This window comes from Saccharicrinis sp. GN24d3, from assembly GCF_052400645.1.
Lineage (GTDB): Bacteria > Bacteroidota > Bacteroidia > Bacteroidales > Marinilabiliaceae > Saccharicrinis.
This window is the reverse complement of record NZ_JBQTGI010000010.1, coordinates 173,015-230,685: the sequence shown is the minus strand read 5'-3', so window position 1 is coordinate 230,685 and position 57,671 is coordinate 173,015. Positions and strand designations below refer to the sequence as shown.

The following is a 57,671-nucleotide window of genomic DNA, read 5'->3' as shown; positions in this document are numbered from 1 at the left end:
ATGGAGGTAAATACATTTGGAGTTGTTTTGCCCATATGGTTTTCAGGTAAATAATGCTCAAACACATCATATTTTGCATCTTGCCTATATATACCATACTGACTAATTATCCATATTTTTTCGTTTTCATCGATCAGGATGTCATTAACTTCAACCTCATCTGGTAATCCAGCGTATTTTTTAAAGGTATTTTTTAAAGGATCAAATAGTTTTAATCCTTCTCCTCTGGTTCCAACAAGAATATTTCCATCAACAGACTCTTCCAATACATATATGGGAGAATTGTTTGCAGAATGTCGATAGGCGCTAAATGATTGATTATGACCATCCATCCTAATCAACATTCCATTATATGTACCAGCCCAAACGTTATTTTTGGAATCAACCAGTAAAGCATATAATTTCTCTCCATACTTTGCAAACTGATTATTTGCCGGAAAGTACCTGTTAGACTTTTCATTTTTAAAAATGATGCCATGAGATAGTGTCATGATTAGCACACCATCTTTATAAGGATAAAAATCAGTAGCCGTTTGTTCCTGAAGGTCATTAATCACGTCTCCTCCAATGTACTGAAACTGATTTTGATATGGATCATAGTTGTTCAATCCATTTTCCGTTCCAATCCAAACACTTCCGGAGTTATCCTGGAATATATCCATGATTTGATTATTGGAAATAGAATGCGCGTACTTGCTATCGTGATAAACCAGCTCCACATCTTCAGTCTTCAAATCCAAAAAATTATCACAAATGACGATACCTCCCCAGGTACCTACCCAAATTTTTTCATTCTTATCTTTGTAAATGGATCTGATGTAGTTTGTCATTCTACCTTGCGAGAGTTTTTTGGAGACATGATACTGACATACTTTTTTTTCATCAGGATCTATTACATTCAAACCGTTACGAGTTCCTGCAACAATGTTTCCATTAGCATCTTCAAAAAGACAATAAACATGGTTATGCGATAAACGTTTGGATGGATCCTCCGATCGATAGTTTGTAACAGACTTTATTTCTGTATTAGACACAGATAAACAGTATACCCCATTTTGCCACGTACCAAGCCATATTGATCCGTTTTTAGCCAACAAAATGCATTTAATATACTCTGCATAGCCTTCACCATTTCCAATTTTAAACGATTTAAAAGAATCATTTTCCGGAGTATATAAATTTAATCCGCCTTCTCTGGTTCCAATCCATATTTGCCCATTTGAATCAACTGTGATGCATCTTATTTTTTGATCAGAAATTGAACGCGGATTCTTCTTGTCATGACTATAACTAACTATCTTTTCGGTTTGAGGATCATACTTCGCCAACCCATTATTCGTACCTATCCAAATAAATCCATTCTTATCCTGCGCTATGGCCGTAACATCATTGTCAATCTCACTATTTTTATTAAAGTGGACAGTATTATCGGAGCCATTATAAACGTACACCCCACTAAAAGTGGCCAACCACAATAAGCCTTGCCTATCCTGCATAATCTGGCGAACACTTAAATTAGTTTCTCCTTCTTGTGTGACAATCTTATTAAAAGAATGGCAATAGGCCAAACCAACATAAAAACAAAATATGATAACAAAAATAGATTTCAAGTAATAACTTTTCATAACATTTGTTCAATTTTCATCCATATCCCCTACATCAGTTTGTCCATAAAGTACCAATACTTCCTTAACATGAATTGTATGTTATTGCAAAATAGTTATAATTCTCTATTTTAATTAATGATTGTTTATATAATTTTCGTCTAAAACTTTTATTTTTATTTTGTTTTAATGGTACATTTTGAACTTGTTAACCAAGGCGAGCTAAACGTGACTTCCACATCCCCTTGCTCACCGGTAGCCTGAATATAGGCTATCATTTTTCCATTGTGAACACGTTGCTTGTTGTCGCGATAATCTCCCATATCACGATCGTTGCCGGCTTCTAAACCGAGCAATTTAGCCGGCCCATTAACCCTACAGGTTATTTCGTTGTCGGCCAGTACTACAGGAATACCATCTTCATCAACGATGCCGATTTCTATCTGGGCCACCCCCATTTCTCTTGAAATTTCCTTTTTGTCCCAATGGATTTGAATGGCATGGGGCTGCTTAGATGTTTGAATAACAGAACGACTTTCCTCTTGCCCGGATTCATTTACAGCTATCACTTCCAATTGACCCGGTTCAAAGGGAATTTCCCAGAAAAATACCCCGGTTTCATCATCATATTCTTTCACATCACCCACCTGGTGCCCGTTTAGCATCAATTTGGCCTTGCCGGAATTTGTAAAAGCCAGCACTTTGACCATCTCCCCCTTTTGGTAGTTCCACGCGGGCCAGGCACGACGGGTTAAATTTTTAACATTCGAATTGGAAGTAGTTGTTCCCAGGTATGCCACAGGCTTTTCACTCCACAAAGCACGGCGGAACTCCCCGCGAGGCTTCACAAATCCGGCATAGTTTAAAAGACCTCCATTTCCTCCACGCGCAGGCCAGGCACCGGATTCACCCAAATAATCTATGCCTGTCCATAAAAACTGTGCCGCAATAAAATCATTGTTTTTCACCGCATTCCAGGCGGCCATTGAATGTCCGTTTTCACTGCCATATATCACGCGCTCAGGATATTCTTCATGGTCAAGCGCATAACGTCCCTCGGTATAATTGTATCCGCAAACATCCAGGCTACCCGGGTACTCCGTATGGTTTGACATGATTACACCGGCCAAAGCGGCTGTAACCGGACGAGAACCGTCGTGCCTGCGCACCTCCGCCGAAAGCCTTTTGGCGATATCGCCCAAGCGCACTGCCTGAGGGGCATCGGGCAAATAACCCCCGTATACCTTTTGTTTTATTCTTCCGTGATCCAGAACCGGGTGCGAATAAGGGTCGTTCGGATAATCCACCTCATTGCCTATACTCCACATAATGATGGATGGGTGATTGCGGTCGCGCCTGACCATATCGGCCACATCTCGGCTGCTCCACTCTTCAAAGAAGTCATAGGAACCTTCATATCCCGGTTTGCCTTTATTCCAGCCAACCAGCCATTTACGTTTGGGATATTCCCATTCATCAAAAGCCTCATCCTTAACCAATAAGCCCAACTCATCACACAAATCATACACCGCAGGAGCCTGGGGGTTATGGCTCATTCGTATTGCATTGCAGCCCAAATCTTTCAAGTTCTGTAATCTTCGTTTCCAAACTTCTTTTGGCACGGCACTTCCCAGGCACCCTGCATCGTGGTGGATACAGACCCCCTTGATCTTCATTCCTTTTCCGTTCAGGTAAAACCCGGTATTGGCATCAAAATGAATACTTCGGATACCAACTTTAGTTTCGGTTTTATCAATAATCTTGCCCCCCTCTTGCAGCCTGGTTTGCAATGTATAGAGGTAAGGGTTATCCACCCCCCAAAGCTTTGGGTTATTGACTTTCAATTCGGCGTCCGCAAGCTTATCGGATTCCGGGGCCATTTCAAGATTCCTACTTGAAGTAGCCACCACATTTCCTTCCGAATCAATCAACTCGTTAACTAATTTCAAAAGTTTCGTCTCAGCGGATTCGTTTTTTACTTCCATTTTTACGGAAACCTTGGCCTTTCTTGCAGAAACTTCAGGCGTCGTGTAGCGTATCCCCCATTGTGCAAAATGAACTTTCCCCGAGGTTATCAAATATACATCGCGATAGATACCGGAACCTGTATACCAACGCGAATCAGCTTCCCGGCTATGATCAACCTTTACGGCTATTACGTTGTGTTTTGTACGGGTAACAAAAGGTGTAATATCGTAACAGAACGAGATATAACCGTTGGGACGCTTGCCCACCAGTTGTCCGTTTACATATACTTCGGTTCGGTTGTAAACGCCTTCAAAGTACAACCAGGCTTTTTGGTCTAAGGTGAGCCCTGACAAATCAAGCGATTTACGGTACCAACCAATTCCCCCGGGCAAATAGCCGGTACAACTCGATAAGGAAGGGCTGAGTGGTGCTTCAATACTCCAGTCGTGCGGCACATTGAGCAAACGCCACTTCTCATGGTTAAAACCGGGGTCCTGCGCATTCTCCGGATTGTCCAAAGTAAAATACCATCCGTCATGCAACAAAAGGCTTTCACCAAACGAGACTTGAGCATAACTATTCGTGTTAACAACAATAAACAGGATAAATCCCAAAAAGCTGTTGATTTTATAACTTTTCAAATTTAAATTAATTGTTTGATGTGTCATTTGAGTTTTATTTTCTACGGGTTAATTCCTTTTTTTTCTCCGGTAACTTTTCCCAATCCCTTGGGTGACTGATAACCGGTACGTCCGGAAATAAAGTCCCAGTTATACGCTGTCCGCTCCCTCTTTGATTGTACTCGCCTAATTCTTCACGCGCTTTTTTTGCTATTTTCAATAATTTCTCCACTATTTCGGGGTGTTCCCTTGATACATCCCTAGTCTCGTGAATATCATTCAAAAGGTCGTACAAAACCGGTTTCTCGATGTCAATAAACTCGGTTTTACTTTTATCCCAAAAAGGAATCTGCTCAATGGAACGGGGCAAGTGTAACTTCCAATGCTTATAGGATACGGCCTGCAAATTTTCACAGTTGTAGTAATAATAAGGCTTTTCCGGATCTATAACCGAGCTGTCCCCTTTGAAAATCGGCAAAATGCTTTTCCCGTCATACGTTCTGTCTTTGGGAATTTCTGCTCCAATTATCTCTGAAAGTGTAGGAAAGACATCGAAAGAAAATACCGGAACATTCAGCATAGCACCTTTATCAATACCTTCCGGCCACGAAATAATAAAGGGTACCCTGTGACCTCCTTCGAGAGAAACATATTTGGTTCCGCGATATGGAACAGCGTACTTGTTTTTGGTAGGTCCATTGTCGGAAGTAAAAATGATGATAGTATTGGATAATTTACCGGTCTTTTCCAGTGAATTTATCATTTCACCAATACTCCAGTCGAACTCCTGAATAACATCGCCTCTAACGCCATCGCCAGAAGAACCTACGAAATTTTTGCCCGCCTTATATGGCGTATGCGGGTAATTATGCGAATAGAATAAAAAAAAGGGCTTATCGGCTTCCTCTTCAATAAACGTGCATATTCGTTCGGTATATAAGCTGGTCAGTTTTTCGAGGGGAGTCACTTCATATACCAATTCCTTCCCGTCATAGAACTCTTTACTGTGGCCAAAATTACATGGCATTCCATAATATTCGTCGAAGCCTTGGTTTAAGCATGAAAATTTTTCTTCGGTACCCAGATGCCATTTACCCACCATAAACGTGGTATAATCCTGCTTTTTAAATTGTTCGGCAATGGTAATCTCGTCGGGATTCAACCCCAAAAACCAGTGTGCATCGCGCCTGGGATTTATGCCCATGTATAAACCTGTTCTCTGGGGATATGCACCAATTAATAAAGCGGCTCTTGAAGGAGAACATATAGAAGCTGCGGTATGATAATTCGTAAAGCGGAGCCCTTGATCTGCAAGCCCATCAAGATTTGGTGTTTTTACGTGCTTTGCACCATAACAGCCTATATCGCTGTAACCTAGATCGTCGGCAAGGATTAAGATTACATTAGGTTTATCTTGAGCTTTCGATGTTATGATATTACAGCCACCAAACAGCAGGACAATTACACTTAATTTTCTTAGCAAAACAGTGGTATATTTCAATATTTTACTCATCATCATATTTTATCATCTAAAGGTTGATTCACTTTATCCCATCATAGATCAGTTATCCCAGTTATCTGTTCTAAATGGATAAGCCGGTAATTCACTTTTGTTCACCAAATTAACAGTAGGTTTTCCAGCAAAAGCATACCGAATATATTTAGGCTCTTTAATTTTTGGAGAACTTAAGGTTACCGTTTCACCTACAATTTCAGCATTTGCCTTCACCCACTCCCCGCTTTCATCTGCAATCCAAAAGCCGGATGGGGCTTTGCTGTTTGTGGTTTTTAGCCCGGAGGCATTGTTAAAATGAACGATTATTTTTTCGCCTTGTAAGTCCACGCTCTTAAACGTAGGCCCCATGGCCGAAACTTCTTGATGGAGTGTATTTTTTGTGGCTAACAGGGCAGCTCTTTGTCCGATCGGCAGCTTATCCTGTGGGTGGATATTTTTCAGATCTCCCAAATCGATGGTGTTTACTACTGAAGTGTTCGGCAAATCCAGTGATGCCAATTGGGATTCGCGCATCCAGGCCCAGGAAGGTTCGGTGGGGCTTTCAGGATCTATGGCTTGCTTGGTCTGCGGTCCCTTACCATAACCCGGTAGCATAATTACCATAAAATGCATCTTGTCGTCCTGCCATTGCCTGCGGTAATTCAGTATCCATTTTTTGAGCACTTCGTCATAATCCTTCATCCCGCATACCCGGTGAAACCAATCTTTTTCACTAACCTCCGGCAGGCCCGACAGATAACGCGTGTTACGTTCGCCCTGATACCAAACCAGTCCCCTGCATGCAAAAGGGATAAGCGGGTGCATCATGGCATTGTAAATAATATTGGAATGACGTCTTAGAAAGATATTCTCTTGATTTGTCCAGGCATCTGACCGACGCACCAATTCATTGATTTTAGCCACGCGCAAGGTATCAGCATCAAACTCCTTCATTATGGTATCAAAATGCGGTAGTTCCCTGGTCATACTTCTAGGCATCCAGGCCTCTATTGAAGAGCTACCCCAGGCAGTTTGGATGATCCCTACAGGCACATTGGCCAGGTTATTGAGAAAATAAGCAAATGAAAAGGCTACCGCACTTTGGGGGTGAGTTACTTTCCATTGTCCCTGCACTTCATCCTGTTCCTCTAAGGCTACCAGGTTTTGCACGTTAAAACTTCTAATATTTTTTACCAGTGGGACCAAGCCCCTTATTTCGGGTATCGACGAAGCGGACATAAACATATTAGATTGGCCGGAACAGATCCAGACTTCCCCCACTAAAATATCTTTAATAACCACCTTACTTTCACCTGATACGATCATATCTTGCCCCTTGGCGGAACCCTTTAAAGGATCTAGCTTAACCATCCACTTTCCATCGGCTGTGGCTCTCGTCGTTTTTTTCTGCCCGGCAAATGTTACCGTGATCTTGTCTTTAGGTGCGCTATGCCCCCAAACAGGAACTTCTTTTTCTCTTTGCAAAATCATATGGTCGCCAAATATATTGGCTAGTTTTAGATTTTGTCCAAAGGCCATTGAACTGCCTATAATAAGCAGTGAAATGACCAGCTGAATTTTAATTGGAGATTTAAACATGTTCGATTCGTTTAATAACTGTTATCCATTTTACTTTACCTGTATCAGTTCATTGGGCGTAAGATATGGCTCATCACCAAGTAGCCGCGCATTTTCGCCTCGTTTTTCAACATCTCCTATATCCTTTTTTGCCCAGTCCAGAAGCTTACTTAATTCTGCAACTACTTCGGGATGTTCATTGGCCACATTAGTCGTTTCTGCTATATCAATATCCAAATCATACAATACATAGTCATCAAACATTATCCTGTCTTCAGGTGCTATATGGATTGGCCACTTTCTGTAAACTATGGATTTGGAATCGGGATTATGAGGTAGATGCAATTTCCATTTTCCCATTCGCACCGCACGTAATTCCTGATGCTGGTAATAGAAATAAGGACGTTCCAGGGAACTTGATTTCCCATATAAAATGGCTGAAATATCCAGACCGTCAATGACTCTATCCGTAGGGATTTCCGCTCCCGCAATTTGGGCAATGGTAGGCAATAAGTCAATGGTGGCAGTGAGCTGGTCCGATGTGGTTTGGGCAGGCACTTTTCCTGGTGCACGGATAATGAACGGAACACGCAAGCCTCCTTCCCAAGCCGAGGTTTTTGCGCCTCGCAAGGGCTCGGCGTGCCCACCGTGCTCTTTTTTAATCCACCAGGGGCCATTATCACTGGTATAAATCACATAGGTATCTTCATCTAATCCGCTTTCTTTCAGCTTGGACAATATGCGCCCTACGTTAAAATCTATTTCTTCAATCACATCGCCATAGAGCCCCCCTTCCGATTTACCCTTAAAATCGTCGGAAACCGCCAATTTGGTATGCGGCATGGTATGCGCCAGATAAAGGAAGAAAGGACGGTCCTTTTGCTTTTCTATAAAAGCCATTGCTTCGTCGGTATATCGTCGTGTAAGCGTGGACATATCTGCATTTAACTCAACAACTTCTTTATTTCGTAGCAGGTGCACTCGCTGATCATTACTGCCCGGTGTAAAAAAAGAATAATCAAAACCTTGATGAACAGGTAAAAGGTCGGGATTAAATTTTTCGGGGTTATGCCCTGCCAAATCCCATTTACCAATCATACAAGTAGCATATCCTGCAGGTTTCAAAACCTCAGCAATGGTTACCTCGCTCAATGACAATTTTGGATGGGGCGCAACACCATTATCGTTACGCGCATTCCGCATAGGATAGCAGCCGGTCATCAAGGCAGCCCGTGATGGGCCACATACCGTTTGGGCATAAAAATTGGTCAACTTCATTCCCTCAGCTGCCATTTTATCCACGTTTGGGGTTTTTATGTTTGGCGAACCAAAACAGCCCAAATCCTGATAACCCTGGTCATCGGTGAAGATGATAATGAAGTTTGGTTTTTTATCTTTTCCCTGTTTTTGGAGATTACATGACATTACTAAGAATGACAATAGAACAAATAATAAGTGTTTAATACTTGGCACCATGGTTATTTTTTTATGTTTGATTTTATTCTTTCTAACTCTTTATGAATAGTATCCAGTTCTTGTTTTTGAAAAACAGAGAAATCATAAGATTCAACCCGTTGGTCATGTTGAACAAATTCAACCTTTGCTGTTTCAATTCTTAAATCCAGCAAGTCTTCAATTTTTATCTTATGGGGCTTCTTAAATGAATTTTTGTATTCAATTTCTTCTTTTCTAAGAGAAATGAAATTCTTTTCCTTGATTAATTCTTTTCCAAATTTGCTTTGAATAATATTTAATATTCCACCAAGAGTAAGAATACTCCAGAATGAGAATAATTCAAAATCCGATTTATACACCCCATACATACCTATTAGAGATAAAATGATCCCACCTATGTACATTGCTTTTTTTCTAGCAGCATTTAATTCCCTTCTGCCGTAAAATTTTTGATTGAGTGTTTTCATTCGTCTTAATGTTTATTTGTAATGGGCACTCCGCCTGCCTGTTCTATAACCGGGTAATTCACCCATCCCCTGTATCCAAATTTTAAAATGCTTGTTTCAATTATTTAATTCAATCCCAAAAGTCAATTTTACCGTCTCATATCCTTTGAATATTATTTCCTTTTTCATGTATTTCAATTCGTTAATAAACTTGGAATATTCGCATCGGACTTATTTTTATAATACTCTTCTTCCAGGATATGCTTTGCCCTTTGTGCATTTATTCGTTCTGCAAAGAAAAGAATAACCAAATCATATCGATCTATTAATTCCTCATTCGATTTTCCAGCCGGGCAGTTTAACCAACCTTTTGATTCTTTTTCTTTTTCACTATTTTTGTAATTAGCGTAATAATACATTATTTCTCTTTTATGAGGTAAATTTTTTAAAATATCGACGCGTGCTGAAAAACTTGATTGGCCAATCCTTGCTATATCCACCTTCCCGGTAATTGAAATTCCAGGCACGACAAATTGCATTAAAAGAGAGTCTCCTTTGTTATAAAAATAGAGTCTATGATATACGGTTGTATCTTTTGGAGAATGGTGATGATTAAATTTAAGCCCATTTTCAACTTGTATATCTTCAACAATATTTCTTTGTTTTATGCGTTTTCCATTTTCATACATTTCATAACTCACGGAAATATATTCTCCTTTTTTAAGTTCAAAGGGAAATTTAAATACATTTATTCCCATCTCATCGAAAATGTTACTTAAATCCTCAGTGTCAAACTCATAGTCATTGTTTGTTCCCTGACTAAAAGTTAAACCTGCTGTTAACAAACTCAAACCAAATATTAGAACTAAATTCTTCATTATATCATAGGGGTATATAAATATTACTCGTTCCTATTTTTCCACAACTACCTCTCGCGTGTTTAAATTTCCGGGGTAAGTTGACTTTGGACGGTTCGTTCCGTTCCTGTTCCAGTCTCCCAATTCCTCCCGGTATATTTCTGCCATCGCTTCTAACTCATTGATCTTTTTTTGGTCATCCAGTGCTATTTTTTCTGCTTTATCGCTTTGAAGGTTATTAAGCATTGGAGCGGCTAATTTCTTATTTCGTCTTTTTGCCCAATACACGCAACTTGCAGTCAAATCAGGATCACGGGGCAGGTGAAGTTTCCAGTCCACCTGCCTGATCGCTTCCAATGTCAGGCCATTGTAATAAGCAAATTCTTTTCTGGGGCTTAGTTTTTCCTTACCACTCATCATTGGCAACAGGTTGTAGCCATCGTATTTCCGATCGGTCGGTAGCAAGGTTCTTGTTGCAGCAGCAATAGTAGGTAAAATATCCAGTGCACTGACCAGTTGGTCCGACACCTGTTCTGCAGGAATTCCCGCCGGCCAACGAATAATTGCAGGTACACGATGGCCTCCTTCCTGGGTTTGGTATTTACCGCCGGAAAATGGGAATGCCGAACCAGCCGGTAACCAGGGACCGTTATCTGAAGCCAAAATCACCATGGTTTCTTTCCCGATGTTCAACTCTTCCAGCTTTTGGAGTACAAGGCCAACATGATAATCCAGTTCTCTTACCATGGCCGGAAAGATCTTTGGATTCATTTTCCCTTTTTTCTCCTGGTAGGAGGCCCACTCGTCTGGCGTACAAAATTCCTTGTTGGGCGACCAGGGACCATGTACCAGGTAATGTGCCAGATAGATAAAAAATGGTTTATCGTTTTGTTGTTGCCTTTCCATAAAATCAATCGTCGCATCGGTTAATTTTTGATGCGCCTGACTAAACTTTATTTCATCCACTGGATCTTCATTATGGTACCAGGTTCCCGCTCTGCCAATATGAAAATTGTGAAGCCTTCCGATGTATTCATCGAATCCTTGCTGGCGGGGTCCAAAGCCATCCATTTTTCCTAAATGCCATTTTCCAAAAGCCGCGGTGGCATATCCCTGCGATTTCAGCAATTCTACAACGGTAATTTCGCTCAATGGAAGTCCTACATGTTCATTCCACAAGTCAAAGCCGGGTCTGTCATTGGGGCCCGGCGTTACGGGCAAGCCATTCCGTTGCGGATATCGGCCTGTCAGTACAGCCCCTCTGCTGGGTGAACAAACATTGCTCGCAGAAAGGTAATTTGTAAACCGTATCCCCTTTGCTGCCAGCAGATCGATATTTGGGGTCTTTATCCCGGGATCTATAGCACCGTAACAACCAAGGTCGTTGTAGCCCATGTCATCCACATAAATGAGAATAATATTTGGTTTTTCGTTTTCACTCTGGGCGAATGCGGTTACTATTGTGAAAAACAATAATCCGAACAGGCACAAATAAATTGGTGTTACATTTTGCATATGAATGCTTTTGTCAATTTTCTAAAACCATTAACGCTGTAGTTTCTCCTTCTTGAAAGGTTTTTCCCTTTTTAATCTTCACTTTACCAAATCCTTTCAGGCTCAATGATTGTAAAGAAAGTTCTCCATTCAGAACCGTAAGCATCACTGATTTTTCGTCTCCCTTATCTTTTATTTCAATGGTTCCGTATTGATAGCCGTTAGACCAGAAGTATTTCCCTTCCAGGTTATTAAATTTCATCGTTCCGTTTACAGCACTATACTCAAAACCAGTATACGCCAATAAACCGCTATATGATGCCATGGCCCTTGCATAACGGTGACCAAATTCACCCTCGTTAAACGGGTTTCTTTTTTTACCATCGTAACGGTCTCTAATCGCAGTAAAAACGGCTAATCCTTCATCTTCCAACCCTTCGTATAACATGTGGGCACCTGTGCTATATTCAAAGCCGGTCATTACTTCGCTATAATAAGGAAATGGACGTGCTTCCCTCTTATTTTCAGGATAATGGGCCATAACCAGTCCTTTTTCATCATTAACGGCATAGCTCCTGAACGTACTCAAATGGTTATTGAAATTTTCCTTCCAATTGTACTTTTTAATGGTTTTTAAGGTCGTCGTCATTTTGTCTTTATCCAAAAGGTAACCCAATCCACATGTATGAGCGAGGTATTGCCCCACCAGCTGATCCACAAGGATTCCTTCACCAACCTGAAAGTCGGTAGGTTCAGGTACTTTCTGAATATAATACGCACCATTAAACAGGTTCTCATCCACCCATTGGCTACCGTTTTCAAACATAGCCCTGCATTTTTTTGCAAAAGCCTTGTCTTTCATATGAAGCGCCATTTCTTCGCTTGCCCTTAATGCTCCCAGATACCAGGTAGCCATTTGAGGGTTTGGGCCAATGTAGTTCACATCCATGGTATTGTGGTGTTTCCCTTCCAATACGCCATTGGCATCCTTGTCCCAACCACTGCTTTTCCAGGCAAACTCCATAGCTGCTTTTATGTATGGATAAAGTTCTGCCAGTTTCGCATTGTCGCCGGACAGCTGCCATTCCCGATACATTTTTATCAAGCATCCGAGCTGGCCATCAGCCGCTGTTTTCATTCTCTGTTCAGCTGTTTTTAACGGAACCCGAACACGGTGGGCCATGGCGCCGGTTTCCAAATTGGTAGCATATTTAAACTCAACCTCACGCATACCCATGGCGACGTCACCAAACAAAAACGGCGTGGTTACCTCATAATTCCACACATGGGTACAACTGCCAAACCCCCACCCGGCTTTTGCTCCTTTAGGGTTGATGGCTGTTCCTTCTATACTGCCAGTCCCTTCCCAACCCAAGGCATAGCCATCTTCATCACAAAAAACAGTTTGACTGCGCAAATTGGCCATATTAAATAAGGCAGCTTCTTTCAGTACTTCCGGAACATCCGAATTTATAAAAGCATCAACAAATTCCACTGTTCTTTTTTCTAAGGTTTTAAGGTTGGGTGTAATATCTTTAGCCACATCCCAGGCATCGGCGTAAACCGTGGCATAATGATTTCTTATCGGCGTATGTTCACCATAATTAGGTTGTGCTTCCCAGGCCAATCTTACTGGAAAGTTCCATGTTAAAACAAACACAAACTCTTTGGTTCCATTTGGGGGAACGGAAGCTTTGACCGCTAGAGTTGCAGGCTTATTTCCCTGATACTTTCCTTTCTGTTCTTCCAGCATGCCATCATCATTAAAATCGTCCCAAAAATTAATCAAAGAACCATTCCATCTAAAATCAGAGTGCCATTGCGTGCGATAACTAATCCCTTCAGTTTCCGGAGTTACCAATGCCATGGTTCCCCATTTTCCATTGAGGGTATCTTTATTTTCATTTTCCATAAAAATACCGGTGAAGGTGCTCTCTTTGCGGAACGTATTTTTATTACCTTCTGCGCTACCTCCCCAACCATCGGTACCAATAAAGTTTGGAATAGCGCCACACACGGTTGTCTCTAGAGCTTGATCCGTTTTGTTGTGTACCACATATTTAAGAATAGCCCCTGGAATGCTGCTGACTTTTGTATCGCCAGGAACCATTGGGTTAAAAGCTTTTATGCTAACGTCAACCGGACTGTTCTCATCGCTTAAATTAATTTGGGCCAACGGGTATGCCGCATTAAATTCACAAGACATAAAGCGGGGAAAACCACTGTTGAGTTCATTGCTGCCCCAATCACCGTCCAGATTGTCCGAAGAAAGCGGGCCTTCCAAAAGCCTGGTTTGATTATTACCATCACGAGTAATGGTTCGTATGGCAAAAAACGGGGCAACCCAAATAGACCCTTTGCCCGAGTTGAATACAGGTTTCCAACCCAGGGCACCCTGGTTGACAATCTCCCAATCGCGCAAGTCGCCTCTACCTCCAATGGATACTGTACCGGTACCTATACCTCCTAAGGGCATGGCCACTTTCGTGGCGTAATCACCTGAATACGTTTTTAGTGCCGGCCAACCCAAGTCAGCATCCTGAGCCTTGGAAATGCTAACAAACAGTATGGTAAATACTACTACTATTGCGAATTTCATATTTATAATTTATTAGTTTTAAGATTTAGCTATCAAACATTTTCAAAAAGTATCCTCGTTCTTATTGTTTTACAAGTTTAATTGTCGTGTTCACGGATGGAAAGTCAAGGTGCATAATATAAATGCCAGAATTAAGATTTTGGGTAGAAATAGTGGTATTACCCTTAACTTTTTCTTTGATCATTAAGACACCAAGTTGGTTATAGATATATATATTACCAGGTTTCTTCACCTCAACAATAAGATGATCCTTAAATAAAGTGGGGTATACACTAACATCATCCGTTTTAGGGTAGGGTGTTATTTGAGAGGAATCGCCTGGTTTTCCTTCCGGGAAATAAATATTTATAATATGATCAATCTCTTTAATGGCTGCATTGGCCTCCACTTCATCGTAAAGATCCCACCAGTATTTATAGAAACCTTCTTGATAAGACCAGATGTTGGATCCTGAATAGTTGTTGATTTTAGATTCAGAAAAATGTTTTAACCCGAAGTTTTGAAAATCCGTATTGGTCTTGGGAATAATAGTTTTATAATATTGCAACTGATCGAATATTTTTGATGATTTATGTATGGAGGTGTCTGCATTAATTGATGTTTCGAGCCCATTAAAGCTGAGGGGATGTACCCCCCAAAAGTGTATCAATGGTCTTAGATCTGCACCGGCTGCTTTTGACATCCTTAATATTCTGCTATCTGTAGGGTCAAAATTGATGGAATAGGTGATCCCATTTTCAGCATCCTGACTTACGGAAGAATAAAAATCTTCCAGGGCTTCCCAACCAAAAAGTCGTACAATTTCAGCGTACTTACCATAGCCTCTATGTTGATACGCGCCTTCTTTTCCACCGCTTATATCCCTCATGGGATTATCGCTTCTAAAGTTTTCTGTAATCATCCAACTTATGGCTGCCTGGTCGATAGTCATCTTGAAATTCGGTGCAAAAGACTCCTGGAAAGCCTGATCCAGACTCACATCAAATTTGTTATTCTGAACTGCGACCCATAAGAAGTTAATGTAGGACTCTAACTCACCGGAAAACTTAGGGATCTTCTCGGCATGCCCCAATTCGTGAAAAACAACGTATAAATTACTTTTATTATAACGTGGGCCCTGGATTAAAGGATGGCCTGAATAATATCCTGCCGTATGGGTATTGTAAGGGTTATAGGCATGGTTAGACTGAGGGTAGCCGGGGTAGTTTGCACTACCACGCAGAATAACATCAACCTGCACGTACAACCCTGTTTTGGCTCTGATGAAGGGGCGACCATGCAGTTTAGAAACCGCATCCATTGATTGGTCCCATTCGTTCATTAATGTTACCGGATCGTCCATATTATAGATCCATGCGGTGGGAACCTGCATCATAAATTTTTCGGTTTCAAAGTCGGCCCAGGGTGCCGGATGGTAACGTTCCGTGTTTAGCCAATCTGAAAGCGAAGTCTGGTTAGCTGCTGTACGTGAATAAAAAGGTGATCTAACAACGTTCTCCAATGTGATTTCCAGGAGGCCGAGATCTTTTTCATAAGGAATGTTGATATAAATTCCACCTCCAAGCGGATTGGCAATGGTGATAGTGGTAGAATGGATCTCATATCGCTTTGAGATACGATTCATTCGTTTAATCTGTGATTTTTTACTTAAATCCCAGCTATGTGCCCCTACAATTAGGCTAGCCCCTGTTCCAAGCAATGATGATGGAACGGTAACTGTGGCGATACTACCAGGTGCCAGATAGCATCCGGTAGGTCTCCGGGCATCTTCGGTCACATAATTGGGTTGGGAACCCCAAACGGGCATGTGGGTACCATTAACCTGTACCGTATAGCTGATATTCGGATTAGAAGGAGCGTCAACCGACCCCGGGAAGAATGAAGATGTTTCAAACTTCACATTTTCAAAAAGCGAAGTGTTATTGACTAAATTATCCTCCGTATAGGCGTAATCTATAAGCCCTTGTTGAAGGTCCAGCATCACATTCTCCAGTTCAAATCCACTTGCCGACCTTAAAAAACCACCTTCCGTAGTTGTTCCTTTTGTAAATAATCCACCATATTTGGCTTCAAAAGCCGCAACAAGTTCAAAAGCTGCTTTAATAGAATACACATCATTTTCCAATACCTCCATATACTGTTCCAACGTCAGTTTCTCAATGTTTAATTCATTTGCGGTTAAGGTTGCGGTGCCGGCTACATGATCTTTCAAACTATTTATTGAGGCGATAAATTCAGAGGATCCGGTTTTAAGCGAATGAGTCTTGGTATCGGTCAGGAGGACATTCGCATTGTTATGAACTAAAAGGCTTTTGTTCGTTGCATTATTGGCGCTGAACAATTGATTTTGACCAATAGTGTTCAAACTTAGTATTAGACCCAGAATAAAAATTAGTCTCATAACTTAATATTTATTTTTTCTGTTGAATGTATCGTTTTACTTTTAATTTTCTTTGTACCTCGCCCCTCTAACGAAAAACTATCTAATTCCAATTGGCCATATAGTACTTTTAAAATGGCTTCTCCATCTTTTACCTCACAGGTGCCCCAACTGTAGCCATTACTCCAAAAATAAGTTCCTGGTTTAGAAGTAAAACGCATTGTTTTTTTTACCCCTGAATACTGGAATCCAGTTGTAGCAATTACACCTCCCCAAGCCATCATGCTGCGCGCATAATGGTGACCATACTCTGCTTCGTTAAAAGGATTACGTTTTTTACCATCGTAACGATTACGAATATCCTGAATGGTACGTAAGCCTTCTTCTGTCTGACCTTCATATAACATACTTACTGCAGCGGTATGCTCGAATCCGGTCATTACTTCGGTAAAATATGGGAATGGCTGCTTTGGTCGAACACGCGGATAATCTGCCATTAATAAGGCAGATTCATTTTTGTATGCATATGAGCGCATGAAGTTCGGGTGTTTCAGCAAGTTATCACGATAGTTATACTTAAGAATAGATTCATTGGTTTTAGTGATGTTATCCTTATCAGTTAAGTAACCTAAATCAAGGATATGCGCCATTACCTGTCCCACCAATTGATCAACCAAACAACCTTCACCAAGTTGATATTGAGGATCATCGGCTACTAACCTTCTTTTTACACGGATGAGGCCATTGGCAATACTGTCGAGATGCATGGGAGGCACGATTTCCTGAATATAATATTCGCCGTTAAAAAGGTTTTTATCCATCCAGGCTGAACCATTTTCGTACAAGGACCTGCAAGTTTTTGCAAAATCTTTTTCTCCAAGATAATTGGCCATTTCTTCGGTTGCACGCAATGCACCCAAGTACCAGAATCCCATTTGAGGGTTTGGACCATAATATTCCACATCCATGGTGTTGTGCTGACTCCCTTCCATTACTCCGTCTTTGTCAGGATCCCAGCCCTTTGGTATCCAGCAGAATTCCATTGCTTTTTTTACACTGGACCAGTTCTTTTTCAGGAAGGCATCATCACCGGAAAGCTGCCACTCGCGATAGTATTTCATAATACACCCCATCTGACCATCTGCTGCACCCAAACTAAAACTCGTTCCTTTAGTTTTTAGAGGAAGATTAATACGATAGTTCATCATTCCCCTATCGTCCATAGCGTAGGCAAATTCTACTTCACGCATATTTTGTGCAACATCGCCAAATAAAAAGGGGATTGTTTGTTCGTAGTTCCATACATGTGTGCAAGTGCCCGTTCCACTACCTTCGTTGTCTTTTATTCCTTCCCAGCCATGGTAATAACCAAATTTAGTTTTGAAAGCCAGTTGGGTGCGAAAGTGTGCCAGGTTAAACAAAGCTGCTTCCTTAATAATAGGCGGAATATCGCTGTTAATAAAAGCATTAACAAAAGTCTTTGTCTTTTCTTCCAATTCCGGAATTTTAGGTATTACTTTCTGAGCAACTTCCCAAGAATCGTTATATTGAGTAGCGTAATAGTTCCCTACATTCTCCTTATTATTAAAGCCATTTCTGTTTGGAAAATTCCATGTGACATAAAAGCGAATATCTTTTTCTTCTCCCGCAGCAAGCGTGGTTTTTAGAGCCAAAGAACCCATATTACTTTTCTGCTCGGATGTTCTCTCTTCCAATACACCATCATCGGTATAGTCATCCCAAAACTCAAGTGTACTATTACCCCATTCTCCTGGTTTCCAACATGTACGGTACGAAACTTCACCTTTACAATTGGTTGTTAAACTAAAGGTTCCCCATTGCGTAGTGCTTGTATCTACATCCGTACCAGCCGTGTAATGGATACCCATTAATCCGTTTTCTTCTTTATAGGTATTTACATTTGGATACGCTTTTCCTTCTTTACCATCAAAACCAATAAAATTGGGGATGTTACCTGCCAAGGAAATAGTGATTGCTTTGCTACTTGTATTTTTTACTTTATAACTCAAAACTGCTAATGGCAAACTGCTCTCATCGGTATTACCAGGAATCAACGGATTAAAAGCGCCTACTGTTACTTCAACCGGTAGTTTTTTATCACGTAGTAATACCTGACCAAAAGGGTAAGCTGTTTGGAATGTAGCCTCATCAAATCGCGGCAGACCGTGGTTAGGTGCTTTAGATCCATAAAATCCTTCGTCATAGTAGTCAGGAACCGGGCCTTCCATAAGAACTGCCTGACCTTCTTTATTTTCCTCTTTAATATAAATGGAGAAAAATGGCGCACGATTAATTACTCCTACACCAGCATATTGAGGATTAAAACCCTTAGCCGGGCGACTCATAATTTCCCAGTCTACCAACGCCCCATAACCACTTAATGATATGGTACCTGTTCCAATACCACCAACAGGCATGGCTATACGTCCTGTATGCTCCTGATCATAAGCTTTTAGCACGGGCCAATCATTGGTTTGTTGTGCAAATAAACTTCCTGCAATACATAATAATATTGCTAATGCGTATGTTAATCTTCGTATCATAATTGTATGTTATATTTTTTCTCCAGATATTTCATTACATTAATTATTTCATCATCGGATAAGGGATGGTCAAATATTAAAAACCGGGCTATTTCGCCATCAAAGGATTCTACTCCGGGATGATTTGTGGCATCGCGTTCCTGTCCTATCACCATTTTTGAAGGATTTGCCTTTGTGTTTACAGGAAACACTTCACTGGCAACCGGCTCATTTGAATTAATAAAGAGCTCTATAGGCACCTTATCCGTTCCTGAACCCATTCTTCCCATTACGAGGTAGTAGCGAGATGCTTCCAGTGGTTGATCATACAAGACATGAGGACTGTTTTCATTCCACAATCCCTTTTGAAGCGCATTTCTAGCACCTGTCCACATCTGATTTTCGTCGCTTAAACCGGCCCAAAGACCTTCGTACTGGCCTTTTTTATCCACATTAGTATTTCGTAGATTTCCGAAAAAAGCGTTCACGCCGGGTTTACCCTGTACCTGCTCATAAACCGAAATCACAGCAAACCATGTATACCCACTTCCGGTCGTTAAATGGTCAAAAGCATCCTCATGCTCGTTCACCATTTCCTGGCGATGAAATACCACGGAATTATGCCCGTTCAGTTCTGGTACATTTAGTTTTAAACGCGGCATGCCTGAGCCAGCTTCTATTCTACCTTTATCTTGTTTATCAAACGATTTAACAACTGTTTCTCCAACTTGATTTTTCCAGGAACTAATTCGGTTTCCTTTTTCAAGGGATATGCCGTAATCTGCATCTAAATCAAGCATCAAACCTTCGGCTACAGGTAGTTTTAATTGTTTATCTGCCATACCCGATGCCCATATAATCCCTCCCTGAACCAACTTTTGATAATTCTCATCGGCATAAATATCAATGGTATGCCCAAGAGAGGTGAAAAACGAACGACCTCCATCGTAATACTGATACCAGGTAAAAGGGTGGTCACCTCCCATTTTGGGTGAATCTTCGTACGAAGATTCATCAAGCGAGATGAGTACATTCACATTATTACGGGGGTTGTGGGAAAAGGTGTGCCATTCATCGGTTACCATCCACTCATCAGGTAAATGGCAGGTGCATATATGTTCTTTATTTTCTACAATTAATTTCGCTGGTTGAACTTTAGGATGTTTTACCAAGCTTGTCCCCACTAATTTCTCGTACCATAACTGAAATTCACCACCTTCTTTCCATATGGCTCCTGCACAATGAATTCCAACAAATCCACCTCCACTGCGAATATAATTTTGAAGAACACGGTGCTGTGCATCTGAAAAAATCCGCCCTTTATTTCCACAATTGTTGTTGAAAACAATTACATCAAAAGAGCTTAACTTTTTCATGCTTATGTCCGAGGTATCAATGGATGTATGCACCTCCCAATTATTGATTTCGCCCAGATGTTCAATCATTTCCAGTCCGGCTTGTTTTGACTTATGCTGAAAACCGTTGTCTGCCTGAAAATTGAGCACTCTTATTTTTGTTTGTGCATGCACATTTTGTGTAATAAACACAAAAAACACCATTGCGAAAAAAGATCTTATATATCTCCAATTCATTTCCTAGAATTCAATTATTCCTTTGGTTATTATCTATTTAATGGTCAATGCAACAGGATTTTCCACATGACCTGCAGGACGAGCATTTTTAGTTACTTCCTTATCAAATTCAAGCATCGCCTTTTTCAGTTGCGCCACAATGGCAGGATGTTGGTCCTTGAGATTGGTTTGCTCTGCAATATCAGTCTTCAGATTGTAAAGAGACTCCTCCCCATTAATGATGCGGAGTTTCCAGTCTTTCCATCGTACCGCTTCCAAAGTTCCCCAATGGGAATAGAAAAAGTACTCATGCGGACTTTCTGCACCATCCAAAAGTACGGGCATGATGTCCTTTCCGTCGATGATTCGGTCTTCGGGCATTTTAGCTCCTATTAAGTTAGCAAACGTGGGCAGTACATCCATAGCCGTTATCAATTGGTCAAATTCACTGCCAGCTTCAATCTTTTCTGGCCAGCGAATTACAGTAGGCATGCGCATTCCACCCTCTAAGGTTTTTCCTTTACCTCCTGATAAAGGTTTATTAGATAGTTTTCTACCTCCACCAGCTCCATTGTCACTTGTAAAAAGTACAATCGTATTATCATCGATTCCTTGTTCTTTTAGGGTAGCCAAGATTTGGCCTACAGACCAATCAATCTCATAAATCGCATTCTCATAAATTTTTGGAGAAGCTTTTATTCCGCTAGCCAAGACTTCCGCATATTCTTTCTTACTTTCGGCCGAAGCTGCCACAGGCCCATGTGGTATGGGATGAGGAATATATAGGAAGAAGTTTTCGTCTTTATGGTCTTTGATGAACTTCACAGCTCTTTCAGTAATTCTTCTGGTCAAATAATCAGCATCCGGATCCAATTCAATCACTTCCTCGCCTTCCAAAAGAGGGAGAGGCGGAAAATTAAAATATTTTTGTCTGGCATGCCTTGGCATAATGTCATGACTATAGGGTAAACCAAAGAATTCCTCGAATCCTTGTCGGCTAGGTAAAAACTCCGGTTGATCACCCAAATGCCATTTCCCAAACATACCTGTGCGATATCCGGCAGATTGGGCAATTTCGGCAATGGTAACTTCATCAGGATTTAAACCATTTCCATCGGCGGCGAGGCATACAGGAAAACGCTTTCCTTTGGGAATATTTGGCAGTTCAATAGCTAAACTAGAAGGCGGCTCCATGCTTATACGTCTTGGGTAACACCCCGTCATTAATGCAGCTCGCGAGGGCGTACACAAGGGGGCAGCTACATAGAAGCTGGTTAGTCTGGCACCTTCCTCAGCCATTTTATCAATATTAGGCGTATACACATGCTCACCTCCAAAACAGCTCAAATCACCATAGCCCTGATCATCGGTAAAGATGATGACTAGGTTGGGTTTTTCTTCGTTTTTATGGCTACAAGATACTGCCAATAGCACACTGAATATAAATACAATTCGTTTCATTAATTATGTGAAATAATTTGCTTAAAATAAGATTAATACGACACAACGCTTACTCCTTTGCTTACCTCAACCTCCCACAACTCAATCTTCTTCAACAGATTATTAGCCAGCTCAGGATAGTCTATACGCAGGTCATTCTTTTCTTGTATATCATCCGATAAATTATACAGCTCTAGTTTGACACCTTTTTTATTTTTTATCCGAATCAGTTTCCAATCTCCACTTCTAACAAAACTCATATTTTTAAAAGCAAAAAAGACATCACGTTCTGGAAGTTGGGTTTGATACATTAAGTTTTCTTTGATAGAAATACCATCAATGATTTCTGCACTTGGCTTTTGACCTATTAAATCTAATAAAGTGGGGAGTAAGTCCATTGTGAGAACGAGTTCATCATTTTCTATTCCTTTTTTGATTTTGGCAGGATAAGTAATAATTGCAGGAACACGGCTGCCCCCCTCATAAGCTCCACCTTTAAAACCTCTCAAAATACCATTATGACCGAATCTCATTGCCCCGTTATCGGATAAAAACACAATAACCGTATTGTCATACTGACCAGTCTCCTTCAAAGTTTTTACAACATTACCGATTCCCTCATCCATAACTTCCACCATTTCTTTATAAATTGCCGGAATACTATCCTGAATTACCCCCCTAATATCACGAGGGGCACCAACCTTCCTGACAGCCTTATCTACGCGTCTTTGAAAAGGAGCATGGGGGGCTTCGTGCGGAATATAAAGAAAGAATGGTTTCCCTGTCTTATTAGGATTGTTATTTTGGATATAATCTACAGCATAGTCACTTATTAAATCAGTACTGTAACCTTCCTCATTTTTTATTTCAGTTCCTTGCCACCAATCAAGATAACCTACTAAATCTATATGTGCATGATAATCAATATTTCCACTTACAAATCCTGTAAATTCATCAAAACCCTGATAGGTTGGATTGTAATCTTTGGAATATCCTAAATGCCACTTACCAAACATTGCACTATTATAACCATATTTTTTGAACTCATCAGCAATAGTTATTTCGCTTAAACTTAAACCAACATCTCTATGACCTTTTGCAGTAATAACTCCACCCACACCCGTTCTCTGTTGATATTTACCTGTCATCAAAGCAGCTCGAGTAGGACTACATGCTGGTCCATTGGAGTGAAAATCAGTAAACCTCACGCCATCTGCCGCTAAAGCATCAATATTTGGGGTATTAATCGTTGTATTTCCATAACAAGAAACACCTCCATAGCCAAGATCATCGGCCATTATTATCACGATGTTGGGTGTAGAAACAGTTTTACTACAACAAGATGAGATTAAAACTAATAAAATCAGAAGCGATATTATATTCTTCATTTGTTTGAAATTTATTTTATTTATCATTTGTTTCAAATTGCCCAATAGCTTGTATGAAAATGAATAATTTAAACTTACATATTACATTTCAATGATCAATAGATAATTTACAATGTTCAAGTATCGTCACTCGTAAGCTTCAGTAATCCTTTTTTTTACCTGATGATTGAAAATTGATTCTCAAAATTGAATATTCAACTTCCCTCCTTCAGCAATCATTTTCCCTTTCAGCTTCTTTGTTCCAAGACCATCTAAAGAGAAAGTATCCAGTTCCACTTGTCCTGACAAAACACTTAGTTCTGCTCCATTTTCTTTGACCGTACAAGTTCCCCAGGCATAGCCATTACTCCAGAAATAAGTTCCGGGTATTGAAGTAAAAGACATTGATTTATCAACCGCAGAATAATGAAATCCAGTCATGGCCAGTACCGCACCCCAGCTAGCCATTGCACGGGCATAATTGTTCCCACATTCGGCCTCGTTGAAAGGATTGCGCTTTCGTCCGTCATACCGATCCCTTATGTTTTTAATGCAGGTCAGACCCTCATCAGTCTGCCCTTCGTACATCATTCCAATGGCTGCCGTATATTCAAATCCTGTCATAGCTTCGGTAAAATATGGGAAAGGATGAAGCGGACGTTTTCCCGGATAGCTGGCCATAACCAGTGATTTTTCGTCTCCCAACACAAAGGAGCGCATGCAGTTAAAGTCCGAGTTGCTATTGTCCCTATGATTATACTTCATAATGCTTTTGAGGGTGGTTTTCACATTTGCTTCATCAGTCAGATAGCCAAGTCCGCATATATGTGCAAGAAACTGCCCCACCAATTGATCAACCAAACAGCCCTCACCCAGCTGATAGGCTGGATTACCTAAATCTTTCGACTCTAAACCTTTTAGAAGGGGTACAGCAATACCTTCGCGGCTTTTGGGAGGCTGAATAATATGGATGTAATATTCTCCATTGAACAGATTTTCATCAATCCATTTGCTTCCTTGATCAGATAATTGGCGGCAGGTTTTCGCAAATTTTTTATCTCCTGTATAATCTGCCATTTCTGCGGCAGCCTTTAACCCGCCAAGATACCAAATACCCATCTGCGGATTAGGACCAAAATACTGTACATCCATCGTATTGTGCTGACAACCATCTATGATTCCATCCATATCAGGATCCCAGCCACCTTGAATCCAGCAGAATTCTACAGCTTTCTTAACACTAGGCCAAAGTTTCCGCAATAGCTCATTGTCGCCACTCAAGTGCCAGTCTCTGTAGATTCTCATAATACTCCCCAACTGACCATCGGCAGCAGGTCGGTTAAACAAGGTGGCACGTTCAAGAGGCAACCCCACACGAAAACTCATCATTCCCGTATTATCGGTAGCGTGACCGAATTCCACCTCACGCATAGTACGCGCTAAGTCTCCAAATAAAAAAGGTGTTGCCTGCTCGTAATTCCAAACATGGGTACAGTTGCCATGACAAACCCCTTTATTATTACTGGTACCCTCCCAACCATAGAAATTACCATCAGCAGTACGAAAACAGGTTTGGGTGCGCAACGTAGAAGTATTATACAATGCAGCTTCTTTTACAACAGAAGGTAACGAACTATTTACAAAAGCATTAACAAATGTTTTCGTTTTGCTTTCCAGATTCGGCAGTTCTGGTATAGTCTTTTCGGCCACATCCCATGCATCTGCATACTTTGTAGCATAATAGTTAGTAAGCGTATTGCTGAAGCCATCATCAGCAGGTGTCCAGCTCGCACGGTTGGGAAAATGCCAGGTAAGGTAGAATGTGATTTCGCGGCTGGCATTGGGGGGAATGGTAACTTCCACAGCTAGTGAAGCCATTGGCCGATCTTCAATGTTCGGATCCCGGCTTTCGAGTTGGCCATCGGCACTAAAATCATCCCAAAAATCCTGGCGTGAATTGCCCCACTCTCCTTTGCTCCATGAGGTACGGTAGCTAATCTTTTCATCACTGGAAGTGGTTATGGCAATGGTTCCCCAGCTATCAGAATCCTTATCAACACCTTTCGAACTCATGAAAATTCCTTGCGCATATTTTTCTTTTTCAAAGGCATTCTTATTGTCTTTTGCACCCATTGCAACCCAAGCCCCTCCTCTTCCTTTAGGTTCCAGAACAGATCCGTCCATTCCAATGAAATTAGGCATACTCCCACAAACCGATGCAAACACCTCTCGATCTGTAGAATTCGTCAACTCGTATGTAATCACTGCAATAGGGATACCACTTGCATCAGCATCTCCCGGTATCATTGGGTTAAAGGCTTTTATGCGCACATTGAGCGGTACATGCGTGTCGGAAAGTAGTACCTGACCAAAGGGATAGGCCGCCTTAAAGCTACAGGATTCAAAACGAGGAAAACCGTGATTTACCGCCGGGCTTCCAAATGCACCTTCGTAAAGGGATACGTCTAAAGGCCCTTCAAGCTCGCGCGTATCATTGTTTCCATCTGTAGTCCGTGTGAACAACGCAAAAAATGGTCCAATGTATCTAAGGTTTTCACTGGTTGGAATATATCCCTTGGCTGCCGTATTCATGATCTCCCAGTCGCGCAGGTCTCCACGCCCACCAAGAGATACAGTACCGGTTCCAATACCACCAATCGGCATGGCAATTCTGGCCATATGTTCCTGGTCGTATGAGGTTAACACTGGCCAATCGGAGTTGAAAGTCTCTCCTATTTGTTTTGAGATTTTATACTCCTCACGATCCATGTCTTTATTTGTTTGCGCTTGTAAAGCTGTTATGCAAAAACACAAAGTGAACAGAAAGCTCATTTTAAAATACTTATGCATAATTCTCATTTTTTAGTTTTTATTTACCTGATCTATAAACGTTATTTTTAAGATCCTATATGATTTAGCTTGTACTATAAATTGTATAAACAATTTGTAATACATGATTTACAAACAGATTCACAACCTTAAATAGGATTGATTATTCCACCGAAATTACCTTATTACCGACTCCGTTATCGGTTACATCACCCTTACTATTAATGGTGTTGTAATTAGCTTTTGTATTAAGCTCTACCGGCATCCCTGTATAATTAAATAATTGTACCCCTGAGGTTGGCGCCGATCCCAATGGGCAAAAACCGTTGGTTGAAGGTGGTCGGGTTGAACCAATCTTTATTGGATGAATCTGATTCCTTGCCATGTTGTCCCACTTTTTAATGGTGACCTTATGATCATTGCCAGCGATACAGGCAAGTGCGTGTACTGTGGTGTTTGATACTGCGGGTAACAAAAACAATTCTACATTTGCAACATTACCCTTATTCACATACAACAGGGGGCCATTTACCACATCACCGCGACTGTTTTCAATGCGAACTCCTGTAATGTTATAAGCATTTTCACAGCCAATGGCTTCAGAATTCTTAATTAAAACATCTCCGGTAATCTTGGCAAAAGCAAATCCTATACGTGTATTCTTCGCTTTACAATTGACTGCTGTAACCGCTCCGGTACGAATACCATTTACCCCACCTTTGCCATACATACGAAAACCGCACTCATTTAATGACTTTGTATATCCCGGCGGAATTAATTTTTTTCCGTTATAATTAATATACACTGAAGCAAAACCTACATCAAAAGCCGGTCCTGATTTTTCGGCAAGCATTTCATCAGTTGTTCTGGTCACTCCCTCAGCAAAACAATTTTCGAAATATACATTTCTTCCTCCTTGCACAAAAAAGCAATGCCCAAAAGATTTAGAGTAGATAGAGCAATCTACAATAGTGTCGTTAAGGCCTTCGATACACATGCCGCTATGCTTTTTTAAAGGAACCAAAGCGCCACGACCCTTACCCAGCAAATCGCCATAACCATAAGGGGAAGAACCATTAACATTTAATGTAACCTTCTCAACTTTTACATTATCTCCGGCTACAGTAAAAGAATGTCCTCCTTTAAAAGTTGGGTGATTACCCATATCGGTAACCGTTAATCCTTTAATGTGAATATTATTTCCTTGTACATAAAACTCAGTTACCCTTGCTTTAAAAATGCTTAAAAGTTTTGTATTAACTTCTATTGTTACGCCTGTGAAATCAAAAGTATTGTTACCTCCACTAAACTTAATCATAGCGTATCTTCCTACTTTATCCGGCAGTGTATTTTTAACAATATCAGCAGTAAGGTAATCTTCCATTTGATAAACCCCTGGTTGCATAATAATTACATTACCACTATCGGAAGCATATCTTGCTAACTCACTTAAAGAGTTAATCTTTATTTCTGATGCATTAATTACATTGCTCATAGTAAGCAATCCCAAAATCAGTAAACTTGATATTGTTTTCATCGGTCTGTAATTTGTTTTTTAAGGCCATATTCAAAATTTAATCGCTACTTCATCACCTTCAAAGATGATCTTACCCTTCAATTTCTTTTCTCCCAATCCATCCAGCGAAAAACTATCCAGCTTTACTGAACCGGAAAGTACGGTAAGTACCGCTTCCTTTTCTTTCACCTCACAGGTTCCCCAGGCATAGCCATTGCTCCAGAAATAAGTTCCGGGTAATGAAGTCAAAGACATTGATTTATCAACCGCTGAATAATGAAAATTAGAGGTCGCTAATACCCCTGCCCAGGCAATCATACTGCGTGAATAGTGGTGACCACATTCGGCTTCATCAAAAGGACTACGTTTTTTACCGTCATAGCGATCGCGGATATTACGGATACACTTCAAGCCATCCTCAGTCATCCCTTCCTGCAACATACCTATGGCTGCAGTGTACTCAAAGCCTGTCATCACTTCCGTAAAATAAGGGAAAGGCTTTTCGGGACGTTCACCGGGGTAGGCAGCCATCAGCAAGGCCGATTCATCGCCTATGGCATAGGAGCGATGGAAGTTGGCGTGTGAATACATCTTATCCACATAATTGTATTTCATTATAGAAGCTGTCGTTTGCTTAATCTTATCCTGATCAGCCAAATAACCCAGACCAACAAGATGAGCAAACACTTGTCCAACTAATTGATCAACCAAAACACCCTCACCTAACTGATAATCCGGTGAGGTAAAGTCGGTAGACTTATCTCCACCTGTTGCTCCAATTAGCGATGGTGCTACATTATCTGCTGACATCGGTGGTTGGATATCCTGCACGTAATATTCGCCGTTATATAAGTTAGCATCCATCCACTCAGAGCCTTCAGTAAAAAGCGCGCGACACTCTTTTGCAAATTTCTTATCGCCTAAATATTCAGCCATTTCAGCAGCTGATTTTAAAGCACCTAAATACCAAAAGCCCATTTGAGGATTCGGACCAAAATATTCCACATCCATGGTGTTGTGCTGCGAGCCTTCCATTACGCCATTCTTATCGGCATCCCATCCACCAGGAATCCAGCAGAACTCCAAAGATTGTTTCACCTTGGGCCAATGCTCTTTTAAGAAAGCGTCGTCGCCAGATAACTGCCAGTCGCGGTAAAACTTCATCACACAGCCCATCTGACCATCAGCCGCTGCTTTATTCCACTTTTGAGCTGAATCTAAAGGCAAGTAAGCTCTAAAGCTCATCATCCCTTCATCATCCGTGGCATATTTATACTCCACTTCGCGCATGGTTTTGGCCAATTCACCAAATAAGAAAGCGGTGGTTTGTTCATAATTCCAGACGTGGGTACACGAACCAAAGCAACTTCCACGGTCATCAAAAATACCTTCCCATCCCAGCATCTGTCCACTTTTAATTCGAAAAGCCAATTGTGTTCGTAAGTGTGCAGCATTAAACAAGGCAGCCTCTTTGACAACATCTGGAATATCGCTTTCGATTAAAGCCTTAACAAACATCTTGGTTTTTTCCTCTAGGTCATCAAGCTGCGGAAGCGTTTTAATAATTACGTCCCAGGAATCTTCATACTTTGTGGTATAATAATTTCCCATTGTTGCTTTAATCATCTTCTGGAAACCCGGCTTGTCCCATGTTTGACGATTAGGGAAGTGCCACGCGATCAAAAAACGAAAGTTTTTTTCTTCTCCGGCTTGCAGGGTTGTTTTCACCGCCAAGGACCCCATTGGCGCATTGGCTTCGTCATTTTCACGAGGTTCCAACACTCCATCCTCACTAAAATCATCCCAAAAGTCCAGGCGTTTTTTGTCCCAACGCCCTGTTTTCTTTTGCCAGGCAGTACGGTAACTTGTTTGCCCTTTATTCAAGGAAACCAAGCTAAAACTTCCCCATTGTTCGCTGGCCGGATCTACACCATTTGACGTGTAATGAAGTCCTTTCAGCCCATCTTCTTCTCGTATTGTATTTACATTTTGCTTGGCCTTTCCTCTGTTTCCATCATATCCGATGAAGTTCTGAATTGTACCAACTAGCGAGATGTTGATATCTTTCGCACTTGTGTTTTTTACGGCATAATTGAGCACCACCATAGGAATACTGCTATTATCCACATCTCCAGGAATCAGTGGATTGTATGCCCCAACAACCACCTCCACAGGAAGCTTCTCGTCACTTAACAGCGCTTGTCCAAAAGGATAAGCTGCTTTAAACGTCGTTTGACCAAAACGAGGCAAACCAATCTGATTAGCCAATGCACCATTAGCTGCTTCATAAGTGGACTCATCAGGCATTCCTTCCAGAAGTCTGGTTTGCTTCTCACCCTCGCCATCTTCTACATAAATGGCAAAGAATGGTCCTTTTTCCTTTACAGGACCCCAATTTTCCAAGGTTGGATTAAAGCCTTTAGCCGGGCGGTTCATTATTTCCCAGTCTTCCAGACTACCACGTCCAGTGAGGGAAATAGTGCCGGTACCAATACCACCCACTGGCATTTTGATTTTCTGGATATGCTCCTGGTCGTAGGTTTTGAGTACAGGCCAAGCCGCATTATTTTCTTGGGCAAAAGCAAGTGTTGCTAGTGCAAGTAAAGTGGTTATCAGTTTAATCTTTTTCATCGTTTTATAACTTGGCATTAATTGTATATTCTTTTTTCTCGTTCGCTTGTATCAAATCCCCTTGCCAAAGGCCATTCTCTAACTTTTTGAAGCTAAAGCTACTTGACTCGGGTATTTTATTTTGAGACCACAGCAATACAGGGCCATCTTCCTTCATTTTTACCTTAACCTTGTCCTCACTGATTTCTAACATAGTAAAAGTAGCTGCAGGAAGGTACTTATCCGGTCTACCTATGACCGCCCACCCTGCTTTGACAGGGCTTAATTGGAACAGTCGTTCTTCGCGCGATGCAAGAGAGAATTGAACATCTTCTTTCAGTATTTGCGCCCTGGCGCCATAATAATCGTATAACAAGATACCCTCCTCAGGAAGCTTCCAGAGCCCCTCATAAGGTTGCATCATTCCACCGGCAAAATAATAGTCATCTGCCGAGACAAAAGCGTCAATAGCTTTCCCATCCTGGTTGAGGTTAACTGTCATTATAACAGCACTGTTATTCTCTAAAGGAGCAATAAGTCTGAATGCCTTCCCTTCGTAATAAGGATCTTGCATCAGACTCTCGGGCAAAGGAACACCAGGAGCCAAAGTTCCCAAGATATGACCATCTGCGAAAGTGAGGGGTTTCAGCACCGTATCATCAATATCCTGTGGTTCGTCAGACAGATAGATAGGTCCCCCAGAAATTGCTCGTGCGACCGCCATCAGACGGTTTGATGCTTTATGATTTGCAAAAAACATATCCTGATCTAACCAGTGGGTATGGCCTAACCAAAAGGCATTGGTAAAATTCTGAACTAAAGTCACATCTAATCTATCACGATTAATTTTATAATCGACACTACCACGGATCAAGCTACTATACCTATGATTAAACACATTAAAATTCTGCATAGCAATACAGTTGAGCAACTTCAGGCCTTTCTCCTTACAATTCTCTTCCAGTGCTGTATTATTGTAATGAACCCCAAGAATCGCATTTGAAGCCCCCGTATTATAACGGAAATTGTCCGATTGGAAATCAACTTTTATCAGGTCAAAACCATTTTCCTGAGTATTGGCAGTCATCGCATTATAAAAGGCATTTGCCGATTCAGGAGAGATTTTAGGCATCATCCGCGATTTATTCTTGCCTGCCGAACGCTCCACTAAATGATCCTGCAAAGCCGTCATCGTATGTTCAGGAGAAACGCCACCAAAATAGCCACTAAAACAACGCCAGATGCCCATCCACTTTATCTTATCATCCTTTTGGCTGGTAATAGTCTCCCAACCATTGGGAAACTTCTTTTTATCAACACCAAAAGACAAAAGCTTGTTCGATTTATGATCCAAGTAACCATCGTCTATCAACACCCAACGAAAGGGGATATCACTTGCTTTAATCTGATCTACGCCATTCAGAATAATCGTTTCATTGATATTTTGCCTATAATGCTCCCATGAGCACCAGCCTAGATATTGATAGGCTTCTGGGTAGCTTTTATTCTCCCTCCAATTAATATTTCCCTTGATACCTTCAAGGTTCATCGCATTAGCCCAGGCTAAGCGAGCTGCTTCATAAGGGTTTTCGGACTGTGCATAGCTTATGAGTGGCACAGCTAGGTCTTCCCTATCCGTCCCATAGGTAGCCATTGTCAAGTAAAGCTTCTTATTTTTAATGGTAAAGGTATTCCCTACCCGACTAGAAACTAAAGGCAGGAGCACCAAATACTTTCCATCAGGTTTTTGAAGCATCATAAAGGCACCCATATCCGTATCATCATCCATCCTTGGAGCTTTACGAACGAAAGTATCGAGTTCGGCTATATCCTCAAACCACAGTGGCTCTAGTCTATTACCCGATGCAAGAGTAGATGAAAAAGGGCGATAATAAATCCCCTTTTTATATTTAGGTAAGGCTAGGGAGATTTCTGCAATAATACCATCTACAGGCGTCAACTGCTGCTTGGCTAGAGAAAACACTCCATCCCCATCTAGTTCACTCAAAGTCAAGACCTCAGGCACACTATCTAGGCAATGCACACTATCATTCTTTTCAACATTACAGGAAAGCATTAGAAATACACAACCTAAAATTGTAATTAGTTTCATATTATTAATTTATTACAGAAGCATTAATATTATAATCGTTGTTACGCTTTGGTTTTAGCATAGCAATTCATCTCTTATTCTATTCCTCGCTTACCAAAATTTTCCAATCCTTATAAATGGCTGTGAGTTCTTCAACTATTTCAGGGTAAGCCTTAGCTTGGTTGTTTTGCTCCGAAAGATCACTCTCAAGGTTAAAGAGCTCAATACCTTTACCTAAATTGGTATGTTGTTTCTTAGAGATACGATCCGCTTTTTCTTGGTTAGTCACCACTTTAAGTTTCCAATTCCCTTTGCGAACCGCCCATGCAAAACCAACATCCCACACCATTTCATCACGTTCTATCGCCTTATTGTCCAGCAAAAGAGGAAGCAAGTTAATGCCATCACTACTTTGGTACAGCTCCTCGCTGGCATGAGAAGCCGCTAATAATGTTGGCATTAGATCAAGCGTGCTTACCATGGTATTATTCACTGTATGACTCTTCAGCTGATTCTTCCAGCACATCAACATGGGCACACGTATACCACCTTCGTACAAGGAGTATTTGGTGCTTCTTAAGGGTTTATTATTACCTCCGCTGCAGTTAGACCCACCATTATCAGAGGTATAAACAATGATAGTGTTATCATCAATACCCAGTGACTTCAGTTTTTCTCTGATAGCACCAATCTCTTTATCGAGATAGTATAACTGAGCAATATAGTAAGCTCTTCCATTGGGTAGGTTGGGAAGAATAGATTGGTTGTACCATACACTTTCTTTGATGGTATCTCCCAGCTCTTCATAATCCGGATAATACGGGAGATTCCATTCCTTTAGATATTTATCTGGAAGTTGAAAATTGAAATTATGTACGGCATTGAAAGCAATCTGAAGAAAGAAAGGTTTCTTCTGGTTCCGTTCAATAAACGCTTGCGACCAATGTGATAGTTGTTCTGTAGAATAGCCATCTTCTTCGTATTTTTCTCCATTCTTCGACCAAGCATGGGCAGGTTTACCATGCGAATCTATTGCTGCATCATTGTGATACAAGTAATGTACACGCCCTCCATGTCCGGCTACGATTGATTCATCGAAACCATGGTTATGTGGATAATTAAAAGAGCCTTGCGTCTTGTCATTACCATAGTGTAATTTACCGTAGTAGGCTGTTGCATATCCATTCTCTTTAAAAGCTTGTGCCATGGTCATGGTTCCCTCTGCAATACCTGGTCCTCCATAAAAATAGTTATTATTACGTGCCTGATGCTGGCCTGTTATTAAACCACAACGCGATGGACTACAGATAGGACTAGTGACATATGCATTGGAAAAAGAAATACCATCCTGTGCCAGTTGATCTAAATTAGGTGTTTTAATATCTTCATGAATACCTAAATGATGCATATCAGCATAGCCATGGTCATCAGCAACAATTAATATTACATTCGGTTTTGTATTTTGCGAAACGGCATTAAATGCAATTAAGCATGTTAGCAGGGAGATAATTATCGTTGTTCTATACATTAGTAATTAATGTTGTTGTGATATTAACTATTTATTTAACTTCACTTAATACACGCTCAGAGTGACCTATTCATGAACAATTTTGAAAACATGTGAACCGCTACCATAACCATCTTTCACATTTAATCCAACCGCGAAATAGGCATAGGCGGGCTTGCCATCGATAGATAATATCTGAACACGCTCCAAATGGCCGTGTTTTTTTCCTCTATAAACATGGGCATGTTCTAATGCCTCTTCGCCCAGATAATGAGCCAAATCCTCATAAGCACGCGTAACTTTTTCTGTTGGAAAGTTTATTCCATCGGCAGATTTCCATAACAAACCTCCTCCTTGGTTTCCTTTTCGGGCACCGAAATCACGGCTAAAGAAAAACACAGAATCATTCATGTTAAAGGCATAGGCGTCTTCCAACGGAAAATTGGGAGAAGTGATTCGTTCTGTATTATGAATGTATGGTCCCTCAAGTTGATCGGCAATGGCCACTCCATAAGTATAAACATAGCCTTTAGGCTCCTTTCGCACTACCGATTTATTGTAAAGGTGGTATTTGTTACCAAATTTTATCAAAGACGGATTAGAACACCCAAGTCGTGCTGTATAGCTCCACACAGTAGGGTCTGACGATTTGCGAAGCATTGTGCCATCAGCCTCTGCTCCTGAAGCCGGGCGCCAATTATCATTCAAATCTTCCGCCACCATCATAACAATGCGCTGGGTTTTTAAATCATTATTTTCATTCACAATGAAACTTAGTACATACAGCCCATCCATATAATTAATCGTTGGATTATGAGGAGAATTAAACTGTCCGTCTTTATCTGCAATAGCCAAACCTATATATTCAAAAGGCCCTTCAGGACTATCACTTACATAATGACCAATTTCACAATCCTTAAACCATCCACTAAAATCTTTTTGAGTCGACATGGGCCACTGTGCAGCATAAAGGTGCACTCTGCCCTCAGGACCAATAATTGGGGATGATCCCCATACATGCATCCCCTTTTGTTCTGCTGCTATTCCCACATATTCAAAAGACATTTTTGTTGTTGGTTTGCTGCAATTAATGCATAAAACTAGAAGTATTGCGATCGGAGTGAATATTTTAAATTTCATTTGTTTAATTTATTTGTTTAGATATTATTTCAGCGATTAAAGCAGCCCCTTCCGCCTCAGGGTGCACACCATCAGGCACCAAATCGCCTTTCCCCAAGAATGGCTTATATAAATCAATGAGAGGTAAATTATTTTCTTCTGCCAGGCTTTTAATTAAAGGAATAACTTCGTTGGTTACCACCTCACCCCTTATTCTAAAACGGCTGTGCTCAAACACCGGAACAGGGCAGCAGAGATAAATTTGTGGCTTTGGCTGAATGGTCAAAAAGGTATCAATCAAACTCTGATAATCTTTTTTAAACCTTTCTGTATTCCAATTGCCGGGTTTGGAATCGTTGGTACCCAGCTTGATGGTTATTACGCTGGGATGAACTGCAAATACATTGGAAAATTCGTTGCATTTCCAGTATGTAAAATTACTCTCCTTCAAAGCTGTTGTGCCGCTTCTCCCACAGTTGACTACGCTAAAGTCTTTACCTAATAAATCGCCTAACACCTTGGGATAAGCCGTTTTGCTTTGCCACTTATGTTTAGCCCCTTCGGTAATACTATCCCCCACGCAAGCCACCATCGTTGGTTTTGTGGTACACGAGGAGAACATCATCAAGAATAATGCTGCACATAATAGAATATTTCTCATTGTTATTTATTTTAGTTTGGAACCAGTGTTAAATCTCTCAAAATCATCAAGCCCTGGTGCCAATTTATTGCTTCTTCATTTATTTTTTTAGGTTTTATGGTCAGCTGATACCTACCTGGTTTTAATTGCATTTCACCCAAAACAAAAGTTTTATAATTAACCGATAATGGCGAATTTTTGGCTCTAGGTTTTTTTCCGATATTCTGAACTGCATGCTCATATGTCTGCCCAGCCAAGGTCAATTCAAAAGAACCTCCATCTACCAAGCTGGCATAGGTTATTTCCACATTGTATGTACCGTTTTCCTTTACCAGCAAGTCCCATTCTGCCCAATCCGATTCTTCCGTCCAACCCTTAAGGTTTTCGCGTTGGGCTCCTGCTCCTGTTCCATAATAAAAATGAAGTTTCTCGCCATGTATTTTGGCAAATCCAGCAGGTAAAAAGTAGCTTCCTTCGGGAATTTCTCTCATGGATTCCTTTTTCGCTATTTCCTTTTTTAAGGCCTTGGCAGAATTGTCCACTACTGGAATACCCGCCAATTTCATTTTAATGACATTGGCTATTTCATAAGGTGGTACGGAAGGTAAATTCACGATCACATCATCTCCATCCCTTCTCATCTCTAACGGATTACCTTTTTTATCTGCCAGAAAAGTTGCAGATTTTACCTTTGTTTTAAGTCCGGGAATAAGCAGTTCTCCATTCTTTGGCCAATCGAAAACCTGATAATACAAGGTAGTTCCTTTTCGGGTGCACGTCCCCCATTCCAATAAATAATGAGGGCCTTTCTCGGTACCATAAATAGACTCCCCGTTTGCTTTTAGCCATGCTCCCACATGCCCCAGTTTCTCAATACTAGATTCCAGGAATTTTCCTTCGGGTGTTGGTCCGAGATTCATTAAAAAATTTCCTCCGCGCGAAGAGGCATAGCATAAGTTATATAGTGCCCATTCTGCAGATTGCGATTTGTTGGTACCGTTGTAAAACCAACTACCATCAAATTTCGCACAACTTTCCCAGGGTTCGTCCTGGTCTCCAACGTAGGGCGAAAAGTTTTCAGGGGAATGGTGGTCTCCATCGCCCCTTCGGCGTTGTCCTATACGGTTAGCCAAAATAGTATTGGGCTGTAATTCCCGAATTTTATCCCTAAATTCAATAGCTCGTTCCCGTGTCCAGCTTTCCACCCACTCTCCATCAAACCACACACAAACCATCGGGCCATAATTTGTCAGTAATTCCTCTATTTGATTGAGCATATACTGTTGATAGGTGGCATAATTACCGGTGCCCAACCCCTTGCTATAGCCTGGGTGATGAATATCCCAAACCGAATAATAAATACCGAATAGCATATTATGCCTGGCACAAGCATCCGACAACTCCTTTATGGGGTCACGCCCAAAGGGGGTTGCGTCTATAATATCATAGGAAGTGTATTTAGAATCGTACATGCAAAAACCAGCATGGTGCTTTGTTGTTATCACGATATATTTAAAACCCAAGCGTTTCGCGGTTAGCACCCATTTTTCCGCGTCAAATGATTCAGGATTAAAAGCATTTAAGGTATCCGTTGAAATGACATATTCACCTCCTGCACGTTGAGGTCCCCAATGCAGGAATAAGCCATATTTTGCATCCACCCACGGCTGCATTCGTTGCTTTTTTTCTTTTTCGGTTTCTCCGGGGAAACCTACCACTGGAAGATCGCCCACCTGAAAACGGGCAAACCATGGCAAGGATGACTTTAATAGAGCCGACTTTTCCATCGGATCTGCAATATTTATGGAATCATTTACCATATTACCTACCTGAGCATTTGTAATTCTAACGAAAAAAAACAAACCTATTAAAACAGCGATCTTTTTCATTTCTTATTCTTCGTTCTTTTTTCTTCCAGCACCTTTTTATGAATCCATCCTAACTCAGGATAGTCACCAATTTCTCCTCTGTAGCTTTGCAAAATAGCGTCTAACTCTTTTTCTACCTCAGGGTACTGCCCATAAACATTCACTGTTTGGTAGGGATCTTCCTTAATGTTATACAACTGTTTGGGTGGGGCATCCGCTTTTATCTTATAATTTTCGATGTCGCTATTGATTTGTTGGGTTAGTTTGGTAGCTGCCGCACCCCCTAAGGCGTGTGAACCAATATTCGTTCCTTGAAACCCGCCTTCGCCCTGAGCAGCGATATAAACCCAGTCGCCTTTACGTACCGTTAAATGACTGGGACAGTTGGGTGAAACAATAAGGACATCACGTAAGGGTTCTTTTGCCTCTCCCAGCAATTCTGGTAATTGATTAATCCCATCAGGGCATTCTTCTTTCGTTAAGGATTGGTGCGTTATTTCTGCGAAAGTGGCCATAAGGTCCACTTGACTAATCATATGATCAGAAGTAGTATTGGGCTTAATATTACCGGGCCATTTGACAATAAAGGGCACTCGGTGTCCGCCTTCCCAGGCGCCAAATTTAAAACCTAGCAAATCGCCATTGAGTTTATGGCCCGCTTTCCACGCATCTTGTCCGCCTAAATTGAGCATTCCCCCATTATCACTGGTAAAGATAACCAAGGTGTTCTCCGCTTCGCCCATTTCTTCAAGTGCGCCGGTCACTTCACCGACAATCCAATCCAGCTCGTGAATAAAATCGCCATAACGACCACACTCGCTCGTCCCTTGAAACTGAGGAGCTGGTGTAAAAGGGTGGTGAATATTGGTAGTGGCTAAATAAAGGAAGAAAGGCTTATCTTTATCACTCTCGTGCATTTTTTTCATCCACGCAATGGCTTTGTCTTTCAGTGTAGTGCCCACCTTTTCATCTTCGTACAGCTTATGAGCAGCCTCCGCTCCACCGATGGCAGTATAGCCACCTTTCTCAGGCCATTTCTGCGTCACAGTTTTTTTTCCACGTACAAAAGGATCAGCCGGATCGTAGCCGTCCACCCAATGATTTTCTACATAAACGAAAGGAGGTCCACTATTCACCATAGGGATGTAATAGGCATAGTCAAACCCCAGTTCAAGAGGTCCTGGCTTTAGTGCTTTATTATAATCAGGCTTGTCAACGCCCAAACCAAGGTGCCATTTCCCCACGCAAGCGGTAGAATAACCAGCGTCTTTCAAAAGACTGGCTACAGTAATACGTGATGTGTCGATCGTTAAGGCATCATCAAGTCCCCCAACAGCTCCCCAATAGTTACGTCGTAAAGGGTAACGTCCTGTAATGATACCATAGCGCGAAGGCGAGCAAACAGCTGCTGCAGCATGCGCATCAGAGAATGATAAGCCTTCGGATGCCAGCCGATCGATATTTGGCGTTTGCACCTTGGTTGCGCCATAACAGCTCAGGTCGCCATAGCCTAGGTCATCGGCATAGATTAAGACGATGTTGGGTAAAGATGATTCATTAGTTGTGGAACAACTGATGAAAAAAAATACAACCTGAAAAGTTACAAGTACTGTTAATAATTTGATTTTGCGCATTGTTTTAAATTTTTGTAATATTCCAAAATTACAAATAGCTGGAACGATAGAGTAAGATGTATGTTGCATCTTGACTAACAAATGTTGCATATGAAGCGTCATTAGCCCTTTTCCTTTCGTAATGCTCATAATTTCTTTAATTTTTAGATAGTGCTACCGGATTTTCGACATAAGCCGCTGGACGGTTATTGTTTTTAATGTCTTTCTTAAATTCTTTAATATGAGAAAGCAGGTCTTCGGCAATTACTTGATTTCCCTCCAACACATTTTTTGATTCTGAAATATCATCTTCTAAATTGTACAGGGCGACTGGTGTGTTTCCACTTACATGCAGCTTCCACTCACCTGAACGCACTGCTTTTAAATTTCCGTGTTGATGGTAGAAAAAGGCCTTGTGTGGACTGCTCTCCTTATTTACCAGCACCGGCCAAATATCTTTACCATCAATTACCCGGTCGTTTGGTATTTCTGCCCCAGCTAATGAGGCAAAAGTTGGTAAAAGATCCATGGCGGTAAGTATTTCGTCATTTACCTGTCCTGCCGGAATTTTTCCGGGCCAGCGAATTACTGCCGGCTCGCGCAAACCGCCTTCATAAAAGCTTCCTTTTCTACCTCTCAAAGGTTTGGCACTTCCCGCCATTGGCCCATTGTCTGATGTGAAAACCACCAGGGTATTTTCATCAATTCCAGCTCGTTTTAATGCTTCCAGCACTTGTCCTACGGACCAGTCAATTTCGTTAATCGCGTATTTGTACAGTTTATCGCGGGCAGCATAATCAATGTAGCCATCTTCTTTTTCCAGGCGGGCTTTAATTGAATCGGGCGCATCTTTTCTAAATTCGGGCGACACATAGATGGGTCGGTGAGGATCGGGATGCGGAATATAAAGGAAAAATGGCTCATCCTTATTTTCCTCGATAAAACGAATCGCACGCTCTGTAAACTTCTGGGTAAGATAGTCGCAATCGGGATTTTCCTCAATCACTGTTTCTCCTTCCATTAGTGGCAGAGGCGAAAAGTTATGCTTCTTATTATTACCATGAAACGGGCTAATGTCGTAACTGTACGGAAGTCCGAAAAACTCATCAAATCCCTGGCGAGTGGGCAAAAACTCAGGCTGATCGCCCAAGTGCCACTTCCCAAACATTCCGGTTTTATAGCCTGCCGATTTTAATACTTCAGCAATGGTAATTTCATTGGGGTTAAGCCCTTTTGAATCAGCATCGAGCAAAACCCGTTCGCCCATGTTTACACGCGTTGGGTAAGAGCCAGTCATTAAGGCTGCACGCGATGGTGTACAAAGCGGAGCCCCCACATAAAAGCTAGTCAGTTTAATCCCTTCTTCCGCCATCTTGTCGATGTTGGGCGAGTGAATAGTTGGCGAGCCAAAACATCCCAAATCCTGGTAACCCTGATCGTCGGTGAAAATGATAACGAAATTTGGCTTGCGTAATTCTTCATCAGTTGAGCAACTTATAGCCCAAAAGACAATGAATACCGCTGTGAATATTTGTAATAACTTACTCTTGTTCATCTATTCAAGTTCTATTTGTTCAAATTAAAAATGGTCTCGGCAAATTTTTCACCCAAGTCAATATATCCTTGGCTATCGTAGTGCCAGGGATCGGAGTATTTATAAAATTTGGTGGTTCTAACAATTGCCGCATTCTTTTCTGTTTTAGCATATTTTTCCTGCGCATATTGTACCAGCTCTCCATAGTCCCAAACTTTTCCATCCTCATCATTTCCCGAATCCGATATTTTGCCAAGCACAATGGGTAAATCATGATTTCGAAAGGAAGCTCTCATTAAATCCATTAATCTTTTCAGATTAGCATAATACCGCGAAGCTACTTTTTCATCATTGCCATCGCTCTCACCTTGCATCCAAATTATGCCCGAGGGAATGAGATAATCGTCTTTTCCACCGCCATTTATATCGCGCGTTTCGAATGCATTGTTTATTGTTTTTAAAAAGTTCTCGTAATGATTTGCGCCTTGCTTTCCACTATAATCGGGCTCCCAGTATCCCGGCTTTCGGTTTGCCATTGTATCGATGGATGTACCTCCGCAAGCATATTTTATGAGTGCAATTTTTTCGTTCGGATACAGCTCCTGCAACTTCCGGGCAAAGGATAGCTCTACTCCAAATTTATTGGAATAAACATTTGTATTGCCATCTGATTTAAATCCGGCACCGTGACCCGATTTTAAGTTCTCCCATTTACCCGCTCCCCCGCTATCGTTCTTTTGGGTTGTTGTATTCCCATGAAAAATCCATACGTTTGAAAAGGTTTTATCTAAAGAATCGGGCAATTCTTTGTTAAGTCCTCTGCCTACCATATTCGACTGACCTCCCAGAAAAAACACTTTTATTGAATCGGTGGTTTCTTCTTGACTGTAGCCTAAAAACGGAATAATTATTAATCCTAAAAGTAATATACCTTTCACTTGTCTTGATTTTTATTGAACCCACTCCGGGGTTCTTTTTCTAACCTTTTTACTACCGTAGGTTTGCACCTACGCCTATTTTTGTTTTACTCTATTAGGGTCATTTACTTTTTTAGCACGATAGATTTAACCTTATCATCTTTATGTATTCATCCTAAAGATTGACTCGTAAATACCGTCACCAATCGTTTATTTAATTGTCTTTCCAATTCATAGACTCGCCTTTTTTCAACGAAATCATTTCACTCAATGCACCGTTAGAGTAGATTCTGAATTTCCCACTGGTTGTGGCTCTTATTGTTGCCAGTTTCAATTTTTCATTTTCCCATTCAATATCTACCTCGAAACCGCCACGAGCACGCAATCCTTTAATGCTTCCGTTTGGCCAGGCTGATGGAAGTGCCGGCAGAAGATTAATCTTACCATCATGGCTTTGCATTAACATCTCGGTAATCCCCGAAACCACTCCAAAGTTTCCATCAATCTGAAATGGTGGATGTACATCCAACAGGTTTGGCAAGGTTGATTTTTGTTGCAAGGCGATAATGTTTTCATGTGCTTTCTCTGCTTCTAACAAGCGAGCCCAGAAATTAATAATCCACGCACGGCTCCATCCCGTATGACCACCTCCATTGGCTAAACGATATTCAATGGTTTTTTTGGCGGCATCGAATAATTCAGGCGTTCTTTCCTTCGAAATCTGATTTGATGGATGCAGCGCATACAAATGTGAAATGTGTCGGTGTCCGGGATAAGGTTCTTCCAATTCTTCCATCCATTCCATTAAACGGCCATCGCTTCCAATCTGGAGCGGCGGTATCTTTGTTACTTGACTTTTTAGGGTATCAATAAATGCATCTTCAATTCCTAATATTTCAGCTGATTTGATACAATTACGGTACAATTCAAGAATGATCGCCCTGTCCATGGTACAGCCATAAGATACGGTTGCCACCTCCCCTTCAGTCGTCATAAAATTGTTTTCGGGAGATACGGATGGGGAAGTTACTAACATACCTGTTTTCGGATGGGGAATCATAAAATCAACAAAAAACTGTGCCGCTTCTTTCATAATGGGGTAGGCATGCTCCGCCAGGTATTCTTTGTCATCGGTATACTCGTAATGCGTATAAAGATGTTGACAACACCAGGCTGCCCCCATTGGCCACATTCCATAGCGGGCCCTTCCAAAAGCTGCCGTTGCAAGCCAGGCGTCACTTGTGTGATGGGCCACAAATCCACCACATCCATAGGTTTCACGTGCTGTAATTCGTCCCATTTCTCTTAAACTTCCTATGAATTTTAAAAATGGTTCATGACATTCGGCAAGGTTGGTCATTTCGGCCATCCAGTAGTTCATCTGAATATTGATATTAATGTGATAATCAGAATTCCAGGGTGGTTTAAAACCATTCACCCATATCCCCTGCAAATTGGCAGGCATTGTTCCCGGTCGTGAACTGCTGATTAACAGATACCTTCCGAACTGATATTGCACCTGGGTCAGGTAATTATCCACAGCACCATCTTTAACCTTTTGAAGTCGTTTATCTGTTGGTAAGTCTTCACCATCACCATCTGAAATGGTAAAATTCAATCGCTTAAACAATGAGCGATAATCGGTTACATGTTCCGAAAGCAATTCCTTGTAATCATCTGCCAAGGCATTTTTTAAATTATCCGCACAAATCTGTTTAGGGTTACCACCACGATAATCGCTTGCCCCTACAATTCTTATCACCAATTCATTGGCGTCAGAAACCACTATTTTTCCATTCTTAGCCTCTGTTTTTCCACCTTTGGTTTCGAAATGAATAGTTGAATTAAACTTCACCCCCATCAAGTTACCAACATGCTCCGAGAAATGGATACTGTTGTTAGTCAACTCGATATTGGTGTTTTTATTACGCTTTATTGAAGCTGACAAGCTTATTGCTCCTTTTTTATCGGCAGAATATTTAATAACCATTGCCTTACCCGGAAAGCTAGAGAAACACTCCCTGGTATAGCTGGTGCCATCTTTCTCAAATTGGGTGGTTTGTACCGCAGTGTTCAAATCCAGTTCCCGTCGGAAGTTGGCTACACTATCAAATCCTTGACGTTCAACAAAAAGATCGGCCAACATCTGGTTGGTCATGGTTCCTGTAGGAAAACGTTTTGCCAATAGGTTTGTGGTAAGAAACTCTTCCGCTTCTACATATTTACCATCGAAAACCATCTGCTGAATCTTTTTAATCACTTCGGGCCCTGCTTTTTTGTTGTCGCGATCGTATCTTTTCTCGCCTGTCCAAATGGTTTCTTCATTTAAGCAGATAACTTCTTTTGCAGGTGTACCGTAAACCATGGCCCCCAGGCTTCCATTTCCTATAGGCAATCCTTCGTTCCATTTTTTTGTGGATTGTTCCAACCAGATTTTTAAGGGCTGCTCCTTAACTGTTTTATCGGTTGTTGAACACGCCACAAACAATATTATGATAAGCAATGAGGCTATTTTGTTAATCGTTGACTTCATGATTATATTTTATTAGCTCGCAATTGTATACTCTTTGTTTTTATTAATTGTCTTTCCAAACCATCGACTCTCCTTTTTTCAAAGTTAAAACCCGACTTAAAGAATCATTGGAATAAATTCTGAACTCTCCTCCATTCTCAGCGTGAATGGTTGCAGTTTTTAATATTCCATTTTCCCATTCCATATCCACATCAAAGCCTCCTCGTGCCCTAAGTCCGGCAACCTTACCAGCAGGCCAGGCTGAAGGTAAAGCCGGCAGTAAATGAAGAATGTATGGTGCTTCTGCAATCTTTTCTCCAGGGACAACAGGTACATAATGATTTTCTTTCTTTTTATCCTTCTGATAAGCTACAAATGCAGCCTTATCAATTGATTTGGCCTTGGCATCTATACTTCTTAAGTGGCTTTGCAACAACATTTCACAAACACCTGCTGTTCCTCCAAAATTTCCGTCTATTTGAAAAGGAGGATGAAAATCAAAAAGATTTGCATATGCCCGTTTGGAGGTTAGATACTCGTAAAACTGATGTGCTTTGTCGCCATTGTGAAGCCGAGCCCAAAAGCAGGTTTTCCATGCTGTACTCCACCCGGTGGAAATATCGCCACGATGTATCATCGTAACTAATGCAGCATCTGCAATCTCTTTCGTTGTCAGGGGCGAAAAATCGCGTCCGGGATGCAAGGCAATCAAATGTGAAATATGGCGGTGATGATCATCGGGTCTGTCCCAGTCTTCGGGCCATTCCTGTAATTGTCCGTACTGTCCTATTTTTTGTGGGCACAAGCGAGGGATGTATTCCTGTAAAGTTTCCCGGAACGCCTTGTCACGGTTTAATATGGTGGATGCTTCGATACAATCGGTGAAGAGGTTCAATACGAGCTGCTGATCCCAGGAAGCCCCGTAGGTCTGCTTGTTCAGTTTGCCATACTGCTTTACCAGATAAGCGTTTTCCGGCGACCAGGTAGGATAGACTACCAGTGTTCCATCCTTCCATGGAGCAAGAAACCCGACAAAAAATTCTGCCGCACCTTTCAGAATGGGATAGATATCTTCGAGGTACGCACTATCCTGGTTAAAGGCATAATGATCGAACAGGTTCCTGGTGAGCCAGTGTGCGGCCTGTTGGCTTCGGCGGCCATGCACATTCTGGGCCGTAAAACCAAACACATTTCCATTGAGTCCCATGCTCCAACCTTTTTTCACACCAAAAGCTTCACGAGCAGTATGTTCGCCCGATTGCGCCAGTATTTTCACCCAATCCACATAGGGTGAAAATGAACCCGGGAGATTGGCTGTTTCCACCATCCAGTAATTCATTTCTACATTAATATCGGTATGATAGTCGCAATTCCATGCGGGTTTTAGGTGCCCATTCCAAAGTCCCTGCAAGTTAGAGGGAACAGGAGCGCTGCGCGAACAGCTCAATTGCAAATATCGGGAATAGTTAAAATAGAGGTTTTCCAGTTCCAGACTTGGCCCTTTATTCACCAACTCATCTGTCGTTAAACGGGAAGGTCGATAATCCAGCTCCAGCTGGCAACGGTCCATGAGCGAAGAGACATCCCGGACGTGTGATTTTTTCAGTTTTTCATAGCCCAGTTTAAGGGCTTCATCCATCGTATTTTTACTATCTTCCACATAATTGCGTCCTTTAAAAGATGGATAAACAGGTAGATAATCTGAATAACCTGTAAGATAAATCTTAACGTCCGTTGCGCCTATTACATCCATGGAGCCATCCTCTTGGGGCATTAACTTGCCCTTTCCGGCATCGATATAAACCAATTGCTGAAATGCAATATTATCCTGCTCCATAGATACCTCCCCATTTAACACTATAGTATTCCCATCGGCTTTTATGCTCCTAACTTTATGTAAGGTACTTACAGTTATTTTTAGATTCATTTTTTCGTTTAGTGCGGTATACCTCGCAACCACTGCATCGTTTGGATAGCTGCAGAAGTATTCTCTTACAAAACTTGCATCACCAATACTGTAGCTAACTATACCGACACCTTTGTGGGCATCCAAAGTGCGGCTGTAATTTACGATAGCTTTTGCACTATGCCCTGTTGAAATATATAAATCGGTGAATGGGGCATAATTTCCTAAAGGTTGGGTGCTGCTTACGTATTTGGTCGACCTGGCCTCCATGCTGTTTTCACCTGTGCCATAGTTACCTTGTTGGTAGGCCTCCCTTACTTTATCAAAATTCTTGTAGCCCCGTGGTCTGACACCCGATTGCGCCACTTCATCTAAGCCGCGTTTGCTGTTCATCCATAAAGTAATATCATTCATCATCAGGTGTTCCTGTTCAATTCCCCCGGAAAACATAGCGCCTATACGTCCGTTACCCAGCGGCAAGGCTTCCTGCATGTATCCTAGTTTATTGGGATTCCCCCTCTGCTCTTCTGTAAATTGGCTTGCAGGCTTATCGTAGCGCAACACAAATTGTGCGTTTGCCTGTTCAGCTATAAATGTTATCAGAAATATCCACAAAATAGGTTTCATGTATCTATCTTTTAGTTTGTTACAAGTATAATATTCCTCATGGTCATCAAGCTTTGGTGCAGTTTCATTGCTTTCGGCTTCTATCCGATATTCCAAACTGTGTGTTCCATTGAATGCCCGGCAACCATCAATTTAAAAGTACCCCCATCCACTGCACTGGCATAGGGTATTTCCAAGTTATAAGTCCCGTTACCTTCTATCAATAAGCTCCACTCTGCCCAATCTGACTCTTCCGTCTATCCCTTTAGGTTTAACGTTGGACTCTTGCATGTTGCGTTCCTCAATGAAGGTTTAAGCCATATCTTGCATCTAGCCAAGACCGCATTCTTTGCTTTTTTTTTCGGTTTCTCCCGGGGAAACCCTATCACTGCAGGCACACCCACCGGAAAACGGGCAAACCATGACAGGGATGATTTTAATTGGACTGCTTTTCCCATCGGATCACCCCTGTATAAAATTTCATTTACATTTTTTTTCCTTCTCGTCAATCCCACAGAATGGTGCGGATAACCATATTATTTCTATTCGAGTTTTTCGGTATCTGAATAGCTTATCCCTCTTATTTTCTCAAAGTTTTCAATCAATTCTTTCAACTTATCAGGACTTTTTTCAGCAAGATTAGTTTGCTGACCTAGATCTTCTTTCAAATTATACAGCTGAAATTTGTTTGAGTTGCCAAGTTCAATGTTTACATTTTTGCTTACCGCAGGACCCTTATATGGAGGAATCAATACCCAGCTTCCTTTTCGAAATGCAGTCCGGGAGCCTGCTTCCAGTATCAATTCATCACGACCTTTTTTAGTTCTGCCCATCAATACATCCAACAAATTCTCACTGTCAGGACCTTGCAGGTCACTTTCTACTAATGCCGCCAGAGAAGACAACAAATCCACCTGCGATATCATCGCATCCGATACCATGGGTTGAATCTTTCCTTTCCAATAGGTAATGAAGGGCACCCTCGTTCCCGCCTCAAACAGGCTGTACTTTCCTCCTCTCAAAGGTCCCCAAGGAGTATGATCTCCCAGTTTCTCAACAGCACCATCGTAATAACCATCGTTCAACACAGGTCCGTTATCACTGGATAAAATGATCAGTGTATTATCTAAAAGACCCTCATTTTCTAGGGTTTTCATCAATTCACCGATACACCAGTCTGCTTCTGCGATCACATCCCCTCTGGGTCCCATGCCCGTTTTTCCTATAAACCGCTCATGAGGTGTTCTGGGTACATGAGGCTGTTGCAAGGTGTAAAAAAGAAAGAATGGTTCATCTTTGTGTTGCAGTATGTATTTTTGTGACCTGATCAGGAATGTATCGGCCATGTTCCCATCAACCCATTTCGCGGATTCTCCGCCTTTCATGTATCCAATTCTGGGAATTCCATTTACGATAGAATTGTTATGCCCATGATGCCACTTCAATTTCAGCATCTCCGGATTTTCTTTCCCGGTGGGCTCCCCCTCGAAATTGTTTTTATAATCGACTTCTATGGGATCATTAGGATCTAACCCTGAAACATAACCGTCCTCAATATAGACTGTAGGAACCCGATCTTGCGTGGCTGCCATGATGTATGAATAGTCAAATCCTACCTCATTCGGACCGGGAGAAATTCGCCTATTCCAGTTTACATTTCCATCGCCAAGGCCTAAGTGCCATTTCCCAACAATACCGGTATGATAACCTTTTTGCTTTAGCATTTTTGGGATGGTTAGCTGATCCGTGCCGATCAACAATGGTGCTGTTCCGGAAAGTATCCTGGCATTCTTATTCCGCCATGGATAGGTTCCGGTAAGTATTGCATAACGACTTGGGGTGCAGGTTGCCGAAGAGGCATAGCCCTGGGTAAACCTTACTCCACCTTCGGCAAGACGATCAATATTTGGCGTTGAAAGTGTCCCCGATCCATAGGCACTTACATCACCATAGCCTAAATCATCGGCATAAATAATGATGATATTTGGTTTTTCCTTTGCTTCTTCTTTTGAAACCGTGCAGGCTGATAAAAGAATAGAAACAATCAAGATAATTCCAATAGTGGTAATTTTATTGTGAAACATAGAACATATATAATGATTGATTTACAAAAGTTTTTTTTAAAGTAATTCTTCAATATGTTTTACTACCTGTTTTGCCAGGGCTTCACTACCCGCTTTTTTAAAATGCACATTAGAAGGCAACTGTAGTTCTTCCATTCTGGGCAAAACAAAATCGTGAAGATTATTGATCCTGATATCGTATTTCTTCATGATCTTTAAAGCCACTTTGTTATATTTTTTAGGTTGATCTGCTCTTCTTAACGGGCCTTTGGGTTTATCAGGAAATGGCGTAGTGGTTGCAAAAACTAAGGTTGCTCCTGTAACATTAAGCTTCTCAACAATCTCCTTTAGGTTCTTTTTGTACGTTTTTAGGCCCGCCTGTTTCGGATCATCAGGATTTGTACTGTTTTTCCCTGTTTTTTCATCTACGTGTTTTAGGTCATGCAAACCAAAATTAAAATGGATAATGTCCCATTTGTTGGCGCTCAACCATTCCTCCATCATTTCTTTACCCTTGGTTGTACCCTCACAATTCTCGGCTTTACCATTGGGGTATAATGGTCGGTACACATTCGCCTTACCTTTCAGCATATCCCGAACAAACGGCGTATAGCCAATTGAAATGGAATCGCCCAGGATTAAAACATTGGGAAGTTTTTCGTTATTTTCTGCGAGAAGCGCACTGGGAACAAAGCTCGCAACAGCTCCAACTATTGTAGTTTTTAAAAAATTTCTTCTATTTATCATCACTAGATTTCATTTATTGATAAAATGTTCTTACACCTTAAATTGTAAAACTCTTTAATCTTTTTTATGCCCCTTAAAACCCAACGAGGCATCCAGCACTTCACCCTTGCGTGTAGGTGCATGGGCTTCTTTTGTAAAATTTATCATTTTCTCGAGGATTTCAGGAAATTGATCTGCCACATCATGGAGTTCTTCCATATCTGTATTCAAATCATACAGTTCAAATGCCGCTTTTTTGTTTGGTCTGATTGCTTTCCAGTTACCCATTCGAACGGCACAGCTTCTGGGGTCTTCCCAATATAAATATTCATGTTGCGCATTTTTGCGTTTCACAAGCGCTTCGCCAAGTAGGGTTGGCAAGATGGAAATGCCATCTGTGGTTGAGGGTATTTCCACTCCGGCCAGTTCAGCCATTGTTGGCATAATATCAGGAAAGTAACCCAGATGGTTAGAAACTGTACCTTGCGTTATTTGCTCAGGCCATCTTACCATAAACGGTATCCTAAGACCTCCTTCATAAAAATTACCTTTACCGCCCCGGAAGCGTTTGCCTGTCTTTGGATTCAGATTTGGCGCTAAGAATCCGTGCGGATACTTACTGTTCTTAAAATAAGGTTGTCCACCATTATCACCGCAAACAAACACTATTGTCTTATCATCGATATCAAGCTCCTTTAATAAAGCCATGATCTCGCCGATCTGTCTATCCACCATTTCCACCATGGCAGCGTACATTTGTGCATCGTATTCGCCTTTTTGGTTAGAAGCATCCCATTCCTTGTCCTTATATTTTTGCCATGCAGGATCATCTTCAGGCATGGCCCAGTATCCGTGGGGCGGAGTCCAGGGTAGATATGCAAAGAATGGTTGATCTTTATTTGTTCGAATAAATTCCAATCCTTTAGCATGTATTAATTCATGTGAAAATGTCTCGCCGGTCAAAAAGTCACCCGTATTCCCTTTCAGTGGCACTTTCTTACTGTTATGGATCAGGTATCTGGGATAATAGGTATGCGCGTGTACCTGATGATAGTATCCGAAAAATGTATCAAATCCATGTTTCTCAGGAACACCTGTTGTACCAACGTCTCCTAAGCCCCATTTTCCGAATCCGCCTGTCACGTATCCTGCTTCTTTAAGAATGCTTGCGATGGTGATATCGTCAGCGCAAAGAGCCATTCCTCCACCATTAGACCTAACTGTGGTATGTCCCGTATGCTGACCGGTCATCAGAGAACTTCGCGTTGGGGCACAAACATTCCCACCTGCAAGGAACTGAGTGAATCGCATACCTTCGGAAGCTACCTTATCTATATTGGGCGTCTTCAATATTGGGTGTCCCATGCCTGACGATTCAAAATAGCCCCATTCATCCATCATGATATAAATGATGTTTGGCTTATCCGCTGCAATGGTTTTGGTTGTGCAATTAGTCATCATGCCTATAAATGCCACTGCAACCATAGCCATCAATATATTCCTTCGTTTCATCGTAGATCGTTTATAACATTAAAACTCTTTTCTCTTTAATAATGAATATCAAAAATTTCAAAAAACTATTGCAAGGCGGAAATTATATATTCTCTATTCTCATTCGATTTTCTGAGTTCCCCTCGCCATAAACCATTTTCAAGCTTTGAAAATTTAAAATATTCTGATGATGGTTTTTTATTATCGGACCAAAGCAAGATTGGACCGTCTTCTACCATTTTTATTTTGATGGTCTTTTTATCAATTTCGAGCAATTCAAAGGCAGCTGCCGATAAATATTTATCAGGCCTTCCAATAAGGGACCATCCGTATTGAATGGGACTTAATTGAAAAAGGCGTTCTTTTCTTGAGCCTAATTTGAATTGATATTCACCCTTTAGGATACTTGCTGACCCCCTATAATGATCGTATAATAAAATGCCCTCTTCGGGAATGTTCCAAAGTCCTTGGTAAGGTTGTATCATACCACCTGCAAAAGGATAATCTTTTAACGAGACGAAGGCGTTTGCCTCCTGATCATCCTGATTTAAGTTAACAGCCATTATAGCGGCACAATTATTTTTAAGTGGGGCTATCACCCTGAATGCTTTACCTTCATAGTATGGATCTTGCATAAGACTTTCAGGCAATGGTACTCCCGGGGCCAAAGTGCCCAAAATGTGACCGTCAGCATAGGTTAATGGCCTTAACACAGTGTCGTCAATTTTTTGTGGCTCATCCGATAAATATATGGGGCCACCGGACATGGCGCGGGCCACGGCCATTAGACGAGCTGTCTCCTCATAATTGGCAAAAAACATATCCTGGTCAAGCCAATGTGTATGTCCTAACCAAAAAGCATTGGCAAAGTTTTGTACCAGCGTAAGATCCAGGCGATCCTTGGTTGTTTTATAATCAACACTACCCCGGATTAAAGCACTGTAGGTATGATTGAATACATTGAAGTTTTGCTGCGCAATACAATTTAACAAGAAAAGATCTTTCTGCTTACAATTTTCCTCCAATGCCTTGTTGTTATAATGAACCCCCAAAATCGCATTTTCCGAACCTGTATTGTAACGAAAGTTATCGGACTGAAAATCGACTTTGATCATATCAAATCCATTCTTCTTAGTATCGGCAGTCATTTCATTGTAAAACGCATTAGAGGCTTCATATGAAATTTGAGGCATGTAACGGGGCTGCTCTGATTTTTCAGAACGCAATACCAGATGTTCTTGCAGATGAGACATGGTGTGGTCTGGAGATATACCGCCCCAATATCCATTGAAATTGCGCCATATCCCCATCCATTTTATTTTCTCTCCTTTTTGATTAACAATTGGTTCCCATCCATTGGGGAATTTCTTATGATCCACACCAAATGACATCAGTTGACTTTTCTTTGCATCTAAATAGCCATCGTCAATCAATACCCAGCGAAAAGGAATAGTACTGGACTTGATCCCTTTTATGGCATCCAAAATGATCTCTTCACTTATATTTTTCTTATAATGCTCCCAGGAACACCATCCCAGGTACTGATAGGATTCTGGATACAATTTATTCTCCCGCCAATTGATATTTTCTTTGATATCATCATTGAGCATGGCCTGGTCCCAGGCTAGTCTGGCGGCCTCATACGGATTTTCTGACTGGGCATAACTGATTAAGGGTGCAGAAGTATCTTCAGTTCTTGTACCGTATGTAGCCATAGTTAAATAAATGTTATTGTCGCGAACACTAAAAGTATTGCCGATATGGTTCGAAACGAGTGGCAACAGTACCAAATATTGACCGTCGTCTTTTTTGAGCATCATAAAAGCCCCCAGGTTCACGTGGTCGTCCATCCGTGGCTTTCTTTTTACAAAAGTGTCCAGTTGAGCGATATGCGCAAACCAAAGCGGTTCCACCCGGTTACCTGCAGCTAGTTTGGATGAAAAAGGACGGTAATAGATTCCCTTTTTAAATTTGGGCAATTCCAGTCTTATTTCGGCAATAATTCCATTGGAATCGGGTGTAAACGCTTGTTTTTCCAAACCAAACTGCCCGTTTGTACTTAAGTTGGAAAGTTCTATGGATTCAGGAATTGCCTTCATCAGATTTTTTTGCTTTTTAACCTGTGAATGGTTTGCACAAGAGGTTATAAGCAAAACACTGAAAATAAGTAGATTTATTATATACATTATGATCTTGGTTATAGTTTAAGTTATTCTTTGGCTTCAATTAACTGAAAAACGGCACTTTCAAGCGGTCGTCTTAAATCGACCCATAACCCTCGATTCATTAATACTTCACCCGAAATCAAGTGATTATTAAAGCTTATATGTGGCTTCTGTCCTTCCATATTGATTTCTTTCAGTCTGTATAGTGCATCCGTTTTTAGTCCCTTCATTTTTACAAAACTCCTTTCATAACGACGATGGTGGGTATGGCTGTATACCATCAGCAAAGCCTGCGCCTTGTTTTGGGAAACATAGTTGATGGCAGCATACCCATCCTTATCGTACGGCGAGAGCAAGCGGTATAAATCGCCAAACTGCACAATCGGTCGAATCTCTTTATATTTTTCTATTGCTTCTTTTGCAAATTTGACTTGTTTTTCATCCAGGTCATCAGGGCGTAATTCCATGCCCAAACGACCTCCCATGGCCACATCAAACCTGAATTTCAACGAGGTTTCCCTTTTGGTTTGATGGTTTGGAGATTTGGTTACGTGTGCTGCACTGGCAATAGCCGGATAAAAATGATTGGTACCCCACTGGATAAACAAGCGCTGGTATGGATCAGTATCGTCACTTGCCCAAAACTCATGGGTATGTTTCATGGATCCAAAATCTACGCGGCCCCCACCCGACGCACATGCCTGAAAAATCGTGGCAGGATATTTTTCCTCCAAACGTTTCAATACCTTTTCCAAACCTTTGGTATAATCAATAAAGAAGTGCGATTGCTGTTTCAGGTAGGTGGAACCAAAATTCTGCACATGTCTGTTCGCATCCCACTTTATATAGGCTATTCTGGGATGGGAAGTCAAAATATGATCGACCACATCAAAAACAAATTCCTGAACTTCAGGATTAGATAAATCGAGTAAGAGCTGGTTTCTTTCCAAGAGCTCTTTTCTATCGTTCATTCTTTGTACTATCCATTCGGGATGCTTCTCGGCCAGCTCGCTCTTAGGATTGACCATTTCGGGCTCTACCCAGATTCCAAATCGCATCCCCTTCGATTCTGAATAGTCAATCAAATCATCAATCCCATCAGGAAGTTTCTTTTGGTTCACCTGCCAATCGCCCAGGCCGGCCTTTGCGCTGTTACGTGGATATTTGTTGCCGAACCATCCATCGTCCAGCACAAATATTTCAACACCCATTTCAGCAGCACCGTCCATCATTGATTTTAGTCGGGCCGCATCAAAGCTGAAATAAGCCCCTTCCCAACTATTGAGTACGATTAATCTTTCCTGATCACCATCTCTAAGGTTATACTTTCTGGCCCAGCGGTGTAGATTTATTGAAGCTTTGTTTTTTCCTTTATTGCTATAGGTAAGAATCATTCGAGGTGTTTCAAATTTTTCTCCTGCTTTTACAATATAAGACGATGCGAAGGGATTTATCCCGGCAATCATCTGGCAACGTTCTCTATCGTCCACCTGGAAAGTAAGTCGAAAATTTCCTGTCCACGCCAATGCACCAGCGATTACTTCACCATTACTTTCCTGAGCAGTTGAATTAAGCGAAAGCATAAACGAAGGGTTTTCATACTCTGTGGATCTCACTCCCCTTTTGGTTTCAATGGTTTTTATACCATTTGTTAAACGCTCTTCGGTGAATATCATTTCTTTTTGATGACTTCCGTAAAAATGTGTCAGATAGTATTCGGGAGCTTTGAAGCCTATTGCAGAAGAGGCAAACTGAGACAAGGTCACATCTTTTTTTTCTTTGTGGTGGATGCTTGTCCATTGTTCTATTACATTTTCCTCAGCATATGCGTTGAAGTGCAAGTCAACAAAGAATTCTTTTTTCTCATCCTTTAAATGAATGATGGTCGATTGCACATTTACGTTGGTTTGTTGCTCATGAGACACATAATACAAATCGGTAGCCATGGTACCATCGGCATGTGTAACCAATAATGCCACTTCATCAGAAGAGCCATTTCCAAAGCTGGGATAAACTTCATTAAATACAATTGACATATTCTCCAGACCTTGTGTATACTTAATTTTGGAGCCGTAGTGTGATTGAAATAGTTTCTTATTTTTAGAAACCTGAAAAATCAATGAGTTCTGTTCGGTGTGTATATGAATCAGTTGAGCTAAAAGTCCTCCATTTATCAAATGACACACAAACAACAACATGTATATTCGTTTTGTAATAAGTATCATATTTTAGAATATTCGAAATAATTAATAATTAAACTAATATAGAATTACATTGTGATTTCTATTCTTTAAATGATATTTTCGAATACACAAAAGCGTGACCCGAAACTATAATTTAGTCCGTTGTAATCCTACTACCCCACCAATCGGCATTGGGTACAAATTCCTTTGACAACACTTTCATTCGTTGTTTTTCCAAGGAAGGTATTTTATTGTGTTCAAGCTTGAACAAATATTCTTTCTGCACTGCTTCGCTATATTGCGGATCATGTTGTGGATATTTAGCGCCTACTTGGGTCAGGTAGTCGAAAAGTTCCTTGCCCATTTTTTCTACTTTTTCAGGATATTTTGCCGCAAGGTCTGTAGTTTCGCCAATGTCTTTTGTCAGCTTGTAAAGCTCCTTTCTACCATCTTCGTAATAATGAATCAATTTCCAGTCGCCACGGCGGATAATAGAAGATGGTTCACCGCCCTGGTTACCGTAATGTGGGAAATGCCAGATAAGGGCTCGTTCTGCTAACGTTTCTCCTTTGAAAAGAGGGACAAGGCTTACACCATCATTATGTTCTTGCGGCAGAAGTTCTGCACCTGCCAATTCCAGCATTGTGGGATAAAAGTCGGTTCCGGTTACCGGGTAATCGATTTTCTCTCCCCCCTTGGAAAGACCGGGTATTTTGATAAAATAGGGTTCCCTGATTCCACCCTCGAACTGGTATCCCTTGCCGGCTCTTAGCGGCTTATTGCTGGTGGAAAAATTATCCCCAGCAGCCACTCCTCCATTATCGGAAGTAAAAACTACAATGGTATTTTTATCCAAACCCAATTGATCGAGGGCTTTAAGCACCTTACCAACCGCATCATCCATTTGTTCTACCAGTCCGGCATAAATTGGATTGTCCTGCACCTGACGAATGGGCATATATTTCCCCATGTAATATCCGTTTTCAGCAATTCCCATTTCCTGGGCTTTATCGCGGTATTTACTCCACTTTTCCTGTGTGGTTTGAATAGGCGAATGCACCGCATAAAAAGAAAGGTAAGCGAAAAACGGCTTCCCGGTTTTCTGTGGATTGTTTTCTTCAATAAATTTTACGGTTTCCTTTGCCAAACGCATGGAAAGGTTTTCACCATCCTCCAGGTTTTCCAATTTCGGATTTTTATAGGGCGAAAAATACCCACCAGCTGGTCCGCCCTTTGACCAACCTCCTTTGTTGATATCGAAACCATGATCCTCAGGCCACGAACCTTTGTCGCCCAGGTGCCATTTTCCTGCAAAAAAAGTTTTATACCCAACTTCTTTCAGGGCTTCAGGCATGGTAACATATTCATGCGGCAGATTATGGGTATATTCTGCAGGAAGCATCTTTGTGTAACGTTTTCTTGTTCGCCATTTTTCTCCAGAGGGAGACCCGATATGAACGGTGATATCGTGCCTTGCCGTGAATTTACCTGTCATGATACTTGCACGTGAAGGACTGCAAACCCTGCAGTTGGCATATCCGTTGGTAAAATTAGTTCCCTGAGCTGCAATCTTATCGATATTAGGAGTTTCGTAGAATTTACTTCCCATACAACTCAGGTCGGTATAACCTAAATCATCGGCAAGAATAAAAAGGATATTGGGTTTAGGTTCTTTTTTATTCGTTGCATAACTGTTAAACGTTACAACGAATGTAAAACAGCTTGCTAATAACATTTTATATATCATAGTTTTTTCATTTAGTTTCATTATTCCATGAATTCGATTGTATACATATTGATCTTATTCGCCTCAAGCCGGCTGGGATCTTCATCCCGATGCATCAGGACAAAACAAACCGTATGCAGCTAAAACTTTAGCGGGACACAAAAATCAAGGAACCCTTTATGTAGCCTTTCAAATCATGGTTTCCCCCTTATCAAGAAAAGTCACTTTACTCAAAGCGTTATTGGAACAGATTCTAAAGTCACCCCCTTTAAGGGCATGTATAGTAGCCTGTTCCATTTTCCATGCAATACCCACCTCAAAACCACTGCGAGCAAGCACCCCTTTAACAATAACATTGGGCCAGACATACGGAAGGGCTGGTAGCAATTGAATAATATAAGGCGTTTGAGCCGGTTCATCATCCGGTACTACATAGTTAAAATTATTTGGCGAATCCTTGTCTTGTGCTTGCGACATGAGTGTCATCAGAAAAAGGCTAAAAAGATTAATGGTTTTCTGGGGTCTCATTATCTGTTCGATTTATTTTTCGTGCTTGTTTTAAGATTTCGCAGGTCTTATCCACATGCAATGCCCTCCTCCCGGAGCCATAACCGCTTTTATCACATCTCCT

Annotated in this window: 35 protein-coding genes (2 of these 35 running past the window's edge); all 35 read right to left on the bottom strand. The window is 41.2% G+C overall.

Features of this window, described 5'->3' with window-relative positions; genetic code table 11:
- Nucleotides 1–1,625, bottom strand: the 5' end (the start) of a protein-coding gene (locus ACT29I_RS13605; protein ID WP_430934647.1) for a two-component regulator propeller domain-containing protein. It extends 2,443 nt beyond the left edge of the window; the window shows 1,625 of its 4,068 coding nt (coding positions 1–1,625); it begins with the start codon at nt 1,623–1,625; its stop codon lies beyond the left edge, outside the window.
- A gap of 155 nt (nt 1,626–1,780) precedes the next feature.
- On the bottom strand, nt 1,781–4,240 hold the full coding sequence (locus ACT29I_RS13600; protein ID WP_430934648.1) for a sugar-binding domain-containing protein: 2,460 nt from the start codon (nt 4,238–4,240) through the stop codon (nt 1,781–1,783).
- A 7-nt stretch (nt 4,241–4,247) separates the two neighbouring features.
- Complete coding sequence (locus ACT29I_RS13595) at nt 4,248–5,711, bottom strand: sulfatase-like hydrolase/transferase (RefSeq protein ID WP_430934649.1); 1,464 nt, start codon at nt 5,709–5,711, stop codon at nt 4,248–4,250.
- A 42-nt stretch (nt 5,712–5,753) separates the two neighbouring features.
- Complete coding sequence (locus ACT29I_RS13590; RefSeq protein WP_430934650.1) at nt 5,754–7,286, bottom strand: sialate O-acetylesterase; 1,533 nt, start codon at nt 7,284–7,286, stop codon at nt 5,754–5,756.
- Between the two features lie 30 nt (nt 7,287–7,316).
- Entirely contained in the window at nt 7,317–8,741 is a 1,425-nt protein-coding gene (locus ACT29I_RS13585) for a sulfatase family protein (protein ID WP_430934651.1), read from the bottom strand.
- Between the two features lie 2 nt (nt 8,742–8,743).
- Nucleotides 8,744–9,187, bottom strand: coding sequence for a hypothetical protein (locus tag ACT29I_RS13580; RefSeq protein WP_430934652.1), 444 nt, complete (start codon nt 9,185–9,187; stop codon nt 8,744–8,746).
- Nucleotides 9,188–9,360: 173 nt separating this feature from the next.
- Nucleotides 9,361–10,044 carry a hypothetical protein gene (locus ACT29I_RS13575; RefSeq protein ID WP_430934653.1) on the bottom strand — a complete coding sequence of 228 codons (684 nt, stop codon included), beginning with the start codon at nt 10,042–10,044 and terminating at the stop codon, nt 9,361–9,363.
- A gap of 33 nt (nt 10,045–10,077) precedes the next feature.
- A complete protein-coding gene (locus ACT29I_RS13570) occupies nt 10,078–11,538 on the bottom strand; it encodes a sulfatase-like hydrolase/transferase (RefSeq protein WP_444793701.1) in 1,461 nt (486 codons plus the stop codon).
- Between the two features lie 13 nt (nt 11,539–11,551).
- Nucleotides 11,552–14,116 (bottom strand): GH116 family glycosyl-hydrolase, encoded by a 2,565-nt coding sequence (locus ACT29I_RS13565; protein ID WP_444793700.1) that lies wholly within the window; start codon nt 14,114–14,116, stop codon nt 11,552–11,554.
- Nucleotides 14,117–14,177: 61 nt separating this feature from the next.
- Entirely contained in the window at nt 14,178–16,517 is a 2,340-nt protein-coding gene (locus tag ACT29I_RS13560) for a M60 family peptidase N-terminal accessory domain-containing protein (protein ID WP_444793699.1), read from the bottom strand.
- Complete coding sequence (locus tag ACT29I_RS13555; protein ID WP_444793698.1) at nt 16,514–19,060, bottom strand: GH116 family glycosyl-hydrolase; 2,547 nt, start codon at nt 19,058–19,060, stop codon at nt 16,514–16,516. Before ACT29I_RS13555 ends, ACT29I_RS13560 begins: the two co-directional genes overlap by 4 nt.
- Nucleotides 19,057–20,631, bottom strand: a complete 1,575-nt coding sequence (locus ACT29I_RS13550; protein WP_444793697.1) for a ThuA domain-containing protein — start codon at nt 20,629–20,631, stop codon at nt 19,057–19,059. The genes ACT29I_RS13555 and ACT29I_RS13550 overlap by 4 nt, the downstream gene beginning before the upstream one ends.
- A 33-nt stretch (nt 20,632–20,664) precedes the next feature.
- Nucleotides 20,665–22,071 (bottom strand): sulfatase family protein, encoded by a 1,407-nt coding sequence (locus tag ACT29I_RS13545; RefSeq protein WP_430934659.1) that lies wholly within the window; start codon nt 22,069–22,071, stop codon nt 20,665–20,667.
- Between the two features lie 32 nt (nt 22,072–22,103).
- Nucleotides 22,104–23,438 carry a sulfatase-like hydrolase/transferase gene (locus ACT29I_RS13540; RefSeq protein WP_430934660.1) on the bottom strand — a complete coding sequence of 445 codons (1,335 nt, stop codon included), beginning with the start codon at nt 23,436–23,438 and terminating at the stop codon, nt 22,104–22,106.
- A 180-nt stretch (nt 23,439–23,618) separates the two neighbouring features.
- The gene (locus ACT29I_RS13535) at nt 23,619–26,267 is read right to left on the bottom strand and encodes a GH116 family glycosyl-hydrolase (RefSeq protein WP_444793696.1); all 2,649 of its coding nucleotides are present in this window, start codon (nt 26,265–26,267) and stop codon (nt 23,619–23,621) included.
- 142 nt (nt 26,268–26,409) lie between these two features.
- Nucleotides 26,410–27,783, bottom strand: coding sequence for a hypothetical protein (locus ACT29I_RS13530; RefSeq protein WP_430934662.1), 1,374 nt, complete (start codon nt 27,781–27,783; stop codon nt 26,410–26,412).
- 30 nt (nt 27,784–27,813) lie between these two features.
- Nucleotides 27,814–30,393 carry a GH116 family glycosyl-hydrolase gene (locus ACT29I_RS13525; RefSeq protein WP_444793695.1) on the bottom strand — a complete coding sequence of 860 codons (2,580 nt, stop codon included), beginning with the start codon at nt 30,391–30,393 and terminating at the stop codon, nt 27,814–27,816.
- A gap of 4 nt (nt 30,394–30,397) precedes the next feature.
- On the bottom strand, nt 30,398–32,485 hold the full coding sequence (locus ACT29I_RS13520; protein ID WP_444793694.1) for a Sip1-related alpha-galactosidase: 2,088 nt from the start codon (nt 32,483–32,485) through the stop codon (nt 30,398–30,400).
- 79 nt (nt 32,486–32,564) lie between these two features.
- Nucleotides 32,565–33,992 (bottom strand): sulfatase family protein, encoded by a 1,428-nt coding sequence (locus ACT29I_RS13515; protein WP_444793693.1) that lies wholly within the window; start codon nt 33,990–33,992, stop codon nt 32,565–32,567.
- 66 nt (nt 33,993–34,058) lie between these two features.
- On the bottom strand, nt 34,059–35,036 hold the full coding sequence (locus tag ACT29I_RS13510; RefSeq protein WP_444793692.1) for a glycoside hydrolase family protein: 978 nt from the start codon (nt 35,034–35,036) through the stop codon (nt 34,059–34,061).
- Between the two features lie 79 nt (nt 35,037–35,115).
- Nucleotides 35,116–35,751: a GDSL-type esterase/lipase family protein gene (locus ACT29I_RS13505; protein ID WP_444793691.1), complete on the bottom strand. Its 636-nt coding sequence runs from the start codon at nt 35,749–35,751 to the stop codon at nt 35,116–35,118.
- An 11-nt stretch (nt 35,752–35,762) separates the two neighbouring features.
- Entirely contained in the window at nt 35,763–37,619 is a 1,857-nt protein-coding gene (locus tag ACT29I_RS13500) for an alpha-L-fucosidase (protein WP_444793690.1), read from the bottom strand.
- The gene (locus tag ACT29I_RS13495) at nt 37,616–39,232 is read right to left on the bottom strand and encodes a sulfatase family protein (RefSeq protein ID WP_444793689.1); all 1,617 of its coding nucleotides are present in this window, start codon (nt 39,230–39,232) and stop codon (nt 37,616–37,618) included. Before ACT29I_RS13495 ends, ACT29I_RS13500 begins: the two co-directional genes overlap by 4 nt.
- A gap of 136 nt (nt 39,233–39,368) precedes the next feature.
- Nucleotides 39,369–40,766, bottom strand: a complete 1,398-nt coding sequence (locus tag ACT29I_RS13490; RefSeq protein WP_430934670.1) for a sulfatase family protein — start codon at nt 40,764–40,766, stop codon at nt 39,369–39,371.
- An 11-nt stretch (nt 40,767–40,777) separates the two neighbouring features.
- On the bottom strand, nt 40,778–41,683 hold the full coding sequence (locus tag ACT29I_RS13485) for a sialate O-acetylesterase (RefSeq protein WP_444793688.1): 906 nt from the start codon (nt 41,681–41,683) through the stop codon (nt 40,778–40,780).
- Between the two features lie 193 nt (nt 41,684–41,876).
- Nucleotides 41,877–44,195 carry a glycoside hydrolase family 95 protein gene (locus ACT29I_RS13480; protein WP_444793687.1) on the bottom strand — a complete coding sequence of 773 codons (2,319 nt, stop codon included), beginning with the start codon at nt 44,193–44,195 and terminating at the stop codon, nt 41,877–41,879.
- 43 nt (nt 44,196–44,238) lie between these two features.
- Entirely contained in the window at nt 44,239–46,707 is a 2,469-nt protein-coding gene (locus ACT29I_RS13475) for a glycoside hydrolase family 95 protein (RefSeq protein ID WP_444793686.1), read from the bottom strand.
- 521 nt (nt 46,708–47,228) lie between these two features.
- Entirely contained in the window at nt 47,229–48,770 is a 1,542-nt protein-coding gene (locus tag ACT29I_RS13470) for a sulfatase family protein (RefSeq protein WP_444793685.1), read from the bottom strand.
- Between the two features lie 36 nt (nt 48,771–48,806).
- A complete protein-coding gene (locus ACT29I_RS13465) occupies nt 48,807–49,496 on the bottom strand; it encodes a GDSL-type esterase/lipase family protein (protein ID WP_444793684.1) in 690 nt (229 codons plus the stop codon).
- Between the two features lie 54 nt (nt 49,497–49,550).
- Nucleotides 49,551–50,987, bottom strand: coding sequence for an arylsulfatase (locus ACT29I_RS13460; protein ID WP_430934676.1), 1,437 nt, complete (start codon nt 50,985–50,987; stop codon nt 49,551–49,553).
- Nucleotides 50,988–51,052: 65 nt separating this feature from the next.
- Nucleotides 51,053–53,065 carry a Sip1-related alpha-galactosidase gene (locus ACT29I_RS13455; RefSeq protein ID WP_444793683.1) on the bottom strand — a complete coding sequence of 671 codons (2,013 nt, stop codon included), beginning with the start codon at nt 53,063–53,065 and terminating at the stop codon, nt 51,053–51,055.
- A 110-nt stretch (nt 53,066–53,175) separates the two neighbouring features.
- On the bottom strand, nt 53,176–55,356 hold the full coding sequence (locus tag ACT29I_RS13450; RefSeq protein WP_430934678.1) for an alpha-galactosidase: 2,181 nt from the start codon (nt 55,354–55,356) through the stop codon (nt 53,176–53,178).
- A 112-nt stretch (nt 55,357–55,468) separates the two neighbouring features.
- Nucleotides 55,469–57,061, bottom strand: coding sequence for a sulfatase (locus tag ACT29I_RS13445; protein WP_430934679.1), 1,593 nt, complete (start codon nt 57,059–57,061; stop codon nt 55,469–55,471).
- A 168-nt stretch (nt 57,062–57,229) separates the two neighbouring features.
- Entirely contained in the window at nt 57,230–57,568 is a 339-nt protein-coding gene (locus ACT29I_RS13440) for a glycoside hydrolase family 95-like protein (protein WP_430934680.1), read from the bottom strand.
- A 30-nt stretch (nt 57,569–57,598) separates the two neighbouring features.
- Nucleotides 57,599–57,671: the end of a glycoside hydrolase family 97 protein gene (locus ACT29I_RS13435; RefSeq protein ID WP_430934681.1), read on the bottom strand. The gene runs 1,802 nt beyond the window's last position; 73 of the gene's 1,875 nt are visible here — the last part of the coding sequence; its start codon lies beyond the right edge, outside the window; it ends in the stop codon at nt 57,599–57,601.

Excerpts from the sequence above, each read along its gene's own strand:
- ACT29I_RS13600 (WP_430934648.1), bottom strand. The coding sequence starts at position 4,240 with ATGACACATCAAACAATTAATTTAAATTTGAAAAGTTATAAAATCAAC.
- ACT29I_RS13595 (WP_430934649.1), bottom strand. The coding sequence starts at position 5,711 with ATGATGATGAGTAAAATATTGAAATATACCACTGTTTTGCTAAGAAAA.
- ACT29I_RS13590 (WP_430934650.1), bottom strand. The coding sequence starts at position 7,286 with ATGTTTAAATCTCCAATTAAAATTCAGCTGGTCATTTCACTGCTTATT.
- ACT29I_RS13585 (WP_430934651.1), bottom strand. The coding sequence starts at position 8,741 with ATGGTGCCAAGTATTAAACACTTATTATTTGTTCTATTGTCATTCTTA.
- ACT29I_RS13580 (WP_430934652.1), bottom strand. The coding sequence starts at position 9,187 with ATGAAAACACTCAATCAAAAATTTTACGGCAGAAGGGAATTAAATGCT.
- ACT29I_RS13575 (WP_430934653.1), bottom strand. The coding sequence starts at position 10,044 with ATGAAGAATTTAGTTCTAATATTTGGTTTGAGTTTGTTAACAGCAGGT.
- ACT29I_RS13570 (WP_444793701.1), bottom strand. The coding sequence starts at position 11,538 with ATGCAAAATGTAACACCAATTTATTTGTGCCTGTTCGGATTATTGTTT.
- ACT29I_RS13565 (WP_444793700.1), bottom strand. The coding sequence starts at position 14,116 with ATGAAATTCGCAATAGTAGTAGTATTTACCATACTGTTTGTTAGCATT.
- ACT29I_RS13560 (WP_444793699.1), bottom strand. The coding sequence starts at position 16,517 with ATGAGACTAATTTTTATTCTGGGTCTAATACTAAGTTTGAACACTATT.
- ACT29I_RS13555 (WP_444793698.1), bottom strand. The coding sequence starts at position 19,060 with ATGATACGAAGATTAACATACGCATTAGCAATATTATTATGTATTGCA.
- ACT29I_RS13550 (WP_444793697.1), bottom strand. The coding sequence starts at position 20,631 with ATGAATTGGAGATATATAAGATCTTTTTTCGCAATGGTGTTTTTTGTG.
- ACT29I_RS13545 (WP_430934659.1), bottom strand. The coding sequence starts at position 22,071 with ATGAAACGAATTGTATTTATATTCAGTGTGCTATTGGCAGTATCTTGT.
- ACT29I_RS13540 (WP_430934660.1), bottom strand. The coding sequence starts at position 23,438 with ATGAAGAATATAATATCGCTTCTGATTTTATTAGTTTTAATCTCATCT.
- ACT29I_RS13535 (WP_444793696.1), bottom strand. The coding sequence starts at position 26,267 with ATGCATAAGTATTTTAAAATGAGCTTTCTGTTCACTTTGTGTTTTTGC.
- ACT29I_RS13530 (WP_430934662.1), bottom strand. The coding sequence starts at position 27,783 with ATGAAAACAATATCAAGTTTACTGATTTTGGGATTGCTTACTATGAGC.
- ACT29I_RS13525 (WP_444793695.1), bottom strand. The coding sequence starts at position 30,393 with ATGAAAAAGATTAAACTGATAACCACTTTACTTGCACTAGCAACACTT.
- ACT29I_RS13520 (WP_444793694.1), bottom strand. The coding sequence starts at position 32,485 with ATGAAACTAATTACAATTTTAGGTTGTGTATTTCTAATGCTTTCCTGT.
- ACT29I_RS13515 (WP_444793693.1), bottom strand. The coding sequence starts at position 33,992 with ATGTATAGAACAACGATAATTATCTCCCTGCTAACATGCTTAATTGCA.
- ACT29I_RS13510 (WP_444793692.1), bottom strand. The coding sequence starts at position 35,036 with ATGTCTTTTGAATATGTGGGAATAGCAGCAGAACAAAAGGGGATGCAT.
- ACT29I_RS13505 (WP_444793691.1), bottom strand. The coding sequence starts at position 35,751 with ATGAGAAATATTCTATTATGTGCAGCATTATTCTTGATGATGTTCTCC.
- ACT29I_RS13500 (WP_444793690.1), bottom strand. The coding sequence starts at position 37,619 with ATGAAAAAGATCGCTGTTTTAATAGGTTTGTTTTTTTTCGTTAGAATT.
- ACT29I_RS13495 (WP_444793689.1), bottom strand. The coding sequence starts at position 39,232 with ATGCGCAAAATCAAATTATTAACAGTACTTGTAACTTTTCAGGTTGTA.
- ACT29I_RS13490 (WP_430934670.1), bottom strand. The coding sequence starts at position 40,766 with ATGAACAAGAGTAAGTTATTACAAATATTCACAGCGGTATTCATTGTC.
- ACT29I_RS13480 (WP_444793687.1), bottom strand. The coding sequence starts at position 44,195 with ATGAAGTCAACGATTAACAAAATAGCCTCATTGCTTATCATAATATTG.
- ACT29I_RS13475 (WP_444793686.1), bottom strand. The coding sequence starts at position 46,707 with ATGAAACCTATTTTGTGGATATTTCTGATAACATTTATAGCTGAACAG.
- ACT29I_RS13470 (WP_444793685.1), bottom strand. The coding sequence starts at position 48,770 with ATGTTTCACAATAAAATTACCACTATTGGAATTATCTTGATTGTTTCT.
- ACT29I_RS13465 (WP_444793684.1), bottom strand. The coding sequence starts at position 49,496 with ATGATAAATAGAAGAAATTTTTTAAAAACTACAATAGTTGGAGCTGTT.
- ACT29I_RS13460 (WP_430934676.1), bottom strand. The coding sequence starts at position 50,987 with ATGAAACGAAGGAATATATTGATGGCTATGGTTGCAGTGGCATTTATA.
- ACT29I_RS13455 (WP_444793683.1), bottom strand. The coding sequence starts at position 53,065 with ATGAAGGCAATTCCTGAATCCATAGAACTTTCCAACTTAAGTACAAAC.
- ACT29I_RS13450 (WP_430934678.1), bottom strand. The coding sequence starts at position 55,356 with ATGATACTTATTACAAAACGAATATACATGTTGTTGTTTGTGTGTCAT.
- ACT29I_RS13445 (WP_430934679.1), bottom strand. The coding sequence starts at position 57,061 with ATGATATATAAAATGTTATTAGCAAGCTGTTTTACATTCGTTGTAACG.
- ACT29I_RS13440 (WP_430934680.1), bottom strand. The coding sequence starts at position 57,568 with ATGAGACCCCAGAAAACCATTAATCTTTTTAGCCTTTTTCTGATGACA.